Annotated in this window: 49 protein-coding genes, 2 tRNA genes, 2 pseudogenes and 1 riboswitch; of the genes and pseudogenes, 33 read left to right on the top strand and 20 right to left on the bottom strand. The window is 60.8% G+C overall.

Translation table 11 applies throughout. The annotated features are described in order from the left end of the window. Nucleotides 1-289 (top strand): hypothetical protein (locus tag CN933_RS31700; RefSeq protein WP_210204014.1); only part of this gene is annotated, 289 nt, incomplete at its 5' end. A 144-nt stretch (nt 290-433) separates the two neighbouring features. Here CN933_RS31700 and CN933_RS05630 read toward each other — a convergent pair. From CN933_RS05630 to CN933_RS05640, 3 genes are all read right to left on the bottom strand, one after another. Continuing rightward, nucleotides 434-964, bottom strand: a complete 531-nt coding sequence (locus CN933_RS05630) for a hypothetical protein (RefSeq protein ID WP_102761332.1) — start codon at nt 962-964, stop codon at nt 434-436. Between the two features lie 99 nt (nt 965-1,063). Beyond that, the gene (locus tag CN933_RS05635; RefSeq protein WP_102761419.1) at nt 1,064-1,435 is read right to left on the bottom strand and encodes a DUF3768 domain-containing protein; all 372 of its coding nucleotides are present in this window, start codon (nt 1,433-1,435) and stop codon (nt 1,064-1,066) included. A gap of 146 nt (nt 1,436-1,581) precedes the next feature. Next, nucleotides 1,582-2,187, bottom strand: coding sequence for a tyrosine-type recombinase/integrase (locus CN933_RS05640; RefSeq protein ID WP_102761333.1), 606 nt, complete (start codon nt 2,185-2,187; stop codon nt 1,582-1,584). 236 nt (nt 2,188-2,423) lie between these two features. Between CN933_RS05640 and CN933_RS05645 the strand changes: the two genes are divergently transcribed. The 3 genes from CN933_RS05645 to CN933_RS05655 all read left to right on the top strand — a co-directional run bounded on the left by CN933_RS05645 (nt 2,424) and on the right by CN933_RS05655 (nt 5,874). Further along, on the top strand, nt 2,424-2,642 hold the full coding sequence (locus CN933_RS05645; RefSeq protein WP_102761334.1) for a hypothetical protein: 219 nt from the start codon (nt 2,424-2,426) through the stop codon (nt 2,640-2,642). Between the two features lies 1 nt (nt 2,643). Then, complete coding sequence (locus CN933_RS05650; protein ID WP_102761335.1) at nt 2,644-5,124, top strand: AAA family ATPase; 2,481 nt, start codon at nt 2,644-2,646, stop codon at nt 5,122-5,124. Nucleotides 5,125-5,265: 141 nt separating this feature from the next. Then, nucleotides 5,266-5,874, top strand: coding sequence for a poly-gamma-glutamate hydrolase family protein (locus tag CN933_RS05655; protein WP_102761336.1), 609 nt, complete (start codon nt 5,266-5,268; stop codon nt 5,872-5,874). A 642-nt stretch (nt 5,875-6,516) separates the two neighbouring features. Here CN933_RS05655 and CN933_RS05660 read toward each other — a convergent pair. The 7 genes and pseudogenes from CN933_RS05660 to CN933_RS05690 all read right to left on the bottom strand — a co-directional run bounded on the left by CN933_RS05660 (nt 6,517) and on the right by CN933_RS05690 (nt 13,143). Continuing rightward, nucleotides 6,517-6,756 carry a hypothetical protein gene (locus tag CN933_RS05660; protein WP_102761337.1) on the bottom strand — a complete coding sequence of 80 codons (240 nt, stop codon included), beginning with the start codon at nt 6,754-6,756 and terminating at the stop codon, nt 6,517-6,519. Next, nucleotides 6,753-7,467, bottom strand: a pseudogene (locus tag CN933_RS05665) (IS66 family transposase); the annotation flags it as partial. The gene CN933_RS05660 and the pseudogene CN933_RS05665, both read right to left, overlap by 4 nt. A 124-nt stretch (nt 7,468-7,591) precedes the next feature. Next, a complete protein-coding gene (locus tag CN933_RS05670) occupies nt 7,592-8,602 on the bottom strand; it encodes a tyrosine-type recombinase/integrase (RefSeq protein ID WP_102761338.1) in 1,011 nt (336 codons plus the stop codon). Continuing rightward, the gene (locus tag CN933_RS05675) at nt 8,595-9,557 is read right to left on the bottom strand and encodes a tyrosine-type recombinase/integrase (protein WP_102761339.1); all 963 of its coding nucleotides are present in this window, start codon (nt 9,555-9,557) and stop codon (nt 8,595-8,597) included. Before CN933_RS05675 ends, CN933_RS05670 begins: the two co-directional genes overlap by 8 nt. Next, the gene (locus CN933_RS05680; RefSeq protein ID WP_102761340.1) at nt 9,554-10,801 is read right to left on the bottom strand and encodes a site-specific integrase; all 1,248 of its coding nucleotides are present in this window, start codon (nt 10,799-10,801) and stop codon (nt 9,554-9,556) included. Before CN933_RS05680 ends, CN933_RS05675 begins: the two co-directional genes overlap by 4 nt. A gap of 152 nt (nt 10,802-10,953) precedes the next feature. Next, nucleotides 10,954-11,543, bottom strand: a pseudogene (locus CN933_RS05685) (IS66 family transposase); the annotation flags it as partial. Nucleotides 11,544-12,066: 523 nt separating this feature from the next. Continuing rightward, nucleotides 12,067-13,143: a hypothetical protein gene (locus tag CN933_RS05690; RefSeq protein ID WP_102761341.1), complete on the bottom strand. Its 1,077-nt coding sequence runs from the start codon at nt 13,141-13,143 to the stop codon at nt 12,067-12,069. A gap of 573 nt (nt 13,144-13,716) precedes the next feature. On the opposite strand from CN933_RS05690, the gene CN933_RS05695 reads away from it, so the two are divergent. The 13 genes from CN933_RS05695 to CN933_RS05760 all read left to right on the top strand — a co-directional run bounded on the left by CN933_RS05695 (nt 13,717) and on the right by CN933_RS05760 (nt 31,966). Continuing rightward, entirely contained in the window at nt 13,717-14,493 is a 777-nt protein-coding gene (locus CN933_RS05695; RefSeq protein ID WP_102761342.1) for a hypothetical protein, read from the top strand. Between the two features lie 97 nt (nt 14,494-14,590). Beyond that, nucleotides 14,591-16,678: a S8 family peptidase gene (locus CN933_RS05700; RefSeq protein ID WP_102761343.1), complete on the top strand. Its 2,088-nt coding sequence runs from the start codon at nt 14,591-14,593 to the stop codon at nt 16,676-16,678. 11 nt (nt 16,679-16,689) lie between these two features. Continuing rightward, nucleotides 16,690-17,826: a trypsin-like peptidase domain-containing protein gene (locus CN933_RS05705; RefSeq protein ID WP_102761344.1), complete on the top strand. Its 1,137-nt coding sequence runs from the start codon at nt 16,690-16,692 to the stop codon at nt 17,824-17,826. 13 nt (nt 17,827-17,839) lie between these two features. After that, on the top strand, nt 17,840-19,009 hold the full coding sequence (locus tag CN933_RS05710; protein ID WP_102761345.1) for a trypsin-like peptidase domain-containing protein: 1,170 nt from the start codon (nt 17,840-17,842) through the stop codon (nt 19,007-19,009). A gap of 17 nt (nt 19,010-19,026) precedes the next feature. Continuing rightward, nucleotides 19,027-20,220 (top strand): trypsin-like serine peptidase, encoded by a 1,194-nt coding sequence (locus CN933_RS05715; RefSeq protein ID WP_102761346.1) that lies wholly within the window; start codon nt 19,027-19,029, stop codon nt 20,218-20,220. A 51-nt stretch (nt 20,221-20,271) separates the two neighbouring features. Beyond that, the gene (locus tag CN933_RS05720) at nt 20,272-21,042 is read left to right on the top strand and encodes a DUF8812 domain-containing protein (protein ID WP_102761347.1); all 771 of its coding nucleotides are present in this window, start codon (nt 20,272-20,274) and stop codon (nt 21,040-21,042) included. Continuing rightward, nucleotides 21,043-21,375: an N-acetylmuramoyl-L-alanine amidase family protein gene (locus CN933_RS32515; RefSeq protein ID WP_102761348.1), complete on the top strand. Its 333-nt coding sequence runs from the start codon at nt 21,043-21,045 to the stop codon at nt 21,373-21,375. A 72-nt stretch (nt 21,376-21,447) separates the two neighbouring features. Next, entirely contained in the window at nt 21,448-22,398 is a 951-nt protein-coding gene (locus tag CN933_RS05730) for a hypothetical protein (protein WP_102761349.1), read from the top strand. A gap of 776 nt (nt 22,399-23,174) precedes the next feature. Beyond that, nucleotides 23,175-24,296 (top strand): trypsin-like serine peptidase, encoded by a 1,122-nt coding sequence (locus CN933_RS05740; protein ID WP_102761351.1) that lies wholly within the window; start codon nt 23,175-23,177, stop codon nt 24,294-24,296. A gap of 9 nt (nt 24,297-24,305) precedes the next feature. Continuing rightward, nucleotides 24,306-25,541 carry a hypothetical protein gene (locus CN933_RS05745; protein WP_102761352.1) on the top strand — a complete coding sequence of 412 codons (1,236 nt, stop codon included), beginning with the start codon at nt 24,306-24,308 and terminating at the stop codon, nt 25,539-25,541. After that, nucleotides 25,538-27,505, top strand: coding sequence for a pentapeptide repeat-containing protein (locus CN933_RS05750; RefSeq protein ID WP_102761353.1), 1,968 nt, complete (start codon nt 25,538-25,540; stop codon nt 27,503-27,505). The genes CN933_RS05745 and CN933_RS05750 overlap by 4 nt, the downstream gene beginning before the upstream one ends. Before the next feature lie 856 nt (nt 27,506-28,361). Further along, nucleotides 28,362-30,410: an N-6 DNA methylase gene (locus tag CN933_RS05755; protein ID WP_180980697.1), complete on the top strand. Its 2,049-nt coding sequence runs from the start codon at nt 28,362-28,364 to the stop codon at nt 30,408-30,410. After that, the gene (locus CN933_RS05760; protein ID WP_102761355.1) at nt 30,407-31,966 is read left to right on the top strand and encodes a hypothetical protein; all 1,560 of its coding nucleotides are present in this window, start codon (nt 30,407-30,409) and stop codon (nt 31,964-31,966) included. Before CN933_RS05755 ends, CN933_RS05760 begins: the two co-directional genes overlap by 4 nt. 548 nt (nt 31,967-32,514) lie before the next feature. On the opposite strand, the gene CN933_RS05765 is transcribed toward CN933_RS05760, so the two are convergent. Both CN933_RS05765 and CN933_RS05770 read right to left on the bottom strand, forming a co-directional pair. Then, a tRNA-Thr gene (locus tag CN933_RS05765) sits at nt 32,515-32,590 on the bottom strand. 76 nt (nt 32,591-32,666) lie between these two features. Then, the gene (locus CN933_RS05770; protein ID WP_018094096.1) at nt 32,667-33,677 is read right to left on the bottom strand and encodes an NAD(P)H-dependent flavin oxidoreductase; all 1,011 of its coding nucleotides are present in this window, start codon (nt 33,675-33,677) and stop codon (nt 32,667-32,669) included. 391 nt (nt 33,678-34,068) lie between these two features. Here CN933_RS05770 and CN933_RS05775 point away from each other — a divergent pair, with 391 nt between their 5' ends. Beyond that, nucleotides 34,069-35,220 (top strand): hypothetical protein, encoded by a 1,152-nt coding sequence (locus CN933_RS05775; protein WP_018094097.1) that lies wholly within the window; start codon nt 34,069-34,071, stop codon nt 35,218-35,220. Between the two features lie 17 nt (nt 35,221-35,237). On the opposite strand, the gene ppk2 is transcribed toward CN933_RS05775, so the two are convergent. Beyond that, entirely contained in the window at nt 35,238-36,140 is a 903-nt protein-coding gene (gene ppk2 / locus CN933_RS05780) for a polyphosphate kinase 2 (RefSeq protein ID WP_018094098.1), read from the bottom strand. Nucleotides 36,141-36,353: 213 nt separating this feature from the next. Here ppk2 and phoR point away from each other — a divergent pair, with 213 nt between their 5' ends. The 7 genes from phoR (at nt 36,354) to phoB (ending at nt 44,166) form a co-directional block, all read left to right on the top strand. Then, nucleotides 36,354-37,616 (top strand): phosphate regulon sensor histidine kinase PhoR, encoded by a 1,263-nt coding sequence (gene phoR / locus CN933_RS05785; RefSeq protein ID WP_018094099.1) that lies wholly within the window; start codon nt 36,354-36,356, stop codon nt 37,614-37,616. A gap of 194 nt (nt 37,617-37,810) precedes the next feature. Continuing rightward, the gene (locus CN933_RS05790; protein WP_018094100.1) at nt 37,811-38,845 is read left to right on the top strand and encodes a substrate-binding domain-containing protein; all 1,035 of its coding nucleotides are present in this window, start codon (nt 37,811-37,813) and stop codon (nt 38,843-38,845) included. A gap of 90 nt (nt 38,846-38,935) precedes the next feature. Continuing rightward, nucleotides 38,936-40,420 (top strand): phosphate ABC transporter permease subunit PstC, encoded by a 1,485-nt coding sequence (gene pstC / locus CN933_RS05795; protein ID WP_018094101.1) that lies wholly within the window; start codon nt 38,936-38,938, stop codon nt 40,418-40,420. After that, complete coding sequence (gene pstA / locus CN933_RS05800; RefSeq protein WP_018094102.1) at nt 40,417-41,739, top strand: phosphate ABC transporter permease PstA; 1,323 nt, start codon at nt 40,417-40,419, stop codon at nt 41,737-41,739. The genes pstC and pstA overlap by 4 nt, the downstream gene beginning before the upstream one ends. 13 nt (nt 41,740-41,752) lie before the next feature. After that, nucleotides 41,753-42,568 (top strand): phosphate ABC transporter ATP-binding protein PstB, encoded by an 816-nt coding sequence (gene pstB, locus CN933_RS05805; RefSeq protein WP_018094103.1) that lies wholly within the window; start codon nt 41,753-41,755, stop codon nt 42,566-42,568. A gap of 89 nt (nt 42,569-42,657) precedes the next feature. Beyond that, nucleotides 42,658-43,371, top strand: a complete 714-nt coding sequence (gene phoU / locus CN933_RS05810) for a phosphate signaling complex protein PhoU (RefSeq protein WP_018094104.1) — start codon at nt 42,658-42,660, stop codon at nt 43,369-43,371. Between the two features lie 111 nt (nt 43,372-43,482). Next, entirely contained in the window at nt 43,483-44,166 is a 684-nt protein-coding gene (gene phoB / locus CN933_RS05815; protein ID WP_003530178.1) for a phosphate regulon transcriptional regulator PhoB, read from the top strand. Nucleotides 44,167-44,273: 107 nt separating this feature from the next. Here the strand turns inward: phoB and CN933_RS05820 are convergent, their stop codons facing one another. Continuing rightward, the gene (locus CN933_RS05820) at nt 44,274-44,795 is read right to left on the bottom strand and encodes a GcrA family cell cycle regulator (RefSeq protein WP_018094105.1); all 522 of its coding nucleotides are present in this window, start codon (nt 44,793-44,795) and stop codon (nt 44,274-44,276) included. Nucleotides 44,796-45,204: 409 nt separating this feature from the next. Between CN933_RS05820 and CN933_RS05825 the strand changes: the two genes are divergently transcribed. The 3 genes from CN933_RS05825 (at nt 45,205) to CN933_RS05840 (ending at nt 48,750) form a co-directional block, all read left to right on the top strand. Next, nucleotides 45,205-46,404, top strand: coding sequence for an aspartate aminotransferase family protein (locus CN933_RS05825; protein ID WP_026168523.1), 1,200 nt, complete (start codon nt 45,205-45,207; stop codon nt 46,402-46,404). Nucleotides 46,405-46,478: 74 nt separating this feature from the next. Then, entirely contained in the window at nt 46,479-47,390 is a 912-nt protein-coding gene (argF, locus tag CN933_RS05830) for an ornithine carbamoyltransferase (RefSeq protein WP_018094107.1), read from the top strand. Nucleotides 47,391-47,757: 367 nt separating this feature from the next. Next, nucleotides 47,758-48,750, top strand: coding sequence for an Hsp33 family molecular chaperone (locus CN933_RS05840; protein WP_102761356.1), 993 nt, complete (start codon nt 47,758-47,760; stop codon nt 48,748-48,750). 27 nt (nt 48,751-48,777) lie between these two features. Here CN933_RS05840 and apaG read toward each other — a convergent pair whose 3' ends face one another. Beyond that, nucleotides 48,778-49,170 carry a Co2+/Mg2+ efflux facilitator ApaG/CorD gene (gene apaG, locus CN933_RS05845; RefSeq protein WP_018094110.1) on the bottom strand — a complete coding sequence of 131 codons (393 nt, stop codon included), beginning with the start codon at nt 49,168-49,170 and terminating at the stop codon, nt 48,778-48,780. Nucleotides 49,171-49,280: 110 nt separating this feature from the next. Here apaG and CN933_RS05850 point away from each other — a divergent pair, with 110 nt between their 5' ends. Next, nucleotides 49,281-49,892, top strand: a complete 612-nt coding sequence (locus tag CN933_RS05850) for a CDP-alcohol phosphatidyltransferase family protein (RefSeq protein WP_018094111.1) — start codon at nt 49,281-49,283, stop codon at nt 49,890-49,892. Nucleotides 49,893-49,931: 39 nt separating this feature from the next. Here CN933_RS05850 and CN933_RS05855 read toward each other — a convergent pair whose 3' ends face one another. Beyond that, a complete protein-coding gene (locus CN933_RS05855) occupies nt 49,932-51,116 on the bottom strand; it encodes an O-succinylhomoserine sulfhydrylase (protein ID WP_018094112.1) in 1,185 nt (394 codons plus the stop codon). Between the two features lie 43 nt (nt 51,117-51,159). Next, nucleotides 51,160-51,238, bottom strand: a riboswitch (SAM riboswitch). Between the two features lie 75 nt (nt 51,239-51,313). Between CN933_RS05855 and CN933_RS05860 the strand changes: the two genes are divergently transcribed. The 3 genes from CN933_RS05860 (at nt 51,314) to CN933_RS05870 (ending at nt 53,398) form a co-directional block, all read left to right on the top strand. After that, nucleotides 51,314-52,411: a 2'-deoxycytidine 5'-triphosphate deaminase gene (locus CN933_RS05860; RefSeq protein WP_018094113.1), complete on the top strand. Its 1,098-nt coding sequence runs from the start codon at nt 51,314-51,316 to the stop codon at nt 52,409-52,411. A 49-nt stretch (nt 52,412-52,460) separates the two neighbouring features. Continuing rightward, nucleotides 52,461-52,535 (top strand) — tRNA-Gly (locus CN933_RS05865). Nucleotides 52,536-52,612: 77 nt separating this feature from the next. Then, nucleotides 52,613-53,398 carry a transporter substrate-binding domain-containing protein gene (locus CN933_RS05870; protein WP_018094114.1) on the top strand — a complete coding sequence of 262 codons (786 nt, stop codon included), beginning with the start codon at nt 52,613-52,615 and terminating at the stop codon, nt 53,396-53,398. A 24-nt stretch (nt 53,399-53,422) separates the two neighbouring features. Here CN933_RS05870 and CN933_RS05875 read toward each other — a convergent pair whose 3' ends face one another. From CN933_RS05875 to CN933_RS05890, 4 genes are all read right to left on the bottom strand, one after another. Then, a complete protein-coding gene (locus tag CN933_RS05875) occupies nt 53,423-54,235 on the bottom strand; it encodes a sterol desaturase family protein (RefSeq protein ID WP_018094115.1) in 813 nt (270 codons plus the stop codon). A 69-nt stretch (nt 54,236-54,304) separates the two neighbouring features. Next, entirely contained in the window at nt 54,305-54,715 is a 411-nt protein-coding gene (locus CN933_RS05880) for a tellurite resistance TerB family protein (protein ID WP_018094116.1), read from the bottom strand. A 112-nt stretch (nt 54,716-54,827) separates the two neighbouring features. After that, complete coding sequence (locus CN933_RS05885) at nt 54,828-55,634, bottom strand: thermonuclease family protein (protein WP_018094117.1); 807 nt, start codon at nt 55,632-55,634, stop codon at nt 54,828-54,830. A gap of 8 nt (nt 55,635-55,642) precedes the next feature. Next, nucleotides 55,643-56,299, bottom strand: coding sequence for a S24 family peptidase (locus CN933_RS05890; RefSeq protein WP_018094118.1), 657 nt, complete (start codon nt 56,297-56,299; stop codon nt 55,643-55,645). 225 nt (nt 56,300-56,524) lie between these two features. Between CN933_RS05890 and CN933_RS05895 the strand changes: the two genes are divergently transcribed. Further along, nucleotides 56,525-57,610 carry a calcium:cation antiporter gene (locus CN933_RS05895; protein ID WP_018094119.1) on the top strand — a complete coding sequence of 362 codons (1,086 nt, stop codon included), beginning with the start codon at nt 56,525-56,527 and terminating at the stop codon, nt 57,608-57,610. Nucleotides 57,611-57,671 lie beyond the last annotated feature (61 nt).

The raw sequence follows: 57,671 nt of genomic DNA on the forward strand, positions 1-57,671 counted from the left end.
GGCGAAATCAATCACCCATGAAGACAACCAGGCACCCGAGGGCCACCGCCGCCAAACTGTCCGCGACTTAGTGAAACAAGTGTCCGCGACTAAGCGGAATCCCTGTCCGGCTTTTGCGAAATGCGCACTCGTTGTCGGCGCTGATCACGTCGTACCCGCGTTGATTCACCTCGAGCGCCATCTGCCCTCGCGTCATCACGCAGGTGAACAACTCGCCGATCCGGCCAGTCAGGTGTCGAAGATGAGCGGGGTCTACTCCCCAGGAAAGCTCGCGCTCAAACCATGTTAACGCCTCGGCGAGCGACTGAATCGTTTGTATTTGGGTAAGAGGCATCGCGTTGCTGCTCTTCTGTCGAGGCTGTGGGGGCGGGGTCATGTACGATTCTACAGCAGCCGTTAATATCAAGTGCATGTCCGAATGAGCCTCGACATCTCAGCCGGCCGCTCGACATGCCTTGATGACGACAAACGCATCGGCATCGGCCAGCGCGCTGCTCCGCATGCCATTGCTATCGAACAGCAACAGCCTATCTTCCTTGACCCCGACCAGCACCGACCAGTGCGATATCCAGGGCGTGTTGATGTCGAGGATGACCGCGGCGCTTGGTAATTCGCTGGCCGCCCGGAACCACTCCCGCCGTGCTGTTTCATCGCCTGCCTTCTTGGGGTACGGGCGATCGAGCAGCACTTTGGGCGGCAACAGTTCGAATTGATGCCCATCCTCGCGATGAAAGCGGCAGGCAGCCTTCGCCAGCTTCCGGAATTCGTGGTAGTCGATGCCGTCGCCGCAAAAGCTGGTGTCGCCCCTGATCTTCGCCATACGGGCAACGAGGGTCATGAACAGCCGCTTGGTCGGGAAGTAGCGAAGCGGATCGTGCCGCCTTGCATGGGAGAAGGCGTTGATCAACGCATAGATGCCGCACAGCGAATCGAGCCGGCCTTGGCGGTAGGGTGTCAGGCTCATACCGCGGCATTCCCAGAGGGGGCACGAACGTGCAGTCGACGCACCGGCGTGACGGCGAATCGGCGCGGAGGGCCAGCCGTCGGCCCCGAGCGATGGTCTTCAATACTCATCGGCAAGCATCACCGTCAGCAGCCGCTTGGTGACCGACGGATCGGCCGGGTTGGGGGAATGGCTCGACAGCGTCAGGTCGTAATAGTCGATCTTGAACATGACGTGCAGTCCATCGACCTCGAGCACGGCGCAGTCATGTTCGCCGTGCGGGTCGTTGTCCTCGGTGAAGTCGTCAAAGCTTCGGATCGCGGTCACCACCTTGTGGCGCTGTTCATCGTCGAGGGCGGCGATACCGCTGGTCATCATCACCCGTCCGCCGGCGCCGTGAATGCGCAGCCAGTCGTTCAGCACCCGAATCCGCTCACTGGCGGCGAGGGTCTTGGTGCGCTTCGTCAGGTTGGGGGATTGCACATTGTTCATGATATGTTCCATTCATGCTTGGCCTTCTCCCGAAGCGGGTCTTCATTCATGTTGCTGTTGAGCGGGAGTGCCGGTTGCGCGCGGTCATTTTAATGCCCCACGAACCGGGACCGCGCATCCCGCCCGTGTCAACGAACCCGGACCCGCTACATCATACGCACCAGCCGCCGCTGAATGTCGGCGTCCCCCTCGATATAGGCTTGCGTCGTTTCGATCGAACGATGTCCGGCGAGCAATTGCACGTCGCGCAGCGAGCCACCGGCCTTCTGCACCAGCCGCGCCGCCTTGGTAACGAAGGTGCGCCGGCCCGAATGCGACGAGCAGCCCTCAAGCCGGGCTTCGCGGCAGGCGGAGGTGAACCAATTGACGACCGCCTTGGGCGTCATCGGCTGCCATGGGCCGTTACGCCCGCCTCGACGCTCGCTCACCACCACCGGGCCGCTGCAGCCGAATGCGCCGGCCTCGCGCCTGAGCGCCACCAATGCCGCCCTCAATTCGGCATGCAGGGGTACCCGCCGCCCCATGCCGTACTTGACGACCCGCCCCGGCAGTTCGATCACCCGCCCGACCCGGCCGCGCCCATCGGTAACCATCGACCAGTCGAGGCGGGCGATCTCCGAGGCGCGCAAGCCCGCGCGCACACTGAGCAGCACGATGACCTTATTGCGAAGGGGATGTCGGGAGTGGCTGGCGACCTTCAACAGCCGCCGAATATCGGGCGCTGACAGTAGTTTAGCTTGACCGCCACGCATAAGTGGCAACGGGGTAAGGGGTGACCTGTATCATTTTACCTTGCTATCATAGGTAGTGATTTTTGTCAACAATTACCGCCTACAGGTTGCTTCCCCACCATGCAACGGTCCTGCGATGGGCGCCCATTGAGCGGTCGGTTGCCATGAAAAGGTGGGTTCAATTTGGGTATAGACACCCCATTCCCGAATCCCAACGCAGCGTGTATGGTGGCGCTCTACAACTGAGGGGCGAGTTTATGATTGTTGAAGAGCAGGCGTCTGAGGCGACGCCGGAAGAGTTTCTGAACCGACTTGGAGAGCGGCTCAAGCAAGACCCGAATGCGGACAGTGCACTTGCTAACATCTTAATCACGCATATCCTCAAGGCGGCGCCGACCCAGGACGCTGTAGCTCGAGCGAAAGCGGCCGTTGTGCAAGTAGCCGTTGATCGGGCAAAAACGTCCTGGGGAGGGTGAGATGGCCAATACTAGTTTCCTCCAATGCCTTGGCCTAGCCGGTTTCCGAGCCTACCTCGCTCCTAAGACCTTCGATTTCAGCAAAAAGCGCTCGATAGCGATCTTCGCGCCGAACGGGCACGGCAAATCCAGTGTCATTGATGCGCTGGAATTCATGCTCTCCAAAGAAGGCACACTCGAGCGCCTTGGATTACGCACGATAAACAACAATGCGGGCTTCGTAGCGCTTGCGCATAATTTGGCCGAGGAGGCCAAGATCACGCCAATGGTGATCATGGATTTGATCACCGGCAAGGCCGTCACCAGCGGAAGTCGTGCCGCAGCGGGCGCAAATAGGCCGATGCCCGCTGTGGCGACTACATTGAACGGTTGCCTGACGGTTAGTCCAATCATCCGGGGTCACGCGCTCAGGACCTTCGTCGAGGCCGAAACGCCTGAGCAGCGGTACACCAGCGTGGCGACATGGCTGCAGCTCGGGCCGCTCGTCGAAGTGCAGAAGAATCTCCGCGTCCTTCGATCACAGGTAAAAGCAGCGGCTGAAGATAAAAGCGACTTGCAGCGTCTCGATGCCCAGTTCGCCAAGGAGACATTACAGGCGGTTAAGACGTGGGACGCTGCGGCGCTGTTGACTTTCGCGAATGCATCAGTGCTGTCGCCTCTCGACAGAAACCTGTCATTCTCAGCCTTGGCCACTTCAGACCCCGCCTACGTCGCGCTCGACGCTCGTTGTAAGGCGGAACAGGAGCAAGTGGGACTCGCCGGCTTACGGCAGATTCGAAACGCTGCCGCTGCCCTGTGGTCGGAAGTGACGATCGAGAAGACTGGCGTTACAGGCGTGTCCGGGGCGATACCGAACTTTGTTGCCGCCATTGCAGCTTTGCCGCCGGCTCAGGCGAAAGAAGCGGAAGAGCGGAGCAAGGCCGCGAGCGCGGCCTTTCAAGCGTTGTGGGAGGCCGCAGAGCCCGTGTTCGCCCAAGAATCGGCAACTCCTACCGAATGTCCTGTCTGCGACACGCCAATCGCTGCTACGTCGGCCGGAAGCGTGGCCGCAGTCCGCGCGCATCTCGCAAAACATCTGGCGGAATTGGCGGACTACGCCGCCGCAAAGAAAGCTCTCGACAGCGCCAACGGCGCTGCGTCCCGAGCGCACATGCAGCTCATGGCAGCCTTACCGGGGCTGATTGGGTTGCTGGGAGATGACGACCCGGTGAAGGCAGAACTGATCGCGTATCAGTCCGCGGTAGCCAGCTGGCCTCACGGGGACGCTCCGAGGGCGGATGAGGTTGAGTCGGCAATCGGCGCGCTTCTTGGTACTGTGAAGCAGTCAATCGCGGAAATTGAGGCCAAGCAGGGGGACCACACCTACACGAAGGCTAAGACTAAAATTGACAGGCTAATCGAGCTGCAGGCCGAAAGGAACATCGCCCTGCGCACACAATCTGAACTTGGCACGCTGTCGGAGGCACTGACTGCGCAAGCTGCGATCATTTCGGCCGAGATCCGCAAGAAGGTGCAGGCGCTGCTCGACAAGCTGCAAACGCCTGTCAACGACATCTATCGAGTCATCCAGGGGGCAAACGCTGCACCTATTCGGTTGGAACTGCCTGCGGAAGAGGACACGAACCAGCAGCGCCTTAATCTGGTAATCGATTTCGCCAAGAACCGAAAGGGTGTCCAGCCGGGAGGCTATCTCAGCGATTCCCAAATCCACTCGGTGGCGCTTGCCCTGCGGCTGGCTGCGATCAAGCAGTTCAATTCCGCCGCACCTATCATCGCACTTGATGACATTGTCACGTCGTATGACGCGGATCATCGCCGCGCGATCTCAGGGCTCATGGCCTCCATGTTTGGCGATTGCCAAATCATCATCACCACTCACGACGAGCGGTTCTTCAACTATCTCAAGGACCAACTCGAATCAAAAGCTTGGCATTTTACCCGCATCATTGGGGTTGATCCGACGTTCGGGCCGCGATTCGCCGATCATAAGGTCAGCGACGAGATGATCGAGGCGCGATGGAACAACGGCGAGTCTGCTGCGAACGAAATGCGTCAGGCGGAGGAGGAATGGCTGCTCGGAATCTGTCGCGACTTCGGTGTCAGCATTCGAATAAGGCCGCTCGAGAAGGCCTATTCTTACGAGCGCAGTGAGCTTGCGTGTGCGCTCGCCAGCTTCCTGAAGGACGCCAAACTGGAACCGGCCCTCGTAGCCGGGGTGAACAATCGCTTCCTCACAAGTCTCCAAAAAGGCGAGATCGAGAACTTCGGAAGTCACTTCCAAGATGGCCTCTACGGGAATGGGTCAATCGGCGACGAGAAGGCTCGATGGGCGGAATTCAAAGCCTTCCGCAGCCAGTTTGGGTGCAAGAGATGCGGCCGAACCAAGTTCCAGCGGCCCATTTCCTTGAAGAAGCCTGTCTGCGCACACGACGGCTGCGAGGCTCAGTTTGAATTGAGCGCCGCTGCGGGAGCCGCCTCATGATATGCACGAAATCGAACATGATCGGCCCGCATCTCAATCAGGTCAAAAACAGCGTTTCTTTTCAAATTGATTCTTACTTGTCGACGCATCGAGTGAGGACGAAGCGCTCGACTTCGGGAAACATGCAGGAACCGACCCCTGATGACAGATAGGTACCGTTCATTTGCCGAATTATCAGCCTCCGAGACGGAAGGTGTTCATTTTCGCGTCCAGCAAACAGCGAGGCCGTCATTAATTGCGATCGTTGCGCCTCACGGTGGCGAAATTGAACCCGGAACATCGCAGATTGCTTTGACGATCGCTGCAAACGAATTTTCGGTCTACTGCTTCGATGGACTAATAGCCGGGCGACCGCATCGCGATCTGCACATTGCTTCTTCGCTATTTGACGAACCTGAGGGTTGCAAGCTGGTCGCGGGCTCTCACGTCGCCGTTGGAATCCACGGTCGGAAAGACCAAGGCGACGGTGAAACCGTCTGGGTCGGAGGACGGGACGCAAACTTGCGCAATCGTATTGTTGAGGCGCTTCAGCGATACGGCTTCAAGGCCCTTTCTGATACCCAATCTGATATCAGCGGTATCGATCCCGGCAATATCTGCAATCGGGGAACGAGTGGAAAAGGGGTTCAATTGGAAATACCGAGGACGTTGCGCAACGAGCTCGTAAAGTCGCCAAGTTTGCTCCGTGGCTTCGCCGAGGCAGTTCGAAACGCGCTTCATGACCACATCGCACGGCTGACTGGAAATTAGGCATGGCTGCTCAACTGTCTCCCCTGGAAAGCAAGCCCGTGGCAAAACCCCGAAAAGGTCATGTGTTAGCGGATACGGCTTTTCCTTTGCTGCGGCGGGTAGCGTCCTCCCTTTTTGCATGCTGTGCACGTGAACGGGCGCGCCGTCGATCGCTAGTGCCTGCTACGTGCTTTTTTTGCTGCTGTCAGATCATCGAAAAGCCACCATCAACGGTCAGTTCAACGCCGGTGATGAAGCTGGCGTCGGAGGAAGCCAACCGAGCGAAACTCGAATGGCGTCACTCCCCGCTCCGCTTTTGCGAAACTCCCTGCCGTCGCATACGAGGGTGCCTTTTATGTGCCAACCCAGCGGTAAGCGGCTGATCGCCCGCTGCTAGAGAACCGTTACCGCTGATCTAGCAGCCGTTTCGCCGTTTCCAAGGCTTCGGGCATAAGACCCTGCTGATCGCGGCCTTCGACGACGAGTTCGTGCGTCTGGTACCTCGATGCGCGGCGTCGTGCGACAATCCCTGGCATCGGGGTCATCAACACCACGGACCTTACTGCGGCGGCTGGCGATGCGTGGCGCGTCTCGACCGGGGCCGTGATCTTGCCGCCTGGCTGGGACTGACAGTAACCCTGGGCGTAGGCCGTGGCGGACGCGCTATGCCTTAGTGCGGGTTTTTCTGGTCAATTTTTTCGCGAGTGCGCGGAGTGCCTGTTCGATCGCGGGCTTGTCGATGTGGTTGGGATCGAACTGGTCACTGCCCCACCATTCGATGAGTTCGTCGTGACGATCGTACTGGGGGTCGGCAAGCCCTTCGAGGAAGTCCTGATACCCCGCTTGGACGGTTGGTTCGACGTCATCGAGGACGATCTTGAGGCTGGCGACGGATGTCGTCATGCGGCAATTGCCTTCTCAACGGGTTGATTGTTCTTCCAATTCCATGGAAGCAACTGCTCGAGCCTGGTGATCAGGGTGTCAGCGATGAGGGCGAGAACGTCGGCAAGCCAAGCCGGCGGATCGATGTCGTTGAGCTTGGCGCTCATGATCAGCGTCGCCATGAAGGCGGCGCGATCGGCACCACGATCGGAACCGGCGAAGAGCCATGACCGCCTGCCGAAGCCATCCCAGCGCTTCAGTATGTAATCGATTGGTTCGGCCACGGGAGAACTGCGTGACAGCTTCGCCCGCTCGGCGCGCAGCCATTCGTCAAGCGCATCGACGATCGCCTGGCTTTCATGCTGGCGGCGTTGCAGGCGTTCGTCGGCGGCCGTTGACCTCGCGCTCGATGTCAAACAAGGCATCGATACGCTTGACCGCCTCGAGCGCGACCGGCGAGATCGGCGGCGCGTTCGTTCCGCGGTTGGCGTTGGCAGCGATGTCGGCGAGCACGAAGAACCTACGGCGCGCATGCGCCCAACACAGCGCCTGCGTCAACGGACCGGGATCGAGATTCAGCTTGAACAGTGGATTATAGCCGCTATAGGCGTCGGCCTGCAGGATGCCGGTGAAGTTCTTGAGATGACGTTCGGGATGTCCCTGCCGTCTGTCGCGCGAGGCATAATAGAGCGCCGCTGGCGGCGATTGCCCGCCGAACGGCCGGTCATCCCTGTTATGTAGATCTCTACATAAGCGGGATTATGCGCATCCGTTGATTATGCGCAGCTCACCGGGACAGGACCCGATAACCATCGGCGTTCCAGATCATTTCGAACAGGCGAACTGCGCATAATTCTTAAAGGCTCAACAGGAACTGCATGAGCTGGTCCGGCGGTCGATATCGGCCTTGACTGGCCGTCATGGGCAACAGTCGGTTGAGCGTACGCTCCTTCATGGCGAGATCCGCCTGAAGGTACATGTGCGTCGTGGCGGGGCTCTCATGACCCAGCCAGAGGGCAATGACACTGATGTCGATGCCGGACTGCAGGAGATGCATCGCTGTGGTATGGCGGATGGTGTGAGGCGAAATCGAGCGACGCGCGAGTTGCGGGTAACGTTCCGCGGCGGCCGAGACCGCAAGTTCAAGGCGCTGGGTGACGTTCGAACGTGCCATGCACCCTCCGCCCCGGTTCGGAAACAGGAAGTTCTCCTCGCCCGCGCAGTCCAACCGGCGCCTCCAGTTGCGGATCAGGTTGGCGGTCGTACGCCAGAGCGGCACGCTGCGGTCTTTGCGCCCCTTGCCGTGCAGGTGCGCGACCGCCGAGCCATCGACGACGACCTCGCCGACGCGCAGACCGATGGCTTCAGACACGCGGGCGCCGGTGTTGTACATCATGCTGAACAGCGCGCGATCCCGCTCACCCGCCCAGGTCCGCGCATCCGGTGCGTCAAGGATCGCCTGCATCTCCTCGCGTGACAAAAATCCCAGGACCGGCCGGTCGAACCGTTTCATCGGAATGGCCAGCACCTGTTCGATGATGGGCAGCGCGGCCAGGTCGTAGTGGGCGGCATACTTAAGGAAAGAGCGAAGCGCCGCCAGGCGGGCGTTGCGGGTACGGGCGCCGTTGCTTCGCTCCTTCTCCAAGTGGTCGAGGAAACTCAGAATCAACTGCGCATCGAGGTCGGCCAGGGTCAGACGGGTGGGCGCCTTTCCAATCGTCGCCTCGGCGAAGTAAAGCAACAATCGGAAGGTATCGCGGTAGGCGGCGATGGTGCGCGAACTGACGGCCCGCTGATTGCCTAGATGCTCGACGAAAAAGCGTTGAAGCAGGCTGGGGAAGGACGGTGTCAGCTTGGGATCAGTCATGACGATCCCCTCCAATCGTAGAGGCGAACAGCTCGAACCGTTTGCCCGCGACCGCCATGAGTTCCGGAACGCCGGTCAGATACCAATAGGTATCGGAGATCTTGGCGTGGCCGACATAGGTCGAGAGCGCCGCCATGGCGTTGTCGATATCGGCACCATGCTCGTGCCAGAGCTGGATACGGCGACAAATGAAAGTGTGGCGCAGGTCGTGAATCCGCACCTCGCCATGGCCGCCCCGCGCGGTCCAACCAAGGTTGGTGCGAAGCTTCTGGAAAACCTTATTGATCCTCCGCTTCGCGATGAATCCACCCGCCAGAGACAGAAACAGCGGTGAGTCCTCGGTGAGCGCATCATGACGCGCCCGAACCGCCAGATAGCGCCGTAGCTCGGCTACGACGGTGGCGTGTATGGGCACATGCCTCGACTTGCGGAACTTTGTGTTCCGAACCGTAAGGAACGCTCCGTCGAGATCGACATCGCTGTAGCGTAGGTGGAGCGCTTCTGACCGGCGCAGACCGGTAGCGGCGATCAGCCCGAAGATCGTCGCGTAGGTTGCCGGCCGCAATCCGCCCTCGGGACCCAGGCGCGAAGCGGCGGCCACAAGCTCGCAGATCTCCTGCTCTGAATAGATGTGCGGTGCGAGGCGGCGATGTGAACGACCAAAGGTCGCGGTCTGAGGGAACTCGGTGTCGGGATCGAGCCGGGCCAGATACCTCGCGAACGGGCGAAGGACCTCGAGGCGCCGGGCCCATGAGAAGGGACTGGTCCTTTTGGCCCGGCCTTGCACCCAGTTCAGGACGATATCGTTGGTGAGCGGGCCACTATGGCCGCGCTCGTCGGCGAACAGGGCGAAAGAGGTGATTTGATGGCCCTCCATCCTAAGGACGAAACCAAGGGCGCGGCGTTCGGACAAATAGTCCTTTGCCAGTGACAGCATGGTGCGCGGACCGGTCATTGCGCGCTCCCCTGCCAAGGCAAGGCAACGGCTGCAAGATTGGTCAGGTCGACCTTTGCATAGATGGCGGACGTGTCGAGGCTCCGATGCCGCAAGATGTCCGCAATCTCCTTCATCGGCGCGCCAGTGCGCAGAAGTCGGCTGGCCATGCTGTGGCGGAGAATGTGGACGCCGGTCCGCGTCCATCCACATCTTCGGTAGCTGGCCAGCACCGCACGTTTGACGCTCCTGGTCGTGATCGGTTCGTCGTAGGGGGCAACATGGCGAACAAATATGGCCCGGTTCGATGTCGCGGGCCGCCCCTCGTGCAGATAGGCCGCAATCGCTGCTCCCGTCGCCGACGGCAGGGGCAGAGCATCGGCGCGTCGGCTCTTTGTGCCGACAAGCTTGACCGTGCCATCGGCCCAGTTGATGTCGTCAAGCTGCAGCTTGACGACTTCGCTGGATCGCAGACCGAGATCGATCAGACACCGCACCATCGCATAAGCCCGCAGGCGCGACGGGAACGTCTGATCAAAAGAACCCAGCAGTTCGTCGATCTCGGCGTCGGTCAGCACCTCAGGCAATGATGCCAACCGCCAGTGTGCGACCCGGGGGATCGCGGCCTTCAGACCGCCCACCCGCTCGCCGGACATGCTGCGGAAGCGGAGATAGCAGCCAATGATGACGCCGTTCGCGGCGACGGTGGCGGGTCTTCGCCCCTGTTTGCCAAGGACGAAGCGGCGGATGGATGTGGCGCTGATGGTCGCCATGGAGATCGGCTGCTCGCCGAAATGCTCGACAAGGAATCCTTCGACCATTCGGCAACGCTTCCGACGCGTGTTGTCCGCCAATCCCCAGACGTCGCGCATGTGGGCATCGAAGCGCGTCAGCTCCTGTTCGATGGCGGAATTGCGGGTCGGATACTGCAACACCACGCCGCCAGCTTTGAGCACCTCGAGAAGATGGCCCAGCGCCGCCTGCAGCTCATGGCGCACACGACGGACCGGGTCGGGGCAGGCGCACGCCGGCTGGTGTTCCGAGAGAAAGCGCATAACAGCGCCCGGGCCGATCGCTTCTAGGTCGTACCTTTCCTGAGTCAGCCAATGGGCGAAGTGGGCGACGCAGCACAGATAGGCGCGCTGCGTGCTCGGCGCATATCGCCTTCGCTGCAAGTGTTCACCGTACTGCGAAACGAAGGGCCGAAGAATACTGTCTTCCAACCAAGCGCGGGGCTGTGGCTGAAGGATGACCGCTTTCTGCATGTAGATCTCCTACCGAGTTGATTGCGCTCGGAAGGAAACACCAGGATTATGCGCGCCGCCTAGCTTGGATGCCGGCCGCCATCTCACTGATCTGCCGAAGAAAACCTGGCTGACTGTCCCGGTGAGCTGCGCACAATCATCGGGTGCGCATAATCCCGGACATAGGTCCAGATGCGCCCCGTGTCGGTCTTGCCCTTCGCCAGGATAGGCACGGTGGTGTCGTCGCCATGCGGTCGTTCGGCGGCCAGCACATGCGCTTCGATCATCGCATGCACCGGCTTTAATGCCGCGGCGCAGGCCCCGACCTGATCGGCGAGCGTCGACAGGCTGAGGTCGACGCCCTCGCGGGCATAGCGTTCGCTCTGCCGGTTCAGCGGCTGGTGCTGACCAAACTTCTCGAACAGGATCGTCGCCAAGAGGTTCGGCCCGGAAAAGCCGCGCGGTGTCACATGGAAGGGCGCGGGCTGTGATCTTCTCGCATTCGCGGCAGGAAACTTCTCGCGCACGGTCTGGATCACCTATTTGACCGATCCACAGCACGGGCAGTTCGCTGGTGCGGCGATGACGACGCGTTGGCGCGGCAGATGCTCTGGGAAAGACTTGCGGGATGGACGTTTGCGCTCGAAGGCCCGGACCGTCGACGAGCGCGCCGCCATCTCCGCCGCCAGTTCGTCTTCGCCGGCGTCGGCCTCCAGCTCCTCGAGCTGCAACTTAGCAGCCGGGCCTTGCGCTCCGAGCGGCTCGTCCGGCAGTCATCGCAGCGCTGGCGGCCAAGCTCGCCCGCATCTTCTGGGCCGTTCTCAGGAGTAGGCGCGGCGATCCGGCGGCTGCGGCAGCACAGCTGGTCGATCGGCGGCTTGGAACCTGGGCAACTTGAACGGTTGTCTCAGACTGGTGTGATTATGAGGACCAGGCTGCGCGGATCTCCATCTTGGCCGAGGCGAGACCTCTAGACCGGATACGTTGGCTCAGACTAAGCAGCACTGTCTTGTAGAACGGGCGGGTCATGCGTTCAAGATCATTACCGGTGGGGAGGTCAGCAATGACAGCGCGACCTTTTGGCGCCGGCCAAGACTGGGCGCCAATATCAAACCCGTGCTGAGGGGGGCGTCGAAATGCTTCCCAACCATGGTTGAGATGTCTTTTGTCAATAGGATCCAGGAAGCGGCTGCCCCTAATGGATCAGACAATGGTCTCTTTGATCCGAAACATCACAGTTCTCCTGTCAAAAGGTGTGCACATTTTAGCCGACGCGCTATGTCGAGTCAAAGTGGGCGTGATATAATTAGCATGTATCCCTGCTCGGGTAAAAGCGCGCGCGCAGCACTCAGCTTTCTGCTGTGCCCGTAGGGTATCACATCCCATTTCTCGATATGGGGTTCAGGTCTAAAAAGATCAACTCCGCCTACTTCACGGAATATAATACGCAGTCCAGATGCTTGGTTAAGGATTTCCAAATTGCAGCCATCAATCACATATGGAGAGACCTGCTCGAACGTTGGATCTCGGTCCAACTCCCAGGATGTGTTCCTCTCGACGATAATTGGGTGTGGCTGCAATGTGCCTTTGGAAGTTATGCGATAAGTCTTCGTCAGAACTTGACGAGCGATGTCGGTTTCGTCGTCGCTCATCAACTGGAGTCCTCCCACTTTGACAATTTCGCGGGTTACCAAATAGTTCGAGAGTTCCAATTCGCCTGTCGCGAAGCGCTTCGTTTTCCAGACGAGTTCATCCTCGGCCGCGAAGGGGACAAACTCAAATTTCGACGTGTCACACACTTCGATAAATCTGGGGCTGCTGTTTTCCGATTTCACCACTAGTGTGCGCGATAGGTTATTGATGAAAACCTTCTTGCCATAGTCAGCCTGAGTCATTACTGCCTGTTCAATTCCCCGAGCTAATTTCTCAGCGTTAAAGTTTCCGCCTCCCAAGTGACTTGCGAGAAATGGCATGTAGAGCCGAAACAAAAGATCGCGCAGTTTAGCTCTTACAAGCTCTCGATCAGCGATGTAAAGATCTTTGCTGTTACTTAAGAAGTACTCTTCAGCCGAGGCTGCGAATGCAGTTAATTGGCTCTCCGTTACTGCTTGATACGCATAGAAAATTGCGCAGGTTCTTAGCCATATCGCAATGGGGCATTTTGGATTTCCGTTTTCTAGGATGTAATCTTGCTCATTTAGATAGTTAAAGTCGGCGATAATCTGCGCCGTCGTATTGTCGCATTTGGTAAACGTTTCTCGAAAATTGGAAGGAAATGCACCCAATATGGCATCTCTATTTTTGTAAATTTTAGTAACTATCTTAATAATTACCCGCTTATCGTCGTCGTTAAAGTATACCATTGCATAGAAACTCCTCTTCCCTGAGTAAATGCATTACAAAGTGGTTGTTGTTACTTATTCATTGACGATAGCAAAATATTCGAAATCTGTCCCAGCTGAACTAGATAAAGCTGCAACGCAAGCTACATGTTTGCGGTGCCAATCGAGCGCAATCTGCGCCGCGTTGGTCGCGTCGAGTGACTACAAGAATCCCCCTCTCTCGAACTGAGCAAGCCTCAGTATCCGCTGCTCAGTGCGTGTCTAATCATCTGGTATTGACAGACGAAGGTGGTGCGCTATCATCACCGGTGGTTGAGAACCTCGTGTTAGGTTCGGGGGCATCTGAACCGAAATGCCATGGTCGGATGCCGTTAATGGCCCGTACTTGGACGATCAGTGGCCACTGAGTTAGGCAAACAAGTTGGCCGCTCGAACTTGAATCAGCTAACTGCGATGGGGCCGGTGGCTGGGTCGCCGAAACCGGGCAGACCTTTTTTACTTCATTGGATTTCGAATACTCACGGGTGACTGCGGGTAGAGGATAGAGCTTGGTCGCCTCTCAGGCAGTCTGCACTGAAAAAGGGGGGGTATGCGATGTCGGACCGGAATGCGATAAGCTTCATTGAAAGCGCAGAAATCGGACCCATCGCACCAAGGATAGACAGGTTCGAAACCAGTAGCGAGGGTGTTGATGGGGCGGCGCTTAACCTCGACAGATTGCCGAATGGGATTGTGTCAGGTAATACGTTGATCGACTTTTCGGCGGCGCCCGAGCGTGTACGAGGCGGGTTGTCTCTGGCTATGGCCTTCGCCAGCCGCGCGGCGACAGCGGCGACTAAGGCAAAGGGCGGTAACGTCGACGAAGATGACTGGTTCGCTGAATATACGTCAAGTCTTTTAGAGCTAGGCTTCGCGGTATCTCAGGGCGCGTTCACAACTTCACGCTTCAAGAAGCGTGGCGTCGCCGTGCACAAGGCAATCATCCCATTCCTGACCATTGCACTCGGCGGTGCGGCAGTCGGACCAGTAATTCTGGCTCTACTCAATAATCTACAAGAGGTGAATGCGAGCCAACCCTGGATTACTTTGTTCGATCGGGAGAGCCGTAAATACCAGAGTCGTGAACTGCATTTCGGCGCTGTCAGTTCTGACGGTGTCGTGAGTCGGATGCGTCACGTCGCAGCTCGACTTTCCGTAAGCGATGAGCAGATCAACGTTCTATTCTTCAAGATTACAGACACCTCGGCCGAGTTCGAGAGCGCGACCACAACAATTAGCGTGAACAACAGCCTGCTTGCGGTGCTTGAGCAGCCGTTACGTAAACGGCTTCAGTCTTCAGCTTTCGACTTCATCAAGGTGGCGAAGATCTGAGCGCAGTGAGGGGGATTCCGAGAAGCCGTCCTGCGCGGCGATCGCCCGGTGTGGCGTCGTTCTGCGCTTTGTTGGCAGCGACTGAGGGAGTGAGCCTGTGAAACCCGTTGACCTTATCAAATCGCAGATCGCCACGGCACAGCGCATATCGCTAGATTACGTTGCTGAGTTCGCGGGCGTCTCCCCCGCTAACATCGAGGAGCGTGTACGGAGTGTGCTCCCGGGAGCGGTGGTCGGAGTAGAGCAGGTCTTCGCGGGCGACCCCCGTTTTCAGCGTATCCGGCTTCCTGGTCTTAACCCGCGGGTGCTGAGCGGAGCGAGCCCCTTCGATTTGGTTGAGCCGCTGCGAGAGGCGCTTGATGCCCTCGCTGTGGAGCCGGATCTCCCGACGGACTTCTTTCCGGATCAGGCGGAAGCTGGCATAGTAGAGTCAGGGCAGATGCTCGGCTGCTGGGTGAACGATAGCATGCCGGCACCGGCCGATCCAGTCTGGGCGCTCACTAAGATGCGCATTCCGGAGGCCTGGGCCTTCTCGGAGCAACAAGGACGGCCGGCCCGAGGTGAGGGAATCCTTGTGGCGCAGCCCGATACTGGCATTACAGACCATGCGGAATTGGCCGACGCGGTGGACCCAACGCGTTGGGCTGATCTGCTCGACGGGGGGGATCCAGTCGACCCCCTGGTCAGTAATGATCCGATGGACACGCCTGGCCACGGCACCGCCACTGGCAGCGTGGTTGTCAGTAGGGCAGGCGGCGTCGTCACTGGCAGTGCCCCGGCGGCGAAGCTAGTGCCGATCCGATGCATCGAGAGCGTGGCACGCATCACCCAGTCGCGAGTCGCCCGCGCTATAGAGCATGCGGTCGATAGCGGGTGCCATGTTGTCACGATGAGTCTCGGTGGGCTCTGGAGTAGTGCGCTGGCTGCAGGTGTTGCGCGTGCCATCGACAAAAACGTAATTGTGCTGGCCGCCGCCGGCAACTGTGTGCGACTAGTTGTTTGGCCCGCGCGCTTCGATCGATGCATTGCGGTGGCGGGTAGCAACTTCGATGACGACATCTGGAGGGGATCGTGCCGCGGTCGGGCAGTAGACGTTACCGCACCAGCCCAGCACGTCTACCGTGCCACAGCACGTCCCGGTATGCCCCTCACGGGCCCGGGCGAAGGCACATCCTTTGCGGTCGCACTCACTGCCGGCGTGGCGGCATTGTGGTTGGCGCATCACGGCCGGGAAGCGCTGATTGCCGGGCTCGCGCCAAGCGAGCGGCTGCAGGATCGCTTCAGCCGCCTACTGCGCAGCACCGCTCGAGTGCCTTCCGGTTGGGATACTGGCCTTTTCGGGGCAGGAGTGGTGGACGCTTTGGCGCTATTGGAGGCGGGGAGCGCCGTGCCAGAGCTCCTCGCAGAGGCTCCGGTTCCGGCTAAGGGCACGCCGCTTAACGCTGACGCGCTGGAGATGGCTCGCGAGTTCCTAGCGGATTTCGCTGGCCCGACCGAGGCAGCCGTTGCACCCGAGGCGTTGGGCAAGCATGGGCTGGAAATGGTGTGGCTGGCACTCGAACGGCAACGTCGGCCGGCAAGACTAGAGGAGACGGCTGGAACTGACCCAGTGCTTTCCGCGGGTCTACGCGAGGCGCTGGAGCGACCAGGATGGGGCACCGCGGCGGCGGCGCTCGGCCTCCCGTCGGCAGAGCTTCTTGTCGAGGACCTCGACCTTGATGGCCACATTGATCCTGAAGAACCCTCGCCGGAGTTTGTGCCGTTGGAAGCTCCGAGGACTTGGCGTGTGGCTGAGAGTCTGAAGGCGCTGCGGGCCCAAGTTAATGCGCGCGCGCCGGACCGCAGCAAGGCGAGCGATGGTTCGATCGGCGATGCCGCGCATGCGACCAGAAAGTCCGACCACAATCCGTGGATTGTTGACGGTGTGGTGGGGGTAGTGACTGCAATCGACATTACCCATGATCCAGCGGGGGGATGCGACGCGGGCGTACTGGCCGAGGCGCTACGCGCCGGTCGGGATCCGCGGGTGAAGTACGTAATCTGGAACCGGCGGATCATGAGCTCGACGAAGCAGCCTTGGACCTGGCGGCCTTATGCAGGGCGCAACGCCCACACCAAGCACGTCCACATCTCTGTGCAGCCGGACAAGGCAAGATATGACAACGTCAAGCCCTGGATGATCTGAGGGACAGCAAAATGACGCTACTGGCGTACGAGCAGATCGAGGCAATCTACGAAAAGGCCCTCCGACAAGGGCTTCAGACTCACCGCGAGGTTCTGCTCGGCGGCCTAGATGTCCAATTCGTTGCAATGCTTCCGCAAAACGCAGTTCCGGGAGCGCAGCTTCTACTCGATCTGACCAGGTTGAATGACGAAGAAGAGAGAATCTTGGGCGGCGTCGTGCCGCTGTACCGTTGGTTGCGGAACGCAGCTTTGCTGAGCGGACCTGAGACAAACCGAGGCCGGTTCTTCGCCGACATGGCGGAGCGAGTGGCTCGATTGGCTGCGACAGGCAGTGCAGGGGGTGGGGAGGGGCCAAGTGGCGGGGACGACGACTATTTGCCGGAGCGGATTATCTTCCGCGACGACATGCTTCCGATCAGGTTCCTCGCACGGGCACTGGAGACAGCGCGAGCAATCGGCCGTCTTGTCGTCCCGCAGATCGAGAGTGGCACGCCACGGTGCAGCCCTTCATCAGGCGAGCCGCTGAAAGGCTATGCTACCGCTTGGTTGATCGGACAACGACACGCGGTGACGAACCTGCACGCAGTGCGCGCGCGAGGGCAATACGATACCCCGCCGTCGGAGTTGGATCTGCAGGGGCAGGCGGCACTCGCCGTGATCGAATTTGATTATGACGAAGAAGGAGCAACGCAGAGTGCGGTACGGGTCGCTAGACTCGTTTGCTCGGACGGAGAACTCGACTACGCGGTTCTGGAATTGGCGGAACCAAATGACCGGTTGCCGCTGATCGTGCGCAGCGAGGCCGTCACCTTCACAGAAGGAGAGCCTTTCGCGGTTAACATCATCCAGCATCCGGCCGCATTGCCGAAGTTCATCGCGTTGCGCAACAACTTGGTGGCAGCGGTGCGAGGCCGTGACCTCGCATACTATGCTGACACTGACGGAGGGTCGTCGGGCGCGCCGGTCTGCGACGACCTTTGGCGGGTTGTGGCATTGCACCGGGAAGCAAGCCGCCGCTTCGGACGGCTGAATTTTCAGGGCAAGGACACTGCCTGGGTAAACGTAGGCACGCCGATCGCGGCTATTGTTGCCGATATCAAGACGAAGGATCCTACCCTCTGGGCCAGTATCGGGGCTCGGATGGACTAAGGGGGAGGCGAAAATGGCCTTGGTGTTGCCTGAAAAGCGACCAGTTCTGACTATCACCAATGGCGACTTCGCACCGGAAGAGGCGGGCGACGAGTTCAGTCCGCAGCTGAAAAAGGCCAGGGAGCATCTTCGCCGGGCGATCCGGGCGGTTGCGCGAGTCGAGATGGCTGATAGTTCGGCTCCGTTCATGGGAACCGCTTTTGCCGTAGGGCCGAACCTCTATGCCACCGCGAGCTATGTAGGCGAGGTGATTGAGAAGAGCCTACGGGGGACCGAGGGCGAGGCTGTGGCATGGATTGATACCAACGATACTCCCACGGCACGCTCTTCGAAGAGTCCGATCCTCAGAGTCCATTTGGTGCACCCGCATTGGCAAGTGTCCTTTCTTGAGGTGGAGGGCACGGCCCAACCGCTGACGTTCGCAACGTCGGATATGCGGACCGAAATCCAGGGTCGAGGTATCTGCGTGGTCGGCTATCCGGCGATGGACGTTCGAAACAAGCCGGAGGAATTGCAAGTAGTCTTCGGAGACATCTGGGGGGAGAAGCGCCTGATGCCTGGTATTGCGCGAGGCATGATGATGTCGGGCCCCGAGAACACGCATATGCTAGAGCACGATGCATCAACGACTGGCGGTACAGGGGGAGCGCCGTTGATAGATCTAGCGACCGGCCTTGTCGTTGGCATGCAGCACAGTGGCAGCTATCTGCAAGGCAACTTTGCGGTGCCGGGCTGGGAACTTAGGCGCGATCCCCAGTGGTCGTGGCTCTGGTGTGGCGAGTCCGCTGCTCCGTCGGCTCCCGCCGAATCTCAGACGCCTCAGCGTATTGAAACTCCGATGGAGGTCTTCAGCTTCGATGAGATTACGGAGCTTAATCAGATTGTCGTTGCGAGTGGAGTGGCCACAGAGGATGACATCAATGCGCTTTTTGCCGGCCTACCGCCTGGATTCCTCGCTATGTTACCTACGGCAGCGAAGGCTGGCGATCGGCTAAGGCTCGGTCTGATCCAGATGAACCGCGAGCAAATCGCTTTCAACGGGCGCCCACCGCTTTACTACGTCATCAGGAACGCGACGTTGCGGAGGTCCTTCGACGCCACTTACGAGAAATCACTTGAGCCATTTCTTTCAAAGCTGAAGGCGGCACCGGCGGCTGCGCGAAGGTCCGCGTCCAAGGAATAGCGGCAGGGAGACTGAAAATGAACTTGTCAACCACTGAAATAGTCCGCAGCTATCTCGGAAAAGTGACCGACCTTGAGGAACTGGTTGCCGACACTACTGAGTTAGAAAGCATGGTCGAATCTACCAGCGTCGAAGGTGGCCCACCGGCAGTTAGGCAGGAGACGGTCCGAAGCGCCACCGAAAAGCTCGCCCAGGGCGCTGAGCTCAATCCAGAAGAGCTATTTGCCACCGAAGCGATCATCATTCCCGACAAGCGACCCGCCATTGACATCCAGGATGGCGATTACCGAATAACACATGAGCTCTGGCGTCACTTCGAGCACGACTTGGCGGTCAAACAGCGGCTGCGGGACGCGATCGCCTCGATCGGCCGAGTCGAGCTGCCTGAGCATCCGACCCTGCCATATGGAGGCACCGCCTTTGTGGTCGGGCCTGACCTTATGATGACAAACCGGCACGTCGCCGAGATCTTTAGCATCGGACTGGGCATCCGTAATTTGCACTTCCGACCCGGTGCAAAGGCAGGGGCCGATTTTCTCCGCGAGCGCGACCGCGCAGGCTCGATGCCAGTAACGGTGCGAGAAGTGGTCATGATACATCCCTACTGGGATATGGCAATTCTGAGGGTCGAGGGGCTTGGAAAGGAACAGCCGCCGCTCGGCTTGTCGCTTAAGGCAATTGAGGAGTACGAAGGTGAGGAGATCGCTGTCATCGGCTATCCAGCCTTTGACCCGCGCAATGATGCAGCGGTGCAAAGGCAGGTGTTTAATGGTGTGTACAATGTGAAACGCTTGCAGCCGGGCAAGATTGGACCTCCGCGCGCTGTTACGAGCTACGCCAACCAAGTCCTTGCGGCAACCCACGACAGCTCGACCCTCGGCGGAAACTCGGGTTCGGCGGTGGTTTCTGCCAGCACCGGCCAAGTAGTGGCGTTGCATTTTGGCGGTCGCTACCTCGATGCCAACTACGGGGTGCCAACTGGCGAGCTTGCCATTGACGGACGGGTGGTCGACACCGGCATTAACTTTGCCGGCACGCCGTCGCCGAAACCGAATGCTTATGCCGCGGCATGGAACGAGGATGTCCAAACCGGGGCTGCGCAAGCTCCCGCGGCAGCGACTGGATCGATCGGTTCGCTGAGTTTCACCGTGCCGCTCACTATCACAATCGCGGTGGGGAGTAATGCGGAGCACCGGTCGAGAGACCGGTAATCGACAGGCATTGAATGGCGATAGCAACGTTAGGCGTGAGGAGAAAGCCGGATGAGGACGTCCATCAATTGGGACACGCAGGAACCACTGAGCGAGGCCGAGTTGGAGGAGACGCGTGGGCAACGGGAGGGATTGGCATGGCTCGCGGAGCAATTGGAAAAGGCGGAGGTGCTTGAAGGGCCAGTCATCACAACAGAGCCCTCGTCGGCTCCTATTTCCGACGAGGCTTTCGATCTGATTGTCGAGTTTGAAGTCAGCAGCAAAGCGGCTTACGAAGCCAAGTACCGAAAGCCGATCTGGCCACAGGCAGCATCTGGTGTGACCATCGGGATTGGTTACGACGTAGGATACGTGAGCAAGATGCAGCTTCATGCCGACTGGGACGGTGCGATACCAGCCGGGATGGTCACGGCGCTCGAGCGTGGGCTCGGCGCCCATGGTGCGGCGGCGAAGCCGATCGCGGCGGAGCTAGGACGCAGCGTCGATGTGCCGTGGGAGGCAGCTATCAAGGTACACCGACAGAAGGTTATGCCTCGGTGGGTTGGCCTCGTTGAGCGGGCGCTCCCGAACACCAACCAGCTAACTCCGGATTGCCGTGGTGCGCTCGTCTCGCTGACGTACAACCGTGGCGCATCGTTCTCGACGGCTGGCGACCGTTACAAAGAGATGCGCGCGATTAAAGATCATATGAGCATCGGGCAGTTCAGCCATATTCCAAATGACCTCCGCTCAATGAAACGACTGTGGCCTACTTTGCGTGGCCTTCGCATTCGCCGGGATCGCGAAGCCATGTTGTTTGAGCGGGGCCTTGCAGTTGCCTGAATTGTCCGCCGCCTCCAAGAGGATAGCCACACCGTTAAACTAACGCGAAAGACCGACCTGGACATCGGCCTCAGGGATCGAGCAGGTGTGGCAAAGTTCACAGCCTCACTGATCTTTGTCTCGATCCATCCGAATGGCTTCAACCGGTCGACGCAGAGAACTGAGAGACGATCTGACACAATTCACCTGGCCATTTCGGCAGACCTTTGCCGGGCCGTGCAAAAGCGACTCGTCTCCGCGACGGGCTACAACGATCGTAATGTCGGCCACCCTGGCGGGGTCAAGCGCCAGTCGCTCGCCGTCCTCAAACCGAATCGCCAGCTGCTTGGTTGAAATCAGCTTTATGAACGTGGCCGCGGGCGGGGATCACCTAAGCAGACCTTAATCAAGCGTCGGGAGGCACCCATGGCAGGAGAAGGCGAAGAGGAAGGCCAAGGCCAGGAACCGGCAAGCCCGGAAGTGGAGAGGACGACGGAGGCCACGACCATTGGCGATGACGTCCGGATTGAGGTGGACATCCTCGCACTGACCGCCGCCCGCAAGATCACCGGTACGATTGCCGATCAGGTCGCAAAGCTCAGTCCAGATATCGTATTGGTGGGAGGCGAAGGCGTGGCGGCGACCGCGCGCGCCTTCATCGCTTTTCGCGAACGAGCTAACCGCGTGATCAGCGACCTGGAAAAGCTGCAAGCAGAGCCCAAGCTGGCCGAAACGAAGCCGACTGAGGAGGGCCCCGTTCTTGGCGCATTCGAGCTGGTCAAGGGGGTCGCCAGCCTGATGAGCTACTTCAAGGCCGAAACGAACTACTATGGCCGGAAGGTCGAGTTGACCGAGGCGGCTCTCTACCCGCTCCTCGCCAGCCACATGTCGGCGAAGTCGATCCCGATCGTCCTTCCGGAGCACTTCGCGCAACAGAGCGAGAAGACGGTGCCGGAGTTCTCCGTATTCCACACGCTAGACAAACTGATTGACGGGCGCAATCGCGTCTCCGAACTATACCAAGGGGCACCGCCCGCAGGCGCGGCGGCTTTGTTGGCGACGGCGGATGCGATCATCGATTCTGCCGTTAAGCCTGATCCGCAGACGGGCAATATCGCTGTCAACCAACTCGTCCTCGGATCCGATCTGTGTCGGCTCGCGGCGGATGCAGCAACCCCTTTGCTGGTTTCCATGAAATGTATTTCCTCTGGCGGACATGTCAGAACGCGCAAGCATCTCTTCACGACGATTTTCACGGGCGACAAGCTGTCGTTCAGCGGCGGCGTGGCGGTTGGCTATTTTATCATCGACCTGAAGACCTTCAGGGTCCTCGGCGGAGATGTGGTCGCCGCGGTGGAGACAATGAAAGGGTCGTAGGGCGTGTCGTCCCATACATGATCACTGATGTAGCTCGAAGATGATCGCGTTCCGTACGGGCCCCGCAGGTGGCCTCGTTGTTAATGAACTTGCCAGCCAAGAACGACTCCGGACACTTGTTCATTGTGTTTCTTGGTCAAACACAAGAAGCAGCAAGATGGCGACCCGCGAGCGCTTAAGTTGAGCCTTTTGAACAGAGCAGCGCAAATAGCCGTTTTGGTGCAGCGAAAGAGCGGCTACAGAGACTACCCGGCCGACCGAGGGACTGAACTTGCAAAATTGATCCAGATCTTTTCTTCGAGTCACAGCGAGAAATCGCGCAAAGCCGCCACGCCCCAGGCTATCTCGGCCTTTCTTCGGTAATTAATGTTGCGACTAAAAAATCAACAAAAAAGTTACAGCCTAGATCTTCCAGCCGTATGCGTTCGCCGCCTGTTTTCGGCCAGATACGTGCGAGGGGCCCGATGATCATAAAAGATCAGCAAGGTGTACCGGGACTGCATTGAGCAATAGCTGGCGTCGACGTGACTTGCGTCGACACCACCAAAACGGCCAGTAGGCCGCCCCAAAGTAGCCCCCATGCAAATTTCTTAAGAGTTGAACGGATACACATCTTTAAATATTACAGCCAACTGCTCCCGCTGTAAAGTAGTTGATGTTCGCGCTGGTGAACTAACGGTAAGTCTGCATTTTATCGTAGCGAGGCATTTACCGCCAGTAAAGAAGGAGCTAGTCTTTCTCCGTCTTGGCCTCAATTCGTCAAGAAAGGTCTCGCCATGTCGCTGTCTGGAAATGATATCGACAACCTTGCGTCGGAGATTGCGTCGGCGGTCGACGACGACGAACTGGAGCGAATCGTACATTCCAGTACGGGTGACCGGCTGCACGACAAGTACGTCGGAACCGGTTATCCGAAAGAAGAGACCATCAAAAAGCTGCTCGATAAGCTGGAGCACAATGGAACGACGGATTTCTTCCTTGCCGAGGTATGGAGCCGCAAGCCAATGCGAGGCGGCCTTCGTGATCTCATATTGAATACTGTGCCTACGGTCTCCTCCAGGATTAATCTTGTCGGCCGACAAATCGATCTGTCTGCTCAGTCTGCAGGCCAAGAGCAACAGGATGCTCCACCCAATGCGCTCGCGCCCGGCTTCGAGAAGAACCTCAGGCCTCTTTTGCCGCAGTTGGATGTTCACTTGTGGGTCGAGAAGCTTCTACGGATCGAGCGACAGATCTGTCGGATCGAGCGCGATGGTGTCGCGCTGGGCACTGGCTTCCTGGTGGGGGAAGATCTGGTGCTAACGAATTGGCACGTGGTCCATAACGAGATCAGCCGCAACAATGGTCACGAACTCACGTGCCGTTTTGACTATGTCCGCAAAGAAGACGATGTCGCGCTTGGCATCGTCACTACCATGGCGAAAAGCGGTTGCATCGCGTTCAGTACATTTCCCATCCGGCAGGCGCGAGGTGCCCCTTCCATCGAGCCCACGCTGTCAGAACTCGACTACGCGCTCCTCAAGTTGGATACATCCCCGGGCAATGACCAGCTCGGAGATAGCCGGCGCAGTTGGATCACCCTTACCCTCCAGCAGCACCTGCCGGAAAAGAACGAGCCTTTGCTGATCGTTCAGCACCCTCTTGGCGCCCCTATGAAGCTGGCGCTCGACACGCAGGCGATTACCGGCATGAACGCCCTAGGAACGCGGATTCAGTACAAGACCAATACCGAGCCCGGCTCCTCAGGATCTCCCTGCTTCACCCTCAGCTGGCGATTGATTGCTTTGCACAATTCGACCACAACCTTGGACAATCCCGATGGGGTCAACCAGGGGACGCCCATCCATCTAGTGGCGAAAGACGTCAAAGAGAAGCTCCCAGACCTAGTCTTGAGCTAGGGGCACGCGATGCCGCTGCGCAATCCACCCACACCCGAACGACTTGTCGACGCCATCAAGGATCTATTGGCCGGTGGTGATATCGGGGAGATGCTTAAGGGTTCGCTAGGCAAGGCGCTCTACGATAAGTACGTTCCAAACGGGCGGGCGACCGACACGCAGATCCATGCGGTGCTTCAGGGGGTAGAGAGGGATGGGTTCGAACGAAGATTCTTTACCTACTTGCTGGCGCGCTCGCTGAAACGGTACCTGGTTCAAGAGATTCTCGATGCCTACCCGGAAACCTTAGCGGACTTTCCAGATATTGCGTCGGATGTGGAGCGGGTGTTGCCGCCATTGCGTAGCGCGGCATCCAAATTCCGCCTAAGGGCAGCCGCGTTGCACACTGGACTCAAAGACGAACTGAATCAGCTGACTGTGCACGTCTTCATTCATGGCTGCCTCGCGAGGCTACGATACCAAGTGCTGAATATCCTGCACGACCATGCCTCCAGCAGATCGCTGGAGGGCGCTGCTCTGCTGGAAATCCGGATTGGCAAGCTGCTGGAAGAGATCGATGATGAACTGCAACTGCTCCCTGCCCGCACCCTCGATTTTGCCGAAGAGCGGGCATGGGTCGATGAACTGAAATTGCTGGCGGCTGCACTCAAAGAGAGTAGCTTGAGGCGCGATCCTACCTTTATCGACACAGCCGGCAAGATCGGGCGGTTGATAAACAACAATTTTGCCCGCGTGAATGCTTCTCTTGTGGATCGAATGCTGGAGATTCATGTCGAACAAGTGGCGGATCTCCTGGGCGGACCTCAGATAGAACCAGGTGTGTTAATAACCAACCTGCCTTTGACCCCACTGGCGCGAGCCCTGACCGGTCAATTCTGGCAGCTGACGGAAGCTAAGCTGTGGTTGCTTTTGATGGAACTCGACGACGACTATGCGTCGATTGCAGATGTCTACCGATCATGGCTGCAGCTAAATCAAAAATTGAGCTGGCTGGCCACCAAGAGCACCGACAGCGAATGGCGCGACCAGCTCATCAGTCGCACCGATAAGATCGGTGACTTGGTTGCAGGTGACGGCAATCCCCTAGCCCAGATGCGAGCGACCTTGGTCGAGGTGGACAGGCTCATTTTGAGCAAGCTCGATAAGGTGGCCAATCATCTTCAGAATGATTGCAAGAGCCTAATGCGAGTAGCGACCACGATTTCGCTGGCAATCGACGAATCGGATGAGGAGCAAGCCGCATGAACGCGAATGGCATCAGCCATCCGACTGCACGGCACCTTCAGGACATCGAGGCGTTCATTCAGTCCGGTCGGATCTGTGACTCATTCGCTGCCTTGCGTGAAGCCCACCTGATGATGAAGGAGCACGAGTCGGACCACGTGCTCGTGGATTTTCTGCCAAAATTCCTGACACAAGCGAAGAAGTGCGGGGCTAAGACGGAGAGTCCGCGCGAACGCTCCAAGGCCCAATCCATTTTAGACTACTGGGCATTGCAGCTTGCCTTCCTTAAGCCAAAAGATGCAGTGGCAGATGTACTGCTGGATCCATACGAAGCACCAAGGCTGGAGGCAACCGTTGCAGACGAAGCGTCACCGCAGCCCGACGGTGACGTCGCAACGACCATTGCCGCGGCGCCGGCAGCTGGCTTGGCGGAGGCCAACCAAGAAAATTCGGACGCTACGGATGAACAAAAAATTCATATCCGCTTGGCCGCAGCCGCCCGCTTGTGGCGCGACACGAAGCAATTGCAGGGCTTCCTTCTGACTGGCGAAGCACTGAAGCTTGGCGCCAAGTACCGCAACGCGGACACCGACATCAACTTGCTCGTTGAGGCAAGTGAAAAGGCGGGCCGAAAGCGTAGCCAACTGGTCCGACTTATCGCGGCTTTGTCTCTGATCGTGGCCGTGTCATCCCTATTGACGGCGCATCGGATGCTTTTTCCGTGGCTAGCCAACTGGGAGGCTAGGGCCATGCTCAAAGCCGACGCCGGAAGATTTCGCCGCGAATGGCAGTTCGAGCGGATCGCTTTTTACAGGTCCTTCATGCCGCCGTCAGACGCCGTGGCAGTCTACTTCACCGCAGGATTATTCAAAGATTTGCGTCTTGACGAAATCTCGCTACCAGGCGCCAATTTCATCCAGGCTCAGTTCAAGAAGGTTGAATTCGACGGGGCCGAGTTGCCGAACAGCCTGTTCGTTGAGGCTCCAGTTATGGACGATGTCGATTTTTCCGGGGCGAACCTCGAAAATGCGAGTTTCAGGGGTTCCGGCATTTTGACGGCAGATTTCTCTGATGCGAACTTGCAGCGTGCGATCTTCGACAACTCAACATTGTGCAAGGTCGATTTCGGCGGCGCCAATCTTGGCAAGGCATCCTTCCGGGATGTGACCATTGATGATTTTGATGGCTTCTCCAACGTCGGATGGTGGCATGCGTCTGGGTGGGGCAGCGCCAATTATCTGAACCTGCTCAAGGTGAGGAGCGATCCCAAAGCGCTCGCACACAGTGAGGCCTTCAGGGACCAGTTCAATGCCGCTCTAAAATTCTTCGCCGACACCCGGTCGGGAACTTTCGAGCGCGCAAGTGCCCTCAATCGCTATGCATTGATGCTCGCGACCTGGGGATTTCCGGATGGACACCCGACCAAACAAGCCCACGACGATATCACGCGCGAACGACGGCTGGACGATGGGCTGGATAGGAGCTGCATGCCGCGAAAGAACGTTCGCGCGCTCGACATGGACGGGATACCGGCGAGCGCCCTTGATGCAGCAACCCAGGCCGTCTGCATTCTGGAGAAGCTTCCAGAGACCGACCAACAAAAGCAACTCCTCCAAAAAGCCAGGGATACGCTCGGGTACATCCACTTGCAGAAGCGCGACATCCCCGCCGCCTTGAGAGTTTACGATCAATCTGCCGAGGACCCCGTGCCCGATGACGGGGGTCGCGATTTCAGACACGCGATCGCAGTCGGTGCATCGGGCGACAGCGCCCAGGCCGGCGCATCGCTAGAGAAGTCGTTGCGGCGGTACGTGCCAGGCCATGAAATGTGGACCTTGCGATCCATTCTCCTGAAATCGGATGGTTCGCCTGGCGAACTCATGAACACGATTCTCGGGACGATCGACAAACGCTGGCCTGCCTCTGGAAGGACATGCGCGGAGGTCGAAAACTTAGCAGAACAGTGGCTTCGTAAGCAGCAATAGTGATGAAGTCGGCCCGAACATGGTAGCAGCCCAACTCGACAGAACGCTGGCTACTCAAGGGCGAGGCGCTGTTGGTGGTATACGTCGAATAGGCATGAACAGTTCACAAGTGGCGAAAGTTAGATTCCAGTTCCTTCCCCTCCGCCAGTTGTCCAGTTGTCCTTGTGAAAACTGTCGCTTCGGCTGACTGGAGAGTGATTGTGGCTGCCCACTGCTTCACCCTTGAGGGGGAAACGATATAATTCGCCGACGAGGACGATGAGCTCGATCGAAGAAAATGGAAGCAAGCCGACATTGCCCGGCGATGGCGGTTGAAGCGTTCGGGAGTCCAAGCGACAATTGTTTCACCGAAACCCTCCTCGAACCGAACCGACTAGCCGCAGCGCTGCGGCTGGTCGGGAAAGCAGGCCCCGTGGCAACTCTCGCCATGGTGGACCCGTCCGGCCCATGTTGGCGGCCGCGCAGGCGTAATGAGAGGATGCAGCAGGTGGGACGCCAAAACTGCGAAAGTATGCTGCTCAGCACGCCATTGCAGACTCCCGCTTAGTATGGAATCCGGAAGCACGTAGTCGGCATGCAGAGCGACAGCACGCGGACTTTTCGGAGCTTGGGACGGCCACTCGAACCTCGTGAGTGGGTCGGAAGCAGTCATGTAGGGATGAAATCTGTGAATGAACTGGCTTCCGGATTGCCACCGCCCCGAAATTGGGTGCTTAGGATGGTCCATCGCAGGCGGTTCGTTAAGAGTGTGGGGATGAAGCTCGTGGTCGAAAAAGCAGGCATCTTTGCGGGACAACGCCGTTGCTCGGGCGCTGTCGTGATCGCGTGCGATTACTGACGCATGGCAATCGCGGGCATGAATGAGCTGACGTTCGCCGGCTGGTTGGCGGAATTTACGGCGGTCTGGGCGGCGGCGAGGGAAGCGGCAGGCACGCCGGCGCTTATTGCCACCGCTGCAATCGAAGAGCGGCAGGTGGATGCAAAGGGCGCTGTCCGCCGCTGCGATATCAGATTCAACAGCGAGAAGGGCAGGAAGCTTGCCAGCGGCGAGCTCAAGCGGCCAGAAGTTCCGGAGGGCCGGGATGTCCGCGCGGAGGCCTTGCGTGCTGACGCGAGGCGTAAGGCCCTGGCCCGGGGCCTTCCATACTACTTCACCTGCAACATCAGGGACGTGGCCTTATACGAAGTCGCGAGGTCTGCCGACCAGGAGGATCTCGAGATCGACTTCTTCGAGCTCGCCCCCCTGAGGAACTCTTCCGAAGCGGCCGCCTACCGCGACCAAATTCGTGACCGCTGGTCCGGTTTCCTTGATAAACTGGAGGCGCGCCTCGGGGGTGTCGAGCGCACGCGTCCGTCTGTGACAACCGCGGATGTGATTGTTCTTCGTGACGCCATATTCGCAGTCGCTTCGGAAGCATCGCACCGCGTCGCACGCCGGCTTGCAGCAGATCCCGCGCTGATCGAGGAAGTCCGGGAGGAGGCCGCGAATTCCTTCAACTTTCCCACCGTCCTGAAACCGACGCTGCCGGCAAAGTTCATGGAGGAGGTGGTGCAGATCCTGCGCTTCGGTGCCTTCGTCATTGCTCAGAAACTTGTGCTGTACCGTGTTCTACAGGATGCGGGCACCCGGCGCACTGACCCGTTCACGCTTGACGAACTCAGCCTGCCCGAGGCTTCGACCGACCCGCAGACGATTCGGGCGTTGCTCGACAGCGCGTTCTCGCTCGCAATCCGGCGATCCGGCGACTTCGAAACCGCGTTCCTGCCGGAGCCGTTCGTCGACCTGCTCTTCACGGATCCGGTCGGCACCGAGGCCCGTGAGTGCTGGGTTGGGAAGGCCTGGAGCGACCTCCTCGCAGCCGTGTCTGGTGCCTCGTGGCTGAGCATTTCGCAGAACATCGTCGGCCTGCTGTACGAGGGCATCGTCGAGGAACGATTCCGGCACCAGCTGGGACAGTTTTACACACCGGAGGATGTTGTAGACTTACTCACCGCATTTGGCATCCGTAATCCGAACGACATTGTCCTGGATCCCGCTACTGGCGGAGGGAGCTTCCTGCGTTCGACCTACGCCCGCAAGCGCGCGATCGGCGCGACACACGCGAGCGCGCTCGCGGAGATATGGGGTTGCGAAGTCACCGCATTTGCCGCCGAGCTCAGCACCATCACACTGGCGACCGCAGACACCCACGAGGCGGCGGCTTATCCCCGCGTCCTCCTCAAAGACTTCTTCGAGCTCCGGCCCGGGCTGGAAACTCCGCTCGAGATCCCCGGCGAACTCGGGCGCCTGACGGTGCCAAACGCGTTCGACGCGGTGGTCGGCAATCCGCCGTACATCTCGTACCGGCACATCGGAAACCTCAACCACATCGTCAACGCACTGGTTCGCGACGAAAACCTTGTTCTGCCGAAATTCAGCGGGAAAAGTGACGCCTATCTCTGGTTCATCGTCCACGCCACCGCATTTCTGCGCCAAGGCGGTCGGCTCGCGTTCGTTGTCTCCTCCGGCATACTGTTCTCCGACTACGGCATCCCCCTCATCCGATTCCTCGGGAAGCACTATCGCATTCGTGCGATCGCCGACTCTATCGTGGAACGCTGGTTTCCGGAGGCAGATACCAACACCGTTCTGCTGTTCCTCGAACGCGAGACCGATCCCGCCCTGCGGGAAACCAACGAAATAAGGTTCGTGCGCCTCCGCCGGACACTGGCGCAGATTGTGCCACCACCGGGAGACGCCAGCCGTCGGGGTGAACTCGAGGCGTTCCTTGAGGATGTCATTGACAACGACATCAACCCCGCTGACCCGCGTATGCAGGTCAACAGGGTGATTCAGGGCTCGGACGGCGGCCTCTCTCTGGCTGCGGGCATCAACGAAGCTGACATGCTGGAGGAGGACGAATGAATACGAGTTCTCTGCTGGAGCGTCTGGCGGACAAAACAGCCTATACCCCCGGCTCGGTGTCCGTTCGCTGGGGCCAGCTACTGCGGTCGAACGCATCAATCAGCGACGATCTTGCGCGGCTTGCCGCAAGCGAGCGGGTCGCTGTCCTTGGTAGCATGGGCCACTTGCATAGCGGTGTGGTTCCCCGCGCCAATGCATACTTTATCGTCCGCGAGCTCCCTTTCGACAAGATCCCGGCACGGATGCATGTGACCCGGGCCGACATGCGCCGGATCGCGGTCGTGATCGATGGCATGGACTTCGTCTGCCGCATCGAACGCGAGTTCCTCAAGCCGATCCTGAAGGGCCCCGACAGCTTGGAGAGCGTTTTTTCCGTGCGCAGAACGGATCTTAGGCTGTTCGACGTCCGAGACAGCAAGGACGAACTGACGAAACGCGCGGCCACCGGAGCGCTCGCTTACCTTAAACGCGGCGAGACCGTGTCCTACAACAACTCTAGTGACCCGCTGAAGGGTGGCATCCCGGCCAAGCGCAGTCAGGTTAAAAACCGCAAGCCCTATTGGTACACGGTTATACCGGAGGAGCCGATTGCGGCGGAGCGCATCGTATTGCCTGAGCACCACGACAAGCGCTACGTTTTTACAAAGGTGGCGTCGGACGATGCGAGCGTTATCATCGATACACTGTATTCGTTCACGCCAAATTCTGGCGATGACGCGGCGTTCATCCATGCCGGTCTCAATAGCTTGTTGGGCTGGTACCAGGTGGAACTTAGGGGCCGCTCCCAGCACGGCGACGGCGTGCTCAAGGTCAAGCTCCCGGACTATCGCGGCATCCTGCTGGCGAACCCGCAGACCGTGGGCGCGGCTGACAAGGCTGCGGTTCTTGAGGCTTTCGCGGCCCTGAAGGGCGCCGGGACGGGGCCCAGCCTTGACGAGCTAGGTACACCGGAGCGCCTTGCGTTCGATTTGGCGTATCTCCGCGCATGCGGATTTGAGGACGGCGAAGGCAAGGTGCGGGTTCTCGAACAGGAACTCCGTGCCCTCGCAGGTGAACGGGTGGAGCGCAAGCTGTCGGTCTCGGATGCCAAGGTGAGTCGCCGTAAGGCTACCAACGTTGCCGCAAGCGTTGACGCCTATGCAGCCAAGGTCGCCGCCCTGGTGCAACCGTATCCAGACCCCCGCTCATTCCTTATTGCCGGTGAAGCGGTGACTTCCATCGGGATATTGGCCCGTCCGGACGGCCCCCTCATTGTCGGCGCCGGGCTGTTTGACGCCGGCGAGGTTTCCGACGGTAGCACGGTGGTCGCAAGGGCGGGCGGCATCATCGGCGCAAATATTATCAAGGCTGTGCTTACCTTGGACCCGGACGTCAAGCAAATTGACCTTCCAGTCGGCCCTCGGCTGCAGGACGTCTATACCCAATGGCAGTCGTTCGTGACGAAATGGCATGCTGAATTCGAGAAAGCGGCCGAACGCGGCCTGATCGGCGTGACAGATGTGCGAACACGACAGGCGGTAGTCAATAGCGCACTGGTTCTCCTCCACGCGAAATAGCAAGGCGCATTTGTTGATGTCTGACTGTATTTCGACCGGCAAACGTAGAACCGGCCGGGCAGCGATGTCGGATCGCGCAGTTCTCTTGCCTTGCAGCTTTCGCCGCCGAACCGCCCCAACTGCTTGCGCAGCTAGAGCCTCCATTTTTTATTGAGGCGCTGAACGAGTGGGGCAAGGACGGGAAGAATTTCGTCAATGGCGTGGTCCAGCGCCTTAACACAGGAGCGCATCCCGGTCCCTCCGAAGACGAGGATTGTACGTTTCGATTGCATCTGGTGTTGATCGTCGCGCGACTGTTCCTCCGGCGGCTGGAAGCGCGCCTTTCAGCGGATCGCTACGGCGAGCGCACCTAGGGCGACGATGCTAGGCTCCGGCACTAAAATCCTGCTGCCAACTGATCTTGCGCGCCGCGCCATTCGATTTTGCGCGCTACAGTAGGGGCGAACGTCGATCATGACGTTCCCGGCAATTCCCGATTTTCTGCTTACTATGTGCTTACTGGCTCGGACAGGCCAAAGAGCAATTCTGCGCTAAGTGCTTGAGAAGAATGGTGCCGCTTACGTGACTCGAACACGTGACCCCATCATTACGAATGATGTGCTCTACCGACTGAGCTAAAGCGGCCCTTGGGGCGGTTCCGCGAACGTCGCGGAACGAATGTGAGGCGCTGATAAACGCAAAGCGGCGAGATTTCAAGCCATCAGTTTCGAGAACTTGAAAATTCCTGGGCCGGCGGCCCTTCGGAATTGGAAGCGAAGCCGAGGCGTGCGCGTGCGGCGTCGTATTCCTGTTCCAGCCGGTCGACAAGGCGGGCGACGGTGCCGACTTCGCGCACGGCGCCTATCCCCTGGCCGCAGCCCCAGATGTCCTTCCATGCCTTGGCGCCTTCCGTTGCCGTGCCGAAGTCCATCTTGGAGGGATCGGCTTCCGGCAGATTGGCTGGGTCCATTCCGGCGGCAAGAATCGACGGTTTCAGGTAATTGCCGTGAATGCCGGTGAAGTAATTGGAATAAACGATATCGGCGGCGTTGCTGTCGACGATCATCTGCTTGTAGGCGTCGCTCGCGCGGGCCTCTTCCGTGGCGATGAAGGGCGAGCCGATATAGGCCATGTCGGCTCCCATCGCTTGCGCAGCGAGCACTGCGCCGCCGGTGGCGATCGCGCCCGAGAGCAGAAGCGGCCCGTCGAACCAGGCGCGGATTTCCTGCACGAGCGCGAAGGGCGAGAGCGTTCCCGCATGGCCGCCAGCGCCTGCTGCGACTGCGATCAGGCCGTCTGCGCCCTTGCGGATCGCGGAATTCGCATGGCGGTTGTTGATGACGTCGTGGAGAACGACACCGCCATAGGAATGGATGGCGGCATTCACCTCCGGCACGGCCCCGAGCGAGGAGATGACGATCGGAACCTTGTACTTGACGCAAAGCATCAGATCCTGTTCGAGCCGGACGTTCGATTTGTGTACGATCTGGTTCACGGCGAAGGGCGCCGCCGGGCGCTCGGGGTGTCTGGCATCGTGGTCGGCCAGTGTCTCGGTGATCTCCGCCAGCCATTCGTCGAGCTGCGATTGCGGGCGGGCGTTGAGCGCGGGAAAGGCGCCGATAATGCCGGCCTTGCATTGTGCGATCGTCAGCCGGGGATGCGAGACGATGAAAAGCGGCGCCCCTACGACCGGCAGCCTCGTTTTCCCTGACAGGATTGGCGGCAACGACATCGAAAATCTCCATCCCAACTTTGACGTTCTCGTAAACGTCAAAACTGATAGCAGCAACGGACGCGCTTGCCTACTGCATCGTTCCTGAAGTCCACCGGTGCGCAAAGACATGCAGCAACCCCGAAGACACCAGCGACCTTTGCGCCTCCGATACGACGCCGAGACACCGTAAAGCGGTGCGCGCTCCGGCAATTCGGCCACGCTCGCCCATGTTTTACCTGGGGAACACCGGACGAAGTCGCGGCTGCACTTGCGAATTCGCAATGCAGCGGTTACCCAATCCTTAATAAAACCAACGGCGTGTGACGGGAAGAGGCGGGGCTCGTCGCGAGAAAGGCACATCCGGCAGCGTATTGCGGCAACCGGAAGACTTCGCGCAGAAGGATTTGACGTGAGCGGACTTGAGACAGCGATCAGGAATGCGCTGGAAAGAGCGGATCGAAGCAATGCGGAGATCCGGGCGCGCATCTATCAGTCGGCGCGTCAGGCGCTGGAAAATGGTCTGCAGAAGCAGCAGATCGAAGATCCGGAGGTCATCTCCGTGCAACGTCACCGGCTCGAAGCGGTCATCCGCGCGATCGAGATGGAAGAGCGCGCTGCCCTTAAGGAGCGCGCTCAGACTCCGGTGGTGAGCCTTGGCGAGGTGAAGGCGAGGGGCGAGAGGGTAGAGCGCACTCCCGAGGCGCCAGTACCCGCCGCGCCACGGAGCGAGCCGGCATTGAAGCCGGAGGGAAGCCCGCCTGCACAGGCGGATGGCGGGCTTGGCGCTTTGCGTCCCGAACGCGACGGCTCACCGGCGGCTTTCAGAGCGGCGGCGGACGAGGGAAGAATAGAACCCGCGCGCAAGCCTGCTCCCGATCCGGGCGTCGCCGACCAGCGACCGCGCAAGCGCAGGCGCAGCCGGTTCTTCTCCTATGCGATGATCGTTGCGACGCTTGCAGCGGCAGCCGGTGTCGCCGTCTGGTGGGTTCAGACGAACGACCTGCTCCGGCCGCCGACGGACACCGGCGTCGCCAATCCGCCCGCGACGGTGGATGCGGAGGATTTCGACGGAGCGGCCGGCCTGCAGACCCTCGGCGCACAGGAAGGCTTCTCCGGCGATTGGATAGAGGTCTTTGCTCCCGGAGAAACTGCGGCGGTCACGCCGGGGCCGCGCGCCAGCGCGGAACCGTCCGGCGGTGATGCAGGCGAGCGCCTGCGGTTGATTTCGGCAGCGGCCTCCAAGGAGGGCGATGTGGCGATCGAAATTCCCGCGGATGTCCTTGCCCAGCTGTCGGGCAAGTCGTCGACACTCGCCCTGACGGTCCAGGCGGCCCCGGGCAAGGCGACCGAATTCTCGGTCGAATGCGATTTCTCGACGCTCGGCGACTGCGGCCGGCACCGCTTCACCGTGCACGACGAGCGGGTCGACATGCTGTTGAAGGTCAATTTCGAGCGCGGCTCGGCACCCAGCAGCCCTGGAAAACTGGTGATCAACAGCGATCTCAGCGGCGGCGGCAACAGCCTCGATCTCTTTGCGATCCGGGTGCAGCCGGGCGGCTGATCGTCAGCGCGTCGGAATCACCTGAGAAAACCGGGGCCGGAGCCGAGGATCTTCTCGTCGACATTGCCGATCGCCGCCTCGTCCTTGCCGTCATAGTCGAGCTTCGTCAGCATGTGGCGGATCACGTTGATGCGGGAGCGGCGCTTGTCGTTCCCGCGGATGACGGTCCATGGCCCGTGCTCCGTGTGCGTTTCCTTCAGCATACGGTCGCGTCTTGCGGTGTAGTCGTCCCACTTGTTCAGCGCCGCGATGTCCATCGGCGAAAGCTTCCAGATCTTCAATGGGTCGTGGCGCCGGTCATGGAAGCGCTTCAGTTGCATCTCCCGGCCGATATTGATCCAGAACTTGAAGAGATGGATGCCCTCGTTCGCAATCATCTCCTCGAAACGCGGCGTCTCTTCGAGGAATTGCTCGTACTGGTCGGCGGTGCAAAAGCCCATGACCGGTTCGACACCGGCGCGGTTGTACCAGGAGCGGTCGAATAGCACGAACTCGCCGGCGGTGGGGAAGGTTGCGACATAGCGCTGGAAATACCACTGACCCCGTTCGGTCTCCGTCGGTTTCGTCAGTGCGACGACGCGCGCGGAGCGGGGATTCATATTGGCCGTTGTCGCGTGGATCGCGCCACCCTTGCCGGCGGCGTCGCGGCCCTCGAAAACCGCCATTACGCGCTTGCCGGTCGCCTGCATCCAGAATTGGACCTTGACCAGTTCGATCTGCAGCTTCGTCAGCGTTTCTTCGTACTCCTCCCGATCGAGCTTTTTCTTGTAGGGATAATCGTCGGAGCCGAAGGCTTCCTCGTCAATCCATTTCGGCAGGTCCGGATCGTCGATGTCGAAGATGCGGCTTCTGCCGTCAATCTCCAGTTCGACCGCCCGGCTCCCCGGCCTTGCTTCGGCCGGTGCTTCGTGGCGTGCCATCTGTTTCCTCCCGCTCGCTCGATTTCTCCGGAGGAGGCCATAATTACATTGCGGATTCAAGCATGTCGTGAAAATCATGTCATGAAGCAACGCTATCTCTGCGCCCTTATGGCCGGATTCGGATGGAGGCTTTGAGGCGATTACCCTCACTTCTGCGGCATCCGGGCCGCTGGCTGGATCAACAGCAGTCGTCGAGGTGCAGGAGGCAGCGAATTGAGGAACGAGGGTATCGTGTTGGATGGCGCGAAGGTGTTCTGGCGCACCCTGCTGCCGAGGTTGAAGGCGGAGCGCGGGCTTCTCGGCCTGTCCGTCGTGCTCGCCTTCCTTGCCGCACTCGCGGGCATCCATCCGCTGGCCGTTCTGCCTTTCTGGGTCGTGCTCGTCGCGGCCATCCTCAACCGGGGGGCACCGCCAGTCCAGGCAGCGCCGGCGAGCGTCGGCGCTGCCGTGGAATCCAAGGGCGACCCGCTCGCTCCCCTGCTCGACGCACTCGACATGCCGGTGCTCGTCGTGGCGGCCGACGAGACCGTCGTCTTCCAGAACGTTGCCGCAGAGAAGGCCTTCGGAACGATCCCCCAGGACAGCTATCTTTCCGCCCGCGTCCGTTCGCCCGGCATTCTCGACATGGTGCGCGAGACGATCGCGACAGGGAAAGTCAACCAGATCGAGCATGCGGAACGGCTGCCTTCGGAGGCGGTCTACGTAGTTCGCGTCGCGCCCGCGGACATAGGTTGCGAAGGTTCCGGCCGGCGCATCTTCCTGCTGACGTATCGCGATATCTCGCAGGCCCGCCGCATCGACCGGATGCGCTCCGACTTCGTCGCCAATGCCAGCCATGAGCTGCGCACGCCGCTCGCATCGCTGCGCGGCTTCATCGAGACGCTGCAGGGCCCCGCCCGCGACGACCGGAAGGCCCAGGAGAAATTCTTCGGAATCATGCACGAGCAGGTCACGCGCATGAGCCGGCTCGTGGACGACCTCCTGTCGTTGTCGCGGCTCGAGTTGAAGTCGCACATCGCGCCGGACGATGCCGTCGATCTCGGGCCGCTGCTCGGACACGTGCGCGACAGCCTGGCGCCGCTTGCGGGGGAACTCGACGTGACGATCGCGCTGGAGGTTCCGCAGACGCCGGTTTTCGTCCAGGGGGATCGGGACGAACTGGTGGAGGTCTTCGAAAACCTTATAGAGAACGCTTGCAAATACGGCCAGGAAGGCAAGCAGGTCGATGTCCGGCTGACCGGCGGGAACGGTCATCAGGCGGAGGTGACGGTTACCGACCACGGTCCGGGAATACCTGCCGAGCATGTCCCGCGCATCACCGAACGCTTCTACCGGGTCAATGTTGAGGCGAGCCGGTCGAAGAAAGGCACCGGCCTGGGCCTCGCCATCGTCAAGCATATCCTCACGCGTCACCGCGCCCGTCTGCTCATCCATTCGGAGGTGGGGAAGGGCACGGTCTTCAAGGTCCGCTTCTGACACACCACGCCGCGCTGAAATATTCCTATGAAAAAATTAGGAAGTATTTTCAGCATGTTAGCCTGTCATAAATGTTTCACCGAATTGACATAAAAGCTGTAGCCATCGGCGGCTAACTAGGGGCGGCCGATGAAACGGCGAAGAGAGCGCTGATCCCTGGCGCACCAACACAAGCCCATTCCGGGAGAACATTCATGAAATCTCTTAAACTCACTGTAGCGGCGCTGGTTGCATCCGCCGCCTTCGCGGGCGTTGCTGCGGCTCGCGACCAGATCCAGGTCGCCGGCTCCTCGACCGTTCTTCCCTATGCCAAGATCGTTGCCGAGAATTTCGGCGAGACCTTCCCCGACTTCAAGACGCCGGTGGTCGAGTCCGGCGGCTCCTCTGCCGGCCTCAAGGAATTCTGCAAGGGCGTGGGTGAAGACACGATCGATATCGCCAACTCTTCCCGCAAGATCAAGGACAGCGAAGTCGAGGCCTGCAAGGCTGCCGGCGTGACCGAGATCCAGGAAGTGAAGATCGGCTATGACGGTATCGTCTTCGCCACCGACGCCGGCAATGCCGACCTCGCCCTGAAGCCGGAGCATATCTACAAGGCGCTCGCCGCCGAAGTCGTCGTCGACGGCAAGCTCGTCGCCAATCCCTACAAGAAGTGGTCGGAAGTCGACGCATCGCTGCCGGACGCCGAAATCGCCGCCTATATTCCGGGCGAAAAGCACGGCACGCGCGAAGTCTTCGAAGAGAAGATCCTTGCCGCCGGCTGCAAGGACACCGGCGCTCAGGACGTCATCAAGGCTGCCGTCAGCGACGAGAAGCAGCAGCACAGCAAGTGCATCGCGGTGCGCAAGGACGGCATGGCCGTCGATATCGACGGCGACTACACCGAGACGCTGGCCCGTATCGACTCCAACAAGAACGGCATCGGCGTCTTCGGTCTCTCGTTCTACGAAAACAATGCCGACAAGCTGAAGGTCGCGACCGTCAACGGCGTCATTCCTTCGACCGAGACGATCGCTTCCGGCGAGTATCCGGTTTCCCGCCCGCTGTTCTTCTACGTCAAGAAGGCGCATATCGGCGTGATCCCGGGCCTGAAGGAATATGTCGAGTTCTTCGTGGACGATCAGATGATCGGCCCCGACAGCCCGCTTGCCGAATACGGCCTCGTTGCCGCTCCGGACGCCGAGCGCGAGGAAATCCGCACGTCCTTCGAGGCAGGCAACCTGCTCTGATCATGACAGGCTCCGGCGCTGCGCAGCGCCGGAGCCGCATTCTTCCGAATTTGTCGGGGCTTACGACAAGCCTGTCGCGGAGACGTGCCGATGAGTACTTCGCTCCTTCTCCTGATCATCGCTTTGATCGGTTTCATTGCGTTTCTTGCCGGCCGCGCGCGCTCGTTCGCCCGGTCCGGAGGCAAGCTCGCCAGCCTGCATTCCCTGCCCGGATATCACGGCAGCTACGTCGCCATCTGGGCGATGCTGCCGGCTCTTCTTCTGCTTGCGGTATGGCTCGTCGCAGCTCCGATCTATGTCGATTACACCGTTCGCTCGTCTCTTCCGGAACCGGTCCAGAACCAGGGGGCAGCCACCGTTCAGCTCGCGCTCGGTCAGGTCAAGTCCGTGGCCGCGGGCTTCGAACGCCTGAATGCGGGCGAGATCGCTGCAATCGAGAATGGCTCGACCAACATGCGGGAAGCCCTGGCCGCCAAGGGCGTGGCGCTTGCCGGCGAAGGCGAGCCTTACATGATCCAGTCCGCCCAGCAGTTCAATGCGATGCGGCAATATAGTCGTTGGCTGATGAGCGCCGTCGTGCTGCTCGTTTCCGTTGCCGGCGGGCTCTACGCCATCCGCAATATCGACGTCCGTTTCCGTGCCCGCAATCGGGTGGAGCGCGTCATGCTCGGCTCGCTCATCTTCGCCTCTTCCATAGCCATTCTGACGACGGTCGGCATCGTCGCCTCGATGCTCTCGGAGGCGGGCCGCTTCTTCACCATGGTCTCGCCCTTCGAGTTCTTCTTCGGCACGGTCTGGGATCCGCGCTTCGCTGCGGCCGGAAGCGGCGGCGCCTCCGGCCAGTTCGGCCTGCTGCCGCTCCTTGCCGGCACCCTGTATATCGCCTTCGTGGCGATGCTTTTCGCGGTGCCGATCGGGCTTTTCGCCGCCATCTACATGGCCGAGTATGCGAGCCCGCGGCTGCGTTCCACAGCCAAGCCTCTTCTGGAGGTGCTCGCCGGCATCCCGACGATCGTCTACGGCTTCTTCGCGCTGGTCACCGTCGGGCCTTTCCTGCGCGACATCTCCGCGCAACTGAACGGTCTCGTCACCGGCAACTACCAGAACTTCATTCAGGCCCAGAGCGTCATCACCGCTGGCATCGTCATGGGCATCATGCTCATCCCGTTCGTTTCGTCGTTGTCCGACGACATCATCACCCAGGTGCCGCGGGCGCTGCGTGACGGTTCTCTCGGCCTCGGTGCGACGCGCTCGGAAACGGTGAAGAAGGTGATCCTGCCTGCCGCACTTCCCGGCATCGTCGGGGCGCTGCTTTTGACGGCCTCGCGCGCGGTGGGCGAGACGATGATCGTCGTGCTCGCTGCCGGCGTCGCGGCGCGCATGCAATTGAACCCCCTCGAGCCGATGACCACGGTGACGGTCAAGATCGTGAATCAGCTGACGGGCGACCTCGAGTTCACTTCGCCGCAGACGCTGGTCGCCTTTGCGCTCGGCATCACGCTCTTCGTCATCACGCTCGGCCTCAACATCTACGCGCTCTACATCGTGCGCAAATATCGGGAACAGTACGAATGACCGAATTTGCCTCCCCGACGGTAAGGGTCTCCACCCGACCTGCCGCAAGCCGACGCGATATCGGCATCAAGCGCCGCTATGCCGCGGAGCGCCGCTTCCGTGCCTTCGGAATCAGCGCCATCGCCATCGGTCTGTTCTTCCTCGCGGTTCTCCTCTGGAGCGTCGTTTCGAAGGGCTATACCGCCTTCCAGCAGACGACGATCACGTTGCCGATCGAGTTTTCCGAGAAGGTGATCGATCCGAAGAACGAACGGGCGACCGATCCGAAGCGGCTCTATACCGCCAACTATCCGCTGCTCGTGCGGGAGGCTCTGGTCAAGCAGCTCGGCCTCGATCCGTCGAAGCGGCCGCTGGTGAAGCAGGCGACCGATATGGTCTCCGCCAGCGCCCGGACGCAACTGCGTGACATCGTCGTCGCCGATCCGTCGGTGATCGGCAGGACGATTCCCGTCACGCTGCTTGCCGAGGCGAACATCGACTCCGCCTTCAAGGGCCAGATCGACCTGTCGGTCGACGAAGCCAAACGCAAGGTGAAGGATGCGCAGGTCGCATGGATGAACCAGCTTGCCGAGGCCGGCGTGCTCAAGAAGAGCTTCAACACCGGCATCTTCACCTTCGGCGCATCGAGCCGGCCTGAAGCGGCGGGTGTCGGCGTCGCCCTTCTCGGCTCGCTCTACATGATGCTGATCGTGCTCGTGCTGTCGCTGCCGATCGGCGTCGCCGCCTCCATCTATCTCGAGGAGTTCGCGCCGAAAAACCGGCTGACGGACCTGATCGAGGTGAACATCAACAACCTGGCGGCCGTACCTTCCATCGTCTACGGCCTCCTCGGGCTTGCCGTCTTCATCAACTTCGCGGGCATGCCGCGCTCGGCAGCACTCGTCGGCGCCTTCGTGCTGACGCTGATGACGCTACCGACCATCATCATCGCTACCCGGGCGGCCCTGAAGGCAGTGCCGCCGTCGATCCGCTCCGCCGCACTCGGCCTCGGCGCATCGAAGATGCAGACCATCTTCCATCACGTGCTGCCGCTTGCCATGCCCGGCATCCTGACCGGCACGATCATCGGGCTCGCCCATGCGCTGGGCGAAACGGCGCCGCTGCTTCTGATCGGCATGGTCGCCTTCGTGGTCGACTTTCCGGGGTCGCCGCTGGAGCCATCCACGGCGCTGCCGGTGCAGATCTACATGTGGGCGAACGAGGCAGAACGTGCCTTCGTCGAGCGTACGTCCGGAGCGATCATCATTCTCCTGATCTTTCTCATCTTCATGAATCTCGGCGCAATTCTCTTGCGGCGTCGCTTTGAGCGTCGCTGGTAGTGGGGTAAGGACTATGAACATCATGTCGGAAGCTGCAGTCGAAAAGGCTCTTGAGCAGAAAATGAATACGGTGCCTTACAAGATGATCGGCAACGATGTGTCGGTCTATTACGGCGAAAAGCGTGCGCTCTTCGACGTCAACCTCAATATCCGCGAGAACACGGTCACGGCGCTGATCGGTCCGTCCGGGTGCGGCAAATCGACGTTTCTGCGCACCTTGAACCGCATGAACGACACGATCGAGAACTGCCGCGTAACGGGCAAGATCACGCTCGACGAGGACGATATCTACGATCCGTCGATCGACGTGGTGGAATTGCGTGCCCGCGTCGGCATGGTGTTCCAGAAACCCAATCCGTTCCCGAAGTCGATCTACGACAATGTCTCCTACGGCCCGCGCATCCATGGCCTGGCACGCACCAAGACCGAACTCGACGAGATCGTGGAAACGAGCCTGCAGAGGGCCGGGCTGTGGAACGAGGTGAAGGATCGGCTGCAGGAGCCGGGCACCGGACTTTCCGGCGGCCAGCAGCAGCGCCTCTGCATCGCCCGCGCCGTTGCCGTCAGCCCGGAAGTCATTCTGATGGACGAGCCCTGCTCGGCGCTCGATCCGATCGCGACCGCGAAAGTCGAGGAACTCATCCACGAATTGCGGGCGAATTTCACGATCGTGATCGTCACCCACTCGATGCAGCAGGCGGCGCGCGTGTCGCAGCGCACGGCCATGTTCCATCTCGGCAATCTCGTAGAGGAGAACGATACCGATAAAATGTTCACCAACCCGGACGATCAGCGCACCCAGGACTACATCATGGGCCGCTTCGGCTGATGGCCGGAGAGGGGCGGCGCTTTTCCGTCCCTCCCGGTCAAGACCGAACGAGGCCCATTCAGAACAGCGCGTCCCCCGAGGAAACGAATATGTCTCACGCACACATCATGTCCGCCTTCGACGAAGAGTTGAAGTATCTCACGCGCCGCATCTCCGAGATGGGCGGTCTCGCCGAGCAGATGGTCGCGGACTCCGTCCGTGCGCTCGTCAATTCCGATCTCGCCCTGGCCCAGAAGGTGATCTCCGACGACATCATTCTGGACGATGCGGAACGGCAGATCGGCGAAAAGGCGATCGTCACCATTGCCAAACGCCAGCCCATGGCCTCGGATCTTCGGGAGATCATGGGTTCGATCCGCATCGCCGCGGACCTGGAGCGCGTGGGCGACCTCGGCAAGAACACCGCAAAGCGGGTGATTGCCGTTGCCGGTTCAGGCATACCGCGCAAGCTTGCGCGCGGCCTCGAACACCTGGCCGAGCTCGCGCTCGTTCAGTTGAAGGAAGTCCTGGACGTCTACGCGTCCCGTTCGCCGGAAAAGGCGAACAGCATTCGCGAACGCGATGAAGAGATCGATGCGATCTACACGTCCCTGTTCCGGGAACTGCTGACCTATATGATGGAAGATCCGCGCAACATCACGCCGTGCACGCATCTTCTTTTCTGCGCCAAGAACATCGAGCGTATCGGCGATCACGCGACCAATATCGCCGAAACGATCTACTATATGGCGACAGGCGCCCAGCCGCAGGGCGAACGGCCGAAGGACGACATGACGTCGACATTGGGTTCCGTGACGGACTGAGATCGCCCGGCAGCCGGTGCCTATGCAGAATTTGTTCCGGCCGCCTTGGCGCGGCCTACCACCGTGCGCGGCGGCATGACGGCTGTCGTGCGTAGGAAGGAGTCCTACTGAATGTTGCCGAAGATTGCCGTAGTCGAAGACGAGGAAGCCCTGAGCGTTCTCCTGCGCTACAATCTCGAGGCGGAAGGCTTCGAGGTCGATACGATCCTTCGCGGCGACGAGGCGGAGATCCGCCTGCAGGAGCGCCTGCCCGACCTTCTCATCCTCGATTGGATGCTGCCCGGGGTTTCCGGTATCGAGCTCTGCCGCAGGCTGCGCCAGCGGCCGGAAACGGAGCGCCTGCCGATCATCATGCTGACCGCGCGCGGCGAGGAAAGCGAGCGCGTGCGGGGCCTTGCCACCGGCGCCGACGATTACGTCGTCAAGCCCTTTTCGACGCCGGAACTGATGGCGAGGGTCAAGGCGATGCTCAGGCGCGCCAAGCCCGAGGTTCTGTCGACGCTCCTGCGCTGCGGCGATATCGAGCTCGACCGGGAGACGCACCGCGTCCACCGACGCAGTCGCGAAGTGCGCCTTGGCCCGACGGAGTTCCGGCTGCTGGAATTTCTAATGTCCTCACCGGGGCGCGTCTTCTCTCGTTCACAGCTCCTGGACGGTGTCTGGGGACACGACATCTATGTCGACGAACGGACCGTGGACGTTCATGTCGGGCGGCTGCGCAAGGCACTGAACTTTTCCAACATGCCGGACGTCATCCGGACGGTGCGCGGCGCTGGCTATTCGCTGGAGAGCTGAGGCCGAAGGTCGCTGGCGCCCGTGCCGGCTTGCGGCATGGCAAAGAAAAAGGGGCCTTTCCGGCCCCGATTTTCGTCGTGCATCCAGAGCGGGATGAGCAAGGCGCCTCAGCGCATGCGCCGGCGCTCGGCGGAGGGCTGGTAGGCCAGCCGGGCATGGAAGGTGCAATAGGGAGAGGCTTCCGGGGAGTCGTTGCCGCAGAAGTGGAACTCTTCCTTGAGCGGGTCGCCGATCGGCCACTTGCAGGTGCGTTCGGTAAGCTCCGTGAGCTCCAGCCGCCGCGACATCGGCAGGACGATGTTCCTGTCGATCTGCAGCTCCTGGTCCATTTCCAGGTCGACTGCGAGCTCTTCCTTGAGCGCGGTCGCACCGGCCGTGCGGGTCACGGTGCGGGTTACGGAACGCGCAGCATAGTTCGGCGCGCGCGGGGCAGACGTCGCCCGTTTGGGCCGGGCTGCAGCGGTCGTGCTTCCTCCGGCCTTGGCGCGCCCGGGCAGGCTCAGCCGATGAACCTTTCCGATGACCGCGTTGCGGCTGACGCCGCCCAACTGCGCCGCGATCTGGCTGGCGCTCAAGCCCTCCGACCACAGCTTCTTCAGTTTCTCGACCCGCTCGTCAGTCCAGTTCATCTCTGCACTCCCCGTTCTCGGCGTTGGGATGGCGGAATCCGTCACCGCTCTCCGGGAAAAACCCGAAGATTCAACGCGATAATACTTTTGGTGACTAGGTCCGCCGCATGCGTCTAGTAATTGAATGTTAACCTACCGGCAGGGTGACTCCGTGGCAAGAGTCGCCGGAATCGCGCCGAATCGATTTCGCGGTTTTCCCCAACTTGCTGTCGGAGCGTTGCATTTTTGCAAGTCCCAGAGTGTGATTTTTTCGCGCTTCGGAATCGGCATCCGCAAAGCGCCTGCAAACCTTGGTTTTGTTGACATCGCGGTGCGAAATGGGAATAGTGCCTGTCGCCGCCGCAAGGCGGCATTTTTGATTTTTATCGGGCCGAATGGTCCGTGCCGCCGGAATGAAGGAGAGCTCGACATGGCCGCAACCACGCCGCTTTACGACACCTATCTGCGCGCGCCGTTGCGTTTCGAGCGAGGTGAAGGCGTTTGGCTGATCGCCGAAGACGGCACGCGCTATCTCGATTTCGCTGCCGGTGTCGCCGTGAACTCGCTCGGCCATGCCCATCCTCATCTCGTCGAGGCGCTGAAGGCGCAGGCCGACAAGGTCTGGCATCTGTCCAATCTCTACGAGATTTCGGGGCAGGAAAGCCTTGCACGGAGGCTGACCCAGGTGACCTTCGCCGATCGGGTGTTCTTCACCAATTCGGGTGCGGAAGCGCTCGAATGTGCGATCAAAACGGCGCGGCGCTATCATTTCGCCAAGGGGCACGTGGAGAAGTTCCACGTCATCACCTTTGAAGGTGCTTTCCACGGCCGCACGCTCGCGACGATCGCCGCCGGCGGACAGCAGAAATACATCGAGGGCTTCGGGCCGAAGGCGCCGGGCTTCTATCAGGTCCCCTTCGGCGATATCGCGGCGGTCAAGAACGCGATCAATGAAGAAACCGCGGCGATCCTCGTCGAGCCGATCCAGGGCGAGGGCGGCATTCGGTCGGCATCGAAGGAATTCATGCAGGGGCTGCGCGAACTTTGCGACGAGTTCGGCCTGCTTCTGATCCTCGACGAGGTCCAGTCCGGTGTCGGCCGGACCGGCAAGCTCTTCGCCCATGAATGGGCTGGCATCAAACCGGATATCATGGCCGTAGCCAAGGGCATCGGCGGCGGCTTCCCGCTCGGCGCTTGCCTCGCGACGGAAGCGGCGGCCGCCGGCATGGTGGCGGGCACGCACGGTTCGACCTATGGCGGCAACCCGCTCGCAATGGCGGTCGGAAATGCCGTGCTCGACGTCGTTCTCGCCGAAGGCTTCCTCGATCAGGTGCGCGAGGTGGCTCTCGTCTTCCGTCAGGGGCTCGCCTCGCTGAAGGATCGTTTTCCGGACGTGATCGAGGAAATCCGCGGCGACGGGCTGATGCTCGGCATCAAGGCGAAGGTGCCCTCCGCGGACCTTTTGAAGGCGATCCGCGCCGAGAAGCTGCTCGTCGTCCCGGCCGGCGAAAACGTGCTGCGCCTGTTGCCGCCGCTGATCACCACCTCCGCGGAGGCGCGCGAAGGACTGGCACGGCTCGAACTCGCCGCGGAGGCGGTGAGTGGCAAGAGCGGCAACGCCGCGGCTTGAATGCCCCGACGTTTCGGATCGATCCGGCCCGGGCGGGGCCGACAAACGGATTCTACGACAGGAAACAAGGCAGTATGACCAGACACTTCCTCGATCTCTCGGCCATGACGGCCACCGACCTCAGGACCATCATCGACGATGCCCGCGTCCGCAAGTCGGCGACCAAGGCAGGCACTGCCGAGAAGCCGCTTGCCGGCAAGATGCTCGCGATGATCTTCGAGAAGCCGTCCACCCGCACGCGTGTTTCCTTCGATGTCGGCATGCGCCAGCTCGGCGGCGAGACGCTGTTTCTGTCGGGTACGGAAATGCAGCTCGGCCGGGCGGAGACGATCGGCGATACGGCGAAGGTCCTGTCGCGCTATGTCGACGCGATCATGATCCGCACGACCGATCACCGCCGGCTTCTGGAAATGGCGGAGCATGCGACCGTGCCGGTCATCAACGGGCTCACCGACGATACGCACCCGTGCCAGATCATGGCCGATATCATGACTTTCGAGGAGCACCGGGGACCGGTCAAGGGCAAGACGATCGCCTGGACCGGCGACGGCAACAACGTGCTTCACTCCCTGATCGAGGGCTCGGCGCGCTTCGGCTACCGCATGAACATGGCCGTGCCGCTCGGCTCCGAACCGCATGACAAGTTCCTGAACTGGGCGCGCAACAACGGGGCCGAGATCCTGCTCAGCCACGAGGCGGAGCAGGCGGTTGCCGGCGCACACTGCGTCGTCACCGACACCTGGATCTCGATGAACCAGGAACATCGCGCCCGCGGTCACAACGTCTTCCAGCCCTACCAGGTCAACGGCGCACTGATGAAGCATGCAGCGCCGGACGCGCTGTTCATGCATTGCTTGCCGGCGCACCGCGGCGAGGAAGTGACCGATGAGGTCATCGACGGCCCGCAGTCGGTGGTCTTCGACGAAGCCGAGAACCGGCTGCACGCGCAGAAATCGATCCTCGCCTGGTGCATGGGCGCGGTGTGACGGCTGAAGGCGGGCGCGAGGCGTTCTCTTGAAATCTGGACGGTGCAACACGATTTAGAGCGGTGAGCGGGGCCTTCCGATCGTCAAATCGGCCAGTCGCCCCACGCCGGCTATCCTGCGCTTGGCGCCCTGCGGGGTGCTTTAAGGCAGAGCAAATGCCGACGGAGAAATTCGTCCATGACGGGATCAAATGGAATGGCGGGCGGTTGTACCGGTGCGCGCCGGTGCACTCGATGCAAGCCGTGCCGGAAATCAAGAGGAACGAGCGGTTTCCATCCGCATCCCGCATGCAGTTTTTGGAATGGGTCATGGCCACATCCCGGATTGAATCGATCCGCGTGACTATGGTCGAGGCAAGGAGCAAGCGATGACAGAAACAGCGCCGGGACTTGGCGAGTTCGATTTTGCCGGTGACGATCACGTCGTGCCCTTTCAGGTCGAGGGACTCGACGTGCGCGGCCGCGCCGTCCAGCTTGGTCCGATGCTCGATGCCATTCTCGAGCGGCACGGTTACCCGCTTCCTGTCGCGCGGCTTGTCGCCGAAACAGTGGTGCTGACGGTCCTGCTCGGCACGTCTCTGAAATTCGAAGGCAAGCTGATCGTTCAGACACAGGGCGATGGACCGGTCGATCTCGTGGTTGCGGATTTCTCGACGCCGGACCGCGTCCGCACCTATGCGCGCTATGATGAGGAGGCGCTCGCCGACGCCGAAAAGAGCGGGCGCGTCCAGCCTCATGAATTGCTGGGCAACGGCGTCCTCGCCTTCACGATCGACCAGGGTGCGCATACGCAGCGCTATCAGGGTATCGTGGCCCTTGACGGGGCAACGCTCGAGGACATCGCCGGCGCCTATTTCCGCCAGTCGGAGCAGATACCGACCAGGGTGCGCCTCGCCGTTGCCGAGCTTCTCGACAAGGACGAGAACGGCAAGCCGCGGCACCGCTGGCGCGCCGGCGGCATGGTCGCGCAGTTCCTGCCCGACGCGCCGGACAGGATGCGCCGGGCGGATCTGCCGGGCGGCGATGGTGACGAAGGCCACGAGGATTTCTTCGACGAGGACGACCTCTGGGCGGAAGCCAAGGTGATGGTCGAGACGATCGACACCGATGAACTCACCGATCCGACGGTCGGTACCGAGCGATTGCTGTACCGTCTGTTCCATGAGCGCGGCGTGCGCGTCTATGAGCCGCAGGCGGTCTACGATCGCTGCAGCTGCTCGCGCGAGAAGATCAAGGACGTTCTGGTGGGGCTCGGCAACGAGGATATCGAAGCCAGCGTCGAGGACGGCCTGATCAAGGTGACCTGCGAGTTCTGCTCGACGACCTACCGCTTCGAGGCGAGCGAAGTCCGCCCGCAATAGGGCAGCCGCGCTGAATTGCGCGCTGGATCAATTAAGCGTGCGGACGAGGCCCGGTGAATCGAGCGAGAAGGCGGGAATGGCGACGTCGAAAGTCTCCCCGCCTTCCGCCTCCATGCTGTAATGGCCGAACATCACGCCGGAGGGCGTATCCAGCGGGCAGCCGGAGGAGTACTCGTAGGTATCGCCGGGGTTGAGCAGCGGCTGCTCGCCGATCACGCCGGGGCCGCTCACCTCGTCCACCTGACCGTTCTCGTCGGTAATGTGCCAGTAGCGGGTCATCAGCCGGACCGCGCGCCCGGAATGGTTCGCTATGATGATGCGATAGCCCCAGACATAGCGGCTGTCGTCGGGGTCCGACTGTTCTTCCAGGTAGTACGGCTCGACCGTCACTTCGATGTCGCGTGTCAGCGCGCGGTACATGTGCAACACCCTGTTTCAAATCCGTACGCGTATTCTACAGCAATATGGTTTCGTCAAGAATAACGGCGAGATTGTGCGAGTGGTATCAAATTTCCCAGGAGGCAACGGCCATGTTTGACGGCGCGCTTCGCAGGCGGCTCGATCCGATTCTGGACAGGTTCGGCGCCGCACTGGCCGGCCGCGGGGTCAGTGCCGATGCCGTCACGATCCTCGGCCTTTGCCTTGGCCTTGCGGCAGCCCTGCTCATCGGTCTCGGCGCTTATCTGCCCGCCGCCGCCCTGATCCTTGTGAGCCGGCTCTGCGACGGCCTCGACGGAGCCGTCGCCCGCGCGAGCCGGAAAACGGATTTCGGCGGCTTTCTCGACATCGTTCTCGATTTCACCTTTTACGGGGCCGTCCCACTCGGTTTCATCATCGCAGATCCGGCTGCAAACGGTCTCGCCGGCGGATTTCTGCTCTTCGCCTTCTATGTCAACGGCGCGAGCTTCCTCGCCTATGCCGTGATGGCCGAGAAGCGCGGCCTGACGACCGAGGTGCGTGGTGCGAAGTCGCTCTACTTCACGACGGGGCTCGCAGAGGCGACGGAGACGATCGTCCTTTTTCTGCTGTCGTGCCTGTTGCCCGGGTGGTTCCCCTTGTTCGCAACCGTCTTCGCGCTCGTCTGCCTCTATACCGCGCTGTCGCGGATCGTTCTCGCAAGACTGACGTTTCGGCGAGACTGACGACAAAGCCCGCTGACGCGGGCTTCGTCATGGTGTCGGTCAGGCGTTTACGGCCTTCAGCGCCCGTGCGAAATCCTCGATGAGGTCTTCGCTGTCCTCGATCCCGGCCGAGAAGCGCACCGTTCCGGCGGAAATGCCGAGTTCGGCGCGGGCTTCGTCGGTGAGGTTTTTGTGGGTGGTCGTCGCCGGATGGGTGATCAGGCTCTTGGAATCGCCGAGATTGTTGGAGATCCGGATGATTTCAAGCGCGTTCTGCAGGGCGAAGGCTGCTTCCTTGCCACCCTTGAGCTCGAAGGCGACCAGCGTCGAGCCGCCGCTCATCTGCTTCGCAATGATGTCGGCCTGCGGGTGATCCTTGCGGCCCGGATAGATGACGCGGGCGACCTGCGGCTGCTCCGCGAGGAAATCGGCGATGCGGCGGGCGCTTTCGGTCTGCTGCTTGACGCGCAGCGGCAGGGTCTCGATCCCCTTCAACAGCGTCCAGGCGTTGAAGGGCGACATGGCCGGGCCGGTGTGACGGAAATAGTCGTGCAGGTTCTCGTCGATCCACTGCTTGTCGGAGAGCACCACGCCGCCGAGGCAGCGCCCCTGGCCGTCGATGTGTTTCGTCGCGGAATAGACGACGACATGGGCGCCAAGCTCCAGCGGTTTCTGGAACAGCGGCGTCGCGAAGACGTTGTCGACCACCACCTTGGCGCCGATCTGATCGGCGAGCTTGGCGACGCCGGCGATGTCGATCACTTCGAGCGTCGGGTTGGTCGGGCTTTCGAGAAAGAAGACCTTGGTGTTCGGACGCACCGCGTCTTCCCAGTTCTTGAGATCGCGACCGTCGACCAGGGTGCACTCGACGCCGTATTTCGGCGCCAGCGTTTCCACGACCCAGCGGCAGGAGCCGAAGAGCGCCCGGGCCGCGACGATGTGGTCGCCCGCCTTCACCTGGCACAGGATTGCCGCGGAAACCGCCGCCATGCCGGAGGCGGTGGCGCGCGCGTCTTCCGCCCCTTCGAGCATGCACATGCGCTTCTCGAACATGTCGTTGGTCGGACTGCCGTAGCGCGCATAGATGAAACCGTCGGTCTCGCCCTTGAACCGGGCCTCCGCCGCTTCGGAGCTGTCGTAGACGAAGCCTTGCGTCAGAAAGATCGCTTCGGAGGTCTCGCCGTACTGGGAGCGGAGCGTTCCGCCGTGGACGAGTTGGGTTGCCGGGCGCCAATTCTTGCTCATGAGAACGTCACTTTCAAAAACAAAAAAACCGGCCGCGAAACGACCGGTTTGACACCCGGCCTTTTTAGCTACTTGTTTAACGTGGCTGCAAGCCGACCGGCCAAATCACCACGGGATAAAGCTCCAATACTGCGTGGCCGCGCTTGCGTCAATTCCCGGAGTTTGGTTTTGTCTGGCAACTGTAAATGAGGATCGGAATGGGGCGCGACACAGGGATTTTGGCCGACCGCGCAATTGCTGCGCTGTATGCCTCGGGACGACTGAAGAGCGAGAAGGCGCTGGATGATGACCAGATCCAGCCGGCCAGCCTCGATCTTCGCCTTGGATCCAAGGCGTTCCGCGTCCGGGCGAGCTTCATGCCCGGCCCTTCTCATCTGGTCGCCGACAAGCTCGACCGGCTCAAGCTGCATGTCGTCGATCTGAGCGAAGGCGCCGTGCTCGAGACCGGCTGCGTCTACATCGTGCCGCTGATGGAAAGCCTGTCGCTGCCGGCAGACATGTCGGCCTCCGCCAATCCGAAGAGCTCGACCGGCCGCCTGGATATCTTCACACGCGTGATTACCGACAGGGCGCAGGAGTTCGACAAGATCCCGGCGGGCTACAGCGGACCGCTCTATCTCGAAATCAGCCCGCGAACCTTTCCGATTGTCGTCAGGCGCGGTTCGCGGCTTTCGCAGATACGCTTCCGCATAGGCCACTCGGTTCTTTCCGAGCAGGAGCTGCTGGCCCTGCACGAAAGCGACGTGCTCGTCGCCAGTGACCGGCCGAACGTTTCCGGCGGCGGCATTGCCCTTTCCATCGATCTCAAGGGCACCGGACCGGACGGCCTGATCGGCTACCGCGGCAAGCATCACACATCGGTGGTCGATGTCGACAAGAAAGCCCAGCATGCCGTTTTCGACTTCTGGGAGCCGCTCTACAGCCGCGGCCGCGACGATCTCGTGCTCGACCCGGACGAGTTCTACATCCTCGTGTCCCGCGAAGCCGTCCATGTGCCGCCGCGCTATGCCGCCGAAATGACACCCTTCGACCCGCTCGTGGGCGAGTTCCGCGTCCATTATGCCGGCTTTTTCGATCCCGGATTCGGCCATGCGTCGGCCGGCGGCAGCGGCAGCCGGGCGGTGCTCGAGGTCCGCAGCCATGAGGTACCGTTCATTCTGGAGCACGGGCAGATCGTCGGCCGTCTCGTCTACGAGCACATGCTGGAACGTCCGGAGGGACTTTACGGCCTCGATCTCGGCTCCAATTATCAGGCGCAGGGCCTCAAGCTCTCCAAGCATTTTCGCGCCGAGTGAGCATTGTGCTTGACAGATCGCGGCTGTTGAGGAAATTTCCGGTTCTGTCGCGGGTGTAGTTCAGTGGTAGAACGCCAGCTTCCCAAGCTTGATGTCGTCGGTTCGATCCCGATCACCCGCTCCAATTCCTCCATTCATAGAGGCGCCATAGCGCTGCGGATTCTCTGGATATTGGTACTGTCGGCCGTTCTCGCCCGGGGTTTGGCCTTGGCACAGCCGAAGGAACTGCCCCGGCTGTTCGATGCCCGCGAACGGATTGCGAAGCCGGACCTCAGCGGCCTTGCCAGGCTCCGTTTCCTGACCACCGTCGACTTCCCGCCCTTCAACTTCATCGACCAGTCGGGCAAGCTGTCGGGCTTCCATGTCGACCTCGCCCGCGAGATATGCCGTGAGCTGGAGATCGAAGCCAAGTGCCAGATCCAGGCAGTGACCTATCCGGAGCTCATGCCGGCCCTCGAACAGGGGCAAGGGGAAGCGATTGCCGCCGGCATTGCCGTGACTTCGGAGCTGAGGCAGAGTTTCGCCTTTTCCCGCGCCTTCATGCAACTTCCCGCCCGCTTCGTCGTCAACACCAAGGCCGCCGGCGCAATCACCGGTCCTGGCGATCTCGCCGGAAAGCCCGTCGGCGTCGTCTCCGACACCACGCATGAGGCAATGCTGAAGGCGTTTTTCCCGAAACTCGAAGCCAAGGGCTTTCCGGACCGGGACGCACTGCTCTCCGCGCTTCGCGGGGGCACCGTCGCGGCCGCGTTCTCCGACGGCATGCAATTGTCCTTCTGGGTCTCCGGCAACCTCGCCGGGGGATGCTGCGCCATGCTGGAGGGCTCCTATTTTTCCCAACGCTTCCTGGGCGAGGGACTGACGATCATGAACCGCAAGGCCGAGCCGGCTCTGACCCAGGCGATCGACCACGCCTTGCTGGCACTCTCACGCAGCGGCAGGCTTGAAGAGATCTATCTTCGCTATTTCCCGAACGGGATTTATTGAGGCGGCTCCACTTGCGGCTATGCCCTAGCGACGCCGGAACGGGAGTATCAGCGACCACAGGAGCTTCACGGGTGCAACGCGCCCGTAGGCCTTCAGCCCGGTCTCGATCGCATCGTCGCCGCGCGATGGATGGGCGACGTAGGTCGAGAACAACCGATCCCAGACCGAAAGATTAAAGCCGTAGTTTGAATCGGTCTCCCGCTTTTCCACGGAATGGTGGATGCGGTGCATGTCGGGCGTGACGATGACCTGGCGCAACAGCCTGTCGGCGCCTTTCGGGAGCCGCAAATTGGCGTGGTTGAACATCGCCCCGGCATTGAGCACGATTTCGAACAGGAGAACGGCGAGTGCGGGCGCGCCGAGCAGGATGATAACCGCGCTCTTCCAGATCATCGACAGCAGAATTTCGAGGGGATGAAAGCGAAGGGCCGTGGTGACGTCGACACCGGGATCGGCATGGTGGACGCGGTGGATGCGCCACAGGACAGGTATCTTGTGAAACACGACGTGTTCAAACCAGATGGCGAAGTCCAGCGCGATGAAGGCGATCAGGCCGGCAAGCGGCGGGGTCACGCCAAGAGCCGGGAGCACGCCGTAGCCGCGCCCCTGAGCCCAGATGGCAATGCCGGTCGCGGCAGCGGGAAAGGCGACGCGAAGCAGGAGGGAGGATAGGACGAGAATAGACAGGTTGGTGATCCAGCGGCGTGCCTTCAGTGCCCGCATCAGCTCCGGCCTCTCCAGCCGCGGATGAAGAAGCTCGAGCACGGCCAGCGCGGCGAAGGCGGCGGCAAAGGCCGCGAGCCGCCAGACCGGTTCGGAGAGACCGAAATAGAGCATGCATCGATCCCCGTTGCATCGAACCCGGCCCGTTCCGTGCCGGAAACGGGCAAGGACCTTTTCCGAAGCCTACTTGCGGAAGCGCGCGATGGCTCCGCGCTCGATTGCTGCGCAGGCGAGCTTGTCGAGGCCCAAACGGTCCCGCAGCAGCTGCAACAACCGGATTTCCTCGTTGCGGATACGCTGATCGGCGGCAGCGATCTCGACCGCAAGGGCATAGGCCGTCTCATAGAGCCGCTGCGGCAACGCCTCGCGAACCATTTCGAGCGCCACGTCGAGGCCCTCCGGGGCCGCAAGCTGGGCGGCGCATTCGCGGCTGATGTGGATCAGATGATCTTCGTCGAAACCGTCGAAGGCCGGGAGGAACCGCACGAGCACGCCGATGCGTGCAATCTCGTCGTCGGTCATGTTCCGGTCGACGGCGGACATCATGACCATGACGTGAACAAGGGCTTCGTGCTGGCTGAGACTTGCGGACATCCTGCCTCTCGATCCTTTCATCGTTCTCATTGGGGCCGCGATACACGACGGGTGCATAGCGGGTTGGGCGGACCTGCAGTGGTAGGTGACAGTTAAAGACTTGCTCCAAGCCTTACAAGTCCGGCGCGGCGTCTTCCGGGGCGATGCTCGCAGCCGGATCGTCGAGCGCGAGAGGCGCTCGGGCAAGACCGCGCGGGTCGTCCCCGAAGAAACCGAGCCTGGCGCCCCGGGCTGCCTCGGCCTTCGCCTCGAGCGCCGTGCCCGGCAGCGGCGTCGCCCAGCCGTTGCCGACGAGCCATTCGGCCACGTCCTGTCCGCCGACGCTGCACCGCGCGTTCAAGGTCTCCGAGGAGCCCTCCGCCGCTTCGCAGACGAGTGCGCGGCCCCGCAAAAAATTGCGGAACGCCGTACGCGCGACCATGCCGCAAGGCCAGCTCCTGCCATCCGCTTCGCAGACCTTCTCGGGCGTTTCGGGTTCGATATCCTTGAGCTGCAGAGTCGTCTCGCCGGACCGGACAAGCCCGGCGGCAAGCGCAACCGGGCGCGGGAAGACGGCGGAAGCGGGCTTTTCCTTTTCCTCAGGCTTTGAAAGCGGCGGTCTCGGTGCGATCCGTTCCAGCGGTTTGGCAATGCCGTCTTCCGGCTGGGCGAAGAGACCCGGCTCGACCGGCCTGGCCGCCACGCGCGAGCCTTTGCCACGGGCGGTATCCGGTTCGGGGGGAGGGGGAGCTGCTTCGGTCTCGGCGGGAGGCTCCACCGAAACCGGCTCGTCGACCGCTGCTTCCGGCGTTTCGAGCACGAACTCAGGCGTTGCGACGCTGTCGCGGTTGCGGATGATCGCGGCCCCGGCCATCAGAATGCCGGCATAAAGGGCGAGGGCGGCAAGCCCGCCGGCGATGGTGAAGAGCCTCGGCGGCATCAAGGATCCTATTGGCTGGCCCAGATGATCCGGGCAATCCATTCTACGTCGTTCATCTCGAAATTGCGGTTGGGATGGTCGGGGTTGAGCGAGACGAGTTCGATGCCGCGGGGCGTCTGCCGGGCCAGCACCTTCGCCATCACCTCGCCCCCGCGCGTCTTGACCACGACGCGGTCGTTGCGGCGCACCTGCGCGCTCGGGTCGACGATCAGGACATCGCCGTCGCGATAAAGCGGCAGCATGCTGTCGCCCTGAACCTCCAGAGCGTAGGCACCGCCCTGCCGCCGCTCGGGCGTGGGGAATTCGATCGTGTCCCAGCCCTGGCCGACCGGAAAGCCGCCGTCGTCGAAAAAACCACCGGCGCCGGCCTGCGCGAAACCGATCAGCGGAATGCCCGGCGCTGCCGATGCTTCTTCCCTTTCGCGGCCGGCGGCATTGGGCTCCATCAGCGCCAGGAACTGATCGACGCTCGCTCCCGTGGCATGCAAGATCTTCGCGATCGACTCGGTGGAGGGCCATCGGTCGCGCCCGTCGGTGGACTGGCGCTTCGACTTGTTGAAGGAGGTGGGGTCCAGGCCGGCCCGCCGTGCAAGGCCCGACGGCGAAAGCCGGTGGCGCTCTGCCAAGGCGTCGATCGCGCGCCAGATGCTGTCATGTGAGAGCATATCGACCCATCTTCGGAAGGAGAGACGATGCGGGCGGCACAGCAAGCCGTTCCGCGGTCTGCGAATACATTAGCCAAGCGCCTTACGACCGTAAAGCACAGCGAGGAAAATAGTCCTTCCTATCCGATCAAAGGACGGTATACAGCAGATGCAGCGGTCTTCAGGGGTGAACTCTTCAGCAGCTGTGCTAAATAAAACAGCTTCACCCCGGGCCAAGAGGCGTGCTTGCTTGCAAACCTGAGATCGGAACGGCATCTCGTCGCCGCTTTTCTCGCTGCTCTTGCCGGCGTCGCGGTCGAGCATCATCTGCTCGAGGCCGGTCGCGCCGCATCGCTCATCGGTGCGGCCCTGATGGTGGCGGCGATCGTGCTTGCTTCCATGCGGGTCGCCCATCATGCCGAGGTGCTTGCCGCCAAAGTGGGTGATCCCTACGGCACGATGATCCTGACGCTTTCGGCGGTGCTGGTCGAGGTCGTCATCCTCGCCATCATGATGACCGGCGAGACCTCGCCGACGCTGGTGCGCGATACGATCTATTCGGCAGTAATGCTCGATATCAACGGGATCCTGGGACTTGCGGCGCTGCTCGGCGGCCTCAAACATGGCGAGCAGCCCTATAACGACGATTCCGCGCGCACTTACAGCGTCATGATTCTCACGGCCATGGGCATTTCCATGCTCGTCCCCGAATTCGTGCCGCAGTCGAAATGGCATTACTATTCCGCCTTCACCATCGGCGCGATGATCGTGCTCTATACGTTGTTCCTGCGCATGCAGGTTGGCGTCCACAGCTACTTCTTCAGTTACAGCTATCCGCGCGCCAAAGCGGGAACCGCGGCAAGCCGGCTCGAGGACGAGCCGGTGCTTCCTTCCGTCGTCGTGCTCATCCTGGGCGTGGTGGTGATCGGCTTTCTCGCCGAAATCATGTCCGGGCTGCTGTCGGCCGGGATCAAGGGCACGGCGGCGCCGCCGGCCCTGGCCGCGATCGTCGTCGCGGCGATCTCCGCTTCGCCCGAGGTCATGACGGCAATGCGCGCCGCGCTCGCCAACCGCATGCAGGCAGTGGTGAACATCGCGCTCGGCGCTTCGCTTTCGACCGTGATCCTGACCGTACCCGTCATGGAGGCGATTGCCCTTTATACGGGCCAACCCTTCATCATGGCCATGTCGCCGGTGCAGACGGTAATGGTTGCGGTAACCCTCATCGCCGCCGCTATCAATCTCAATGACGGTCAGACCAATGCCATCGAAGGCATGACGCATTTCGTGCTGTTCGCCACCTTCATCATGCTGTCCGCCCTCGGGCTTTAGAGCACTTCCAGGAAAAGTGTGTAACGGTTTTCCGTCCGGAAGTGCGTTGGACCGAAGAGCA

The sequence above is a fragment of the Sinorhizobium sp. M4_45 genome, from assembly GCF_002885915.1.
In the GTDB taxonomy this organism is placed as follows: Bacteria; Pseudomonadota; Alphaproteobacteria; order Rhizobiales; family Rhizobiaceae; genus Sinorhizobium; species Sinorhizobium meliloti_A.

Excerpts from the sequence above, each read along its gene's own strand:
- CN933_RS05650 (WP_102761335.1), top strand. The coding sequence starts at position 2,644 with ATGGCCAATACTAGTTTCCTCCAATGCCTTGGCCTAGCCGGTTTCCGA.
- CN933_RS05720 (WP_102761347.1), top strand. The coding sequence starts at position 20,272 with ATGAGGACGTCCATCAATTGGGACACGCAGGAACCACTGAGCGAGGCC.
- CN933_RS05825 (WP_026168523.1), top strand. The coding sequence starts at position 45,205 with ATGGCCGCAACCACGCCGCTTTACGACACCTATCTGCGCGCGCCGTTG.
- CN933_RS05660 (WP_102761337.1), bottom strand. The coding sequence starts at position 6,756 with ATGACGACATCCGTCGCCAGCCTCAAGATCGTCCTCGATGACGTCGAA.
- CN933_RS05770 (WP_018094096.1), bottom strand. The coding sequence starts at position 33,677 with ATGTCGTTGCCGCCAATCCTGTCAGGGAAAACGAGGCTGCCGGTCGTA.
- CN933_RS05730 (WP_102761349.1), top strand. The coding sequence starts at position 21,448 with ATGGCAGGAGAAGGCGAAGAGGAAGGCCAAGGCCAGGAACCGGCAAGC.
- CN933_RS05690 (WP_102761341.1), bottom strand. The coding sequence starts at position 13,143 with ATGGTATACTTTAACGACGACGATAAGCGGGTAATTATTAAGATAGTT.
- CN933_RS05850 (WP_018094111.1), top strand. The coding sequence starts at position 49,281 with ATGTTTGACGGCGCGCTTCGCAGGCGGCTCGATCCGATTCTGGACAGG.
- CN933_RS05695 (WP_102761342.1), top strand. The coding sequence starts at position 13,717 with ATGTCGGACCGGAATGCGATAAGCTTCATTGAAAGCGCAGAAATCGGA.
- CN933_RS05840 (WP_102761356.1), top strand. The coding sequence starts at position 47,758 with ATGACAGAAACAGCGCCGGGACTTGGCGAGTTCGATTTTGCCGGTGAC.
- CN933_RS05890 (WP_018094118.1), bottom strand. The coding sequence starts at position 56,299 with ATGCTCTCACATGACAGCATCTGGCGCGCGATCGACGCCTTGGCAGAG.
- CN933_RS05740 (WP_102761351.1), top strand. The coding sequence starts at position 23,175 with ATGTCGCTGTCTGGAAATGATATCGACAACCTTGCGTCGGAGATTGCG.
- CN933_RS05885 (WP_018094117.1), bottom strand. The coding sequence starts at position 55,634 with ATGCCGCCGAGGCTCTTCACCATCGCCGGCGGGCTTGCCGCCCTCGCC.
- CN933_RS05880 (WP_018094116.1), bottom strand. The coding sequence starts at position 54,715 with ATGTCCGCAAGTCTCAGCCAGCACGAAGCCCTTGTTCACGTCATGGTC.
- CN933_RS05820 (WP_018094105.1), bottom strand. The coding sequence starts at position 44,795 with ATGAACTGGACTGACGAGCGGGTCGAGAAACTGAAGAAGCTGTGGTCG.
- CN933_RS05750 (WP_102761353.1), top strand. The coding sequence starts at position 25,538 with ATGAACGCGAATGGCATCAGCCATCCGACTGCACGGCACCTTCAGGAC.
- CN933_RS05710 (WP_102761345.1), top strand. The coding sequence starts at position 17,840 with ATGGCCTTGGTGTTGCCTGAAAAGCGACCAGTTCTGACTATCACCAAT.
- CN933_RS05635 (WP_102761419.1), bottom strand. The coding sequence starts at position 1,435 with ATGAACAATGTGCAATCCCCCAACCTGACGAAGCGCACCAAGACCCTC.
- CN933_RS05655 (WP_102761336.1), top strand. The coding sequence starts at position 5,266 with ATGACAGATAGGTACCGTTCATTTGCCGAATTATCAGCCTCCGAGACG.
- CN933_RS05670 (WP_102761338.1), bottom strand. The coding sequence starts at position 8,602 with ATGACTGATCCCAAGCTGACACCGTCCTTCCCCAGCCTGCTTCAACGC.
- CN933_RS05755 (WP_180980697.1), top strand. The coding sequence starts at position 28,362 with ATGAATGAGCTGACGTTCGCCGGCTGGTTGGCGGAATTTACGGCGGTC.
- CN933_RS05715 (WP_102761346.1), top strand. The coding sequence starts at position 19,027 with ATGAACTTGTCAACCACTGAAATAGTCCGCAGCTATCTCGGAAAAGTG.
- CN933_RS05705 (WP_102761344.1), top strand. The coding sequence starts at position 16,690 with ATGACGCTACTGGCGTACGAGCAGATCGAGGCAATCTACGAAAAGGCC.
- CN933_RS05645 (WP_102761334.1), top strand. The coding sequence starts at position 2,424 with ATGATTGTTGAAGAGCAGGCGTCTGAGGCGACGCCGGAAGAGTTTCTG.
- CN933_RS05745 (WP_102761352.1), top strand. The coding sequence starts at position 24,306 with ATGCCGCTGCGCAATCCACCCACACCCGAACGACTTGTCGACGCCATC.
- ppk2 (WP_018094098.1), bottom strand. The coding sequence starts at position 36,140 with ATGGCACGCCACGAAGCACCGGCCGAAGCAAGGCCGGGGAGCCGGGCG.
- phoB (WP_003530178.1), top strand. The coding sequence starts at position 43,483 with ATGTTGCCGAAGATTGCCGTAGTCGAAGACGAGGAAGCCCTGAGCGTT.
- pstC (WP_018094101.1), top strand. The coding sequence starts at position 38,936 with ATGAGTACTTCGCTCCTTCTCCTGATCATCGCTTTGATCGGTTTCATT.
- argF (WP_018094107.1), top strand. The coding sequence starts at position 46,479 with ATGACCAGACACTTCCTCGATCTCTCGGCCATGACGGCCACCGACCTC.
- CN933_RS05760 (WP_102761355.1), top strand. The coding sequence starts at position 30,407 with ATGAATACGAGTTCTCTGCTGGAGCGTCTGGCGGACAAAACAGCCTAT.
- apaG (WP_018094110.1), bottom strand. The coding sequence starts at position 49,170 with ATGTACCGCGCGCTGACACGCGACATCGAAGTGACGGTCGAGCCGTAC.
- phoU (WP_018094104.1), top strand. The coding sequence starts at position 42,658 with ATGTCTCACGCACACATCATGTCCGCCTTCGACGAAGAGTTGAAGTAT.
- CN933_RS05640 (WP_102761333.1), bottom strand. The coding sequence starts at position 2,187 with ATGCGTGGCGGTCAAGCTAAACTACTGTCAGCGCCCGATATTCGGCGG.
- CN933_RS05680 (WP_102761340.1), bottom strand. The coding sequence starts at position 10,801 with ATGCAGAAAGCGGTCATCCTTCAGCCACAGCCCCGCGCTTGGTTGGAA.
- CN933_RS05790 (WP_018094100.1), top strand. The coding sequence starts at position 37,811 with ATGAAATCTCTTAAACTCACTGTAGCGGCGCTGGTTGCATCCGCCGCC.
- CN933_RS05630 (WP_102761332.1), bottom strand. The coding sequence starts at position 964 with ATGAGCCTGACACCCTACCGCCAAGGCCGGCTCGATTCGCTGTGCGGC.
- CN933_RS05855 (WP_018094112.1), bottom strand. The coding sequence starts at position 51,116 with ATGAGCAAGAATTGGCGCCCGGCAACCCAACTCGTCCACGGCGGAACG.
- CN933_RS05875 (WP_018094115.1), bottom strand. The coding sequence starts at position 54,235 with ATGCTCTATTTCGGTCTCTCCGAACCGGTCTGGCGGCTCGCGGCCTTT.
- CN933_RS05675 (WP_102761339.1), bottom strand. The coding sequence starts at position 9,557 with ATGACCGGTCCGCGCACCATGCTGTCACTGGCAAAGGACTATTTGTCC.
- pstA (WP_018094102.1), top strand. The coding sequence starts at position 40,417 with ATGACCGAATTTGCCTCCCCGACGGTAAGGGTCTCCACCCGACCTGCC.
- CN933_RS05860 (WP_018094113.1), top strand. The coding sequence starts at position 51,314 with ATGGGGCGCGACACAGGGATTTTGGCCGACCGCGCAATTGCTGCGCTG.
- pstB (WP_018094103.1), top strand. The coding sequence starts at position 41,753 with ATGAACATCATGTCGGAAGCTGCAGTCGAAAAGGCTCTTGAGCAGAAA.